We start from the raw sequence: 57,671 nt of genomic DNA, 5'->3' as shown, positions 1-57,671 counted from the left end.
TAGGGCCAGCAATAACCTCAATATTATTCGCAGTGCTGCATGCAACGAGCACACTGGAGGCGATGATTAAGCTAAGCGTATGTATTTTCATAATTCATTTTTAGTTGTTATTTTTATCTTACTGAAAGTGTAACAAAAGCAGTTTGCTAAAAAAGGACAAAAAAGTAACAAAAAGTGTGTATAAAAAAGCCCGCTATTTTTAGCGGGCTCAGTTTAATAGGTTAAATATTTAGGATTTATTCATTTGCTCAATAAATTTATTTGAGTCTTCAATCGATTTGTTCATATCATTCATTAATAACTGAATATCGCGCTTTAAGTTAGTAAATTCACCTTTGATAGCCGCTACCGCTTGCGCATTTAAGTTATGCTTTAAGTACAATACGTTGTCTTTTAAAGATGATAATACCGGCTCCATTTTACTCTCGGCGCTGCGCATTGAGCGAAGTAACTGGTCGAATTGACGTTGTGTTGCTGCTAACTTTTTGCTGCTTTCACGCTTAAGTGAGGCACTTTTGTATTGCTCTAACTCATCATTCCACTCATCAAATAAAGCTTCTGCTACGTCTTCAACTTTATTAATGTTACTTGATACTTCGTTTGCCGCTTGAAGGCTTGACTCGTAATCGTCATTAAGTTGATTGTAAGCATCTTGCAATTCACCGCCATCAAAATTAATGAGTGTAGTTAAACGCTCAAGTGCTGATTGAAATTCTTGTTGAGACTCTTGTTGTGAGTCTTTTGTTTCTTCTACGCGGTCAATCAAAATATCACGCTTATGAACACCTACTTTTTCCATTGCCGAATAATAAGCAGACTGACAACCAGAGAGCATCAGCATTAACGCAAGTATGGTTGTCCCTAAAAATGTTTGTTTTTTCATCTGAATTCCTATTTACGAGTGTTAATGCTGTAAATTATGGCCTTGATTGTTATTATAATCAAAAGCTCACCAACAAAGTTAATTGTATGAATGATAAGCTCTCCCATTATAAACAGCAAGTTAAGGCGTTTTTAAAACTGCAACCAGGCTGGTGGATGCAATATTTTAATCGCTGTATTGACGATCAAATAACCATTAATGCAGGGTATTTAGCGTACGTTACTTTACTTTCGTTAGTCCCACTTATTGCTGTAGGTGTGGCAATATTTTCTGCTTTTCCAGGATTTGAGTCGACTCGTTTAGCCATTGAGAGCTTTTTGTTTACTAACTTTGTGCCGACCTCTTCTGGTGTTATTAAAGAGCATATTAGCTCGTTTGCTAGTAATGCCAATCAAATGACGGCAGTAGGTATTGGCTTTTTAGCAGCCATTGCCTTGCTACTTATTCGTAATGTAGATGCCACGCTAAACCGTATTTGGCGAGTAAAGAAAAAACGCCCGATGATGATATCGTTTGCCGTATATTGGATGGTACTCAGCTTAGGGCCCGTATTACTGGGCGCCAGTATCGGTGTCACCTCATATATTGTGTCGTTGGTATCGTTTGCCGATCAAGGGATCCCAGGGTTTAGTGGTTTCTTGTTAAAGCTACTACCGTACGCTATCTCTATGGCCGGTTTTATTATGCTTTACACCTTAGTGCCCAATACTCGTGTTTCGTTTAAGGCGGCCGTTCCCGGTGCGCTATTTGCTGCCATGTTATTTGAGCTAACCAAAAAAGGCTTTGCTTTGTACATTAGCCATTTTCCATCATACGAAGTGATTTATGGTGCGGTAGCAACCATTCCTATTTTGTTTGTATGGGTTTACTTGTCGTGGGTCGTGGTGCTACTAGGCGCTGAATTCACCGTGTGTATTAACATGCAGCATTACAATAAAAAAGATCAACAAGCAGAGGATACAGAGTAAATGCAGGGATTAATTCAACGAGTAACACATGCTAATGTGGTGATAGACCAACAGCTTGTCGGTGAAATTAAACAAGGCATTGTATTATTGCTGGGGGTGGAAAAAGAAGATGATGAAAGCAGCGCTGATAAACTATTACACAAAGTCACCAATTACCGTATTTTTAATGACGAAAACGATAAAATGAATCTCAGCCTTAAAGACATACAAGGCGAACTGTTAGTCGTATCGCAATTTACGCTCGCAGCCAATACAAAAAAAGGCATGCGGCCTAGCTTTTCATCGGCAGCTACACCAGACCAAGCGCAAGCGCTATATAATTACTTTGTAGAGCAGGCTAAATTACTCGGTATTAAGGTCGCGACCGGTGAATTTGCAGCCGATATGCAGGTGAGTTTATGTAACGATGGGCCGGTTACCTTTAATTTAACCGCTTAACGTGCTTTTTTTACAATCACAATATGATTAACAAAGCCGGTAATTTTTTGAATACTAATAGCCTTCCCAAATACAGTCAGTAGTACATGTTGTAACTGAGTGAGTTGTGATGAGTGCTGCGATAAAAAGTTAATAAATAAGATGCCCTGTTGATCAAGTGCATCATAAATTGTTTGATAAAAGCATGAATCAAATAAAAATCGCGGGGCGTCTAATTCACTAAATAAATCTAAAATGACCCAGTCCATATGCTCTGCTGATTTTAAAATTGTTTGCGCATCCTCGCAATGAATCTGTTGTTGTTCACTGGGGGCAAAAAATTGTTGATAACAGTCAATAATATGGGGGCTTTTCTCTACTGAAGTAACCTGCACTTGAGGATACTGTTCTAATAAGTAATTACGAATGGCACCGCCACCTAACCCCAGTTCGAGTACTTTTTTAGGCGCAGGTAGCTGTTGCCAAGCCGTTGCTAAATAAGCAAGGTGTGGAAACAGTAATGCATGTGGTTTTGCTTTTAAAATAACAGACTGCAAGGTGTTATTAATGAGTAGCCAGCGAAGTTGTTGATACTCTCTTACTTGTATGTGCTCACCATGCTGATTATGCCAATAAAGTAACTGGCCTAGCGATGAACTATGCTCAATAAAATTTTGGCTGATCAGGCCACTACTGCAATGGATATATTTATTCATGCTATTGAGCATAAACCAGCAGAGGTAAATCGCAACGGCTTTTGTCATTAATTTTTTACAGCTGTTTTCTCAGCACCAAAGTCTTATTTGCAGTTTTATCCAGATCGAGTATGGTGTTTTTCACAAAATGCACAGCGTAATATTTTACATTTTTAATTTATGGAGTATGTATGTTTCAAGTGAGCACCCCACAAAGTAGTGAAGACTGGCAAGCCTATTACCAATTACGCTGGCAGGTTTTACGTGCCCCATGGGGCGAACCTCGGGGCTCTGAGCAAGACGATTTAGAGCAAGAGGCTGAGCATCGCTTCATTAAAAATAAAGCGGGTGAAGTATTGGGTGTGGCTCGTTTGCACTTTAATAATCAGCAACAAGCTCAAGTACGTTATATGGCGGTTGCAGAGGGTAACCGTAATCAACATATTGGTAGCCGTTTACTACATGAACTCGAAAAAATAGCGTGGAATCAAGATGCTGATGAATTAGTGTTGTTTGCTCGCGAACGTGCACTGGAATTTTATCAGCGCCATGGCTATGAAAATAAAGAAAAAGCACATTTGGCTTATGGTGATGTACAGCATTACAAAATGGTTAAGCTCAAACCGAGTGAGCCAGGTTGGTTTCGCCACCCTAATTGGACTCAAGTACTGCAAAACACATGGCGTGAATCAATCCCCATTAGTGATGCTATGGGAATAAAAGTAGAAAGTTACACAGATTGGCAATTTACTACTCGTGCAGATTTAAATGCTAACTTAAATTTACACAACACTATGTTTGCGGGCTCTATTTATAGCCTAGCTACGTTAACGGGTTGGGGTGCAACGTATTTAGCATTAAAAGAAGCAGGGCTTGAAGGGAATATCGTGTTAGCAGATGCCAACATTAAGTATTTAAAGCCACTTAATACCGACCCTAGAGGCTGTGTGAATATTCAAACCTGTAAAGGGAACTTAATGGAGTTACAAGAGGCGGGTAAGGCGAGCTATTTAGTACCAGTAACCATTTTTGATGGTGACCAAGTAGTTGCCCAGTTTGAAGGGCAGTTTGTGGTTAAAAAGTGATAAAATAAACGAAAAAGCCAAGCGAGTTGCTTGGCTTTTTTTATAAGCGTTTTTTACAGTAAATCTGTCAGTAATATACCCACACCAAAGCGTTCAATATCGGCGTTATAGTCTATTAAACTTTCACCATAACCATTAAAGTACTGCGCATAGCCGCGTACTCTTCCCCATAGAGGGAATGACCAATCAAGCTGAATTGCCCCGCGGTTATCTGAATTTAAATTATTACGGGTCATAAAACTAAATTCATGATCGTGAAAGCGATACGCGCCACCAAATTCAAAGTAACCCATGTATTTATAGATATCTGGGTTATCGTCACCTCGTGCATCTAACGGCGCAGGCTTTTTGTTTTCAGGAATGCGATACCAAGGTTTAAAGCTAAATACAAAGCCGTCTTTTTCCCAAATGAAATCGGCATAAATGCGATTCCAAGAACGCGAGTTTGGCTGACTACGACCATTAGATTGGTGCGAAATACCAATGGCTATTGCCATTTCATCGCCCCATAAAACGTTTTCAGGGTCTAAGTAATTAATCCAAAATACTTCTGGCTCGTAGTTGGTTTCACGAAAAGGAGAGGAAATATCGTCGTTATATACTTGCCAGTATGACTGCAAAGTAAAGCCAAAAAATATCGCCTGGTCTGAATCGGCAAACTCATCATATAAAGGCACTTTAATTGATAGCTGATATTTAGCTTCGAGGTTATCAAGTGGGTCGCCATCTTTTTTATCGGTTAACTCTGCAAATCCATCAAACGGGCGAGTGTTTGGGTTCGACATATAAGAAACCGGTAAAATATAATTACGTTTATGCGGGGTAATTACATTACGATTTTTTTTACCAACTGCTTCACGGGCTTGGCGTTTGTCGATAGCCGTTAGCTGCTTGTTTTCCTCAACAGCAGAGCATTTTTCGCGTAATTGATCGAGAGTTTGTTTACCGTCTCCACCGATCACTTCATTTAAAATACATTGCTTTACCAGCTCAAGTTCATTGTTTTGCTCGTTATTCGCTGTTTCTTCAGCAACAACGGTTGTGCTGAGTAATGTAGAAAGTAGTATCCAATGGCGCCAACTCATTATAATTCCTTTGTAAGTGAGGGAAGTCAGTATTTTGCTAATTATAGCGCCTTTTTAACACATAAACGGTGAATTTGTCCTGAACTTTAATACTTTAAAAAGAAAAGCGACCTAAGTCGCTTTTACTGTGTAACTAGTTATCTACTAGCTAACTCTCACGCAATGAGAAGGGGTGAGCTAAAGCTCAAAGACGTTGGTAAAAAATTTATACAGCTCGGTACCTTGATTCACACTCGCTGAGGCAAAATGCAATATCGCAATTGCATCGAGATCAAAGCTTAGAGTTTGCAGCGGTTGTTCGCTTAAATAGCGCTCCATTCGCAGTATTTTAGCAATGGGTTCTCCAGCTTTAACATGCCCGCCAAGAGGTGCGAGGTATTCGACCATGCCACCCATGGGGGCGTAATAAGCGATATAATCATTTAGTTGGCAGCCATATCTTGTCATCAATTTTGGCTTGTAGGGGGCATCAACAAATACTTGCTTATGATTTAAATAACTTAAAATACTATTGGCATCGTCTAGTGCCGCGCTTAAATCGATTTTTTCTTGGCTGCCAAGCTCTACCGTAAAGGCTTCAACTTGCACGTTAAATTCACGCCCTTGCTGAGCAAGTTGCTCACTAAGCTGCCACCATGGACAAAAGCTTGCTTCATCCATTGCGCCATCAAAGTCATTAGGAATAACCAGCACATGGGGAATATTAAAGTAACGCGCGCTATCGGTCGCATACTCAGGGCAATATAAGTGCTGACTAGAAATAGGGCCGGTGTGTAAATCTAAAACTATATCTGCTTGATGCGCCAATTTTTGTAAGTTTAGCGCAATCCGTTTCCCCGTTGTTAAACGATAATCAGGGCCGTTGAGTTGTTGCTCAACGTCATTAATTAACGCGGCTTTAAAGGCTGTTTTCAGAATTTTATCATCGGCATCGCTGAACTGCTGTGCAAACTGGGTCGCCAGTTTATTATTGCAGTGATACATGCGATTCCAATTAGTCCCCGTAATGGGATCGAATCGGCCAAGGGTAAATTCCCCCGACTTTTGATTACAGCCAATGGGGTTAGCGTAAGGAACTAAGGTAATATCACCTTTTAAATTAAGTGTTTTTAGTTGCTCAAGTAATTGGTAAATTACCGCGTTGCCTTGCACTTCTGCGCCATGCATATTTGCTTGTACATACACACTTGGGCCGGTGCCATCGCCTTTTAAACGATACACAGGAATAGTCAGTGGTAGTCCGTTTGCGACTTCGCCAACTACAATGTTTTCTTGGCTTATAGCTATGGTGTTATTCATCTTTTTTACCTCAAGTAGTGGCTTGCATCTTCTGCTTGTCGCACGCAACTCAATACGCCATTGTGTATAACATATTCACCGGCCAGCTCATGACATAAAAAGTACGGCATACTTTCGGTAAAACCGTAGGCACCGCATTGACTAAATACTAGCCAGTCTTGCTCATTTAAATCACTGGGTAATTGGTGCTCTCCTAAGCAATCAAGTGCAGTACATAAGGGGCCGTATAGGCTCATTGCTTGATTTGCTGCGTTTGAATCTCGTAATAAACGCGCAGGGAAATCTTGACTGGTGACCGCAGGGCGCAATAAATGATTAATGCCGCCGCTCATAATCACCTGTTGTTGGCCGTAATTTAGTTTGCGCTCAACAACAGGTGTGGCGTAGTGGCCGCATTCGCCTACAGCGTAGCGACCTAGTTCCATCCATAGCTCAGTAACCCCCGCATCGCATTTAATTTTTGCAAGCGCCTCTATGAGTGCATCCCAACTTAGAGTGGGCGTATCAAGCGTATAGGGAATACCTAAACCACCACCTAAATCCAGCACCTTGAGGTTAATATTTAAATCCTCAGCAAGTTGCCTTAACGGCGTAATCATTTGTGTCCACAGCTCAGCGAGTTTGTCGCTGCTAAGCATGTTGCCCCACTGAAAAATATGCAGACCGTCAAAATTAAGTGCACAGTAGTCACTGGTATTTAGCGCCTGCCACTCGTCGCACCCTAAGCCAAATGGAGTAAGACTATCGCCCCCTAGCGGGTTTTTATCACCCTCGGGCCAGCGTAATTGAACACGCAGCAAAACCTGCAACTGGCACTGCTGAGCAATCGCTTGTTCGTTGAGCCAACGTACCTGATTGAGACTTTCGGCCACAAAGGTACGTACGCCACGCGCAATAAAGTGCTTAATTTGTTTAGGGCTTTTTGCAGGCCCCGTGTTGAGCACGCGTTCACTGTTAACTCCTTGGGCAAGGACTTGCTCAAGCTCGCCTTTACTGGCGACATCAAAGTTAAAACCAGCGTTATTTAAGCGTTGGATCACGCTAGATAACGGGTTCGCTTTAACTGCATACCAGAGTTTTACCTCGGTTTGTGCTACTAAACGCGTTAAATGTGTGTTTAGTGAATCAAGATCATAAACAAAAAAGGGCGTATCAAGCTCAGTTGATAGCTTATCAATAGCGCTTTTAACGGGCGTGCTCAAAAAGGTCATTAACGTAAAACCTCTTCAAGCAATAATGACGCGTCACTTTGCTCGTCACGGTATTTAACAATTAACGCACACGACATGCTTAAGCCTTGCTCACGCGCCCAATCGTTTGACGCAGGGCGAGATCCAGGGATCACAATCGCGTATTCAGGGATTGCTTCGCCTTTATCAAGCTGGCGCTCATTTACGCAGTCATAAACAGGGATGGTTGCAGATAAGCGAACACCTGGGGCAAGTACCGCGCCTTTTTTAACTACCACGCCTTCAACAATCACACAGCCTGCACCAATGAATGCATCGTCTTCTATGACCACAGGGCTTGCGCCAATGGGCTCAAGTACTCCGCCTAATTGTACCGCTGCGCTTAAATGCACATTTTTACCTACTTGAGCACATGAGCCAACCAATGCGTGGCTATCTACCATAGTGCCCTCGTCAATAAATGCACCAATATTTACGTACGCAGGTGGCATAATAATAGTGCCTTTGGCAACATGTGCACCACGGCGCACACTTGAACCACCGGGTACCATGCGAACTCCTGCTGTGGCTTCAAAGCTTTGCGGCGCTAAGTTATGTTTATCAACAAAACCGCCAGCAAACTCGGTGTTTTGACCGTTTTTAAAGGCTTCTAAAATGCCTTGCTTTACTTCTACGTTAGCGTGCCATTGGCCGTTTTCGTCTTGTGTTGCTGCGCGAACCGCGCCCGTTTCTAAATTATTTAATAGTTCTAACCAGTTCATTATAAAAACCTGTATTTAATGCCAAGATAAAATGGTGTTGTTTGCCGATGAAATGTCATCTGTGTGTGTCAGCTCAAGGTGTGTTAAAGGTGGGCGTAAATACGGACTGCCAATACGCCCTTGTAAATGCATTAACACTTTGACTGGGATAGGGTTGGCTACTGAAAATAAGCTATTGATAGCGCTAGACCACTGGACAAAAAGATTAGGGTGTTGGCCGCTTAAACTGCGCTTTACAAACTCATGGGTTTGCACTGGCCATGCATTGGCTGCAACCGACACTAAACCTTTTGCACCTGCTTGGGCAAAATAAGGCATGAGGGCATCGTCACCACTAAAAATGGCTAGTTCAGGCGCTGCTTGTCGATAGGCTTCAAATTGAGAAATACAGCCACTGGCTTCTTTGAGTGCCCATAAATTTTTATGTTGTTTGAGGTTTTCAATGGTTGCAATGGGAATGCTAACCGCACTACGTCCTGGTACGTTATAAAGCATACAAGGATGAGAACTGGCATTGAGCAGGCTTTCAAACCAATGGGTTTGCCCCACTGCACCGGGTTTGGCGTACAAAGGCGAGCCAAGTAAAAAACCATGAATAGGCAGTTGGTTGCAGTAGTTAACCCATTCAAGCTGCTGCTTTAAGTTACTACCACCGACTGCGACCATAAGCGGGACGCTCGGCTGTAATTGGCAAACATGCTCTACGATGGCTTGCTGCTCTTTTAGGGTCAGGGCTAACCCTTCGCCAGTGCTACCTAGCAGTAAAATGCCATTGTTAGCGGCTTCTTGTTCGGCCACCAAGGTGTCTAAGGTTGCGTAATCAACTAGGCCATTTTGATCAAATGGGGTGATCAGCGCAGTCCATAAATGGAAATTGTTAATATTGAAGTTGTTGATCATCTCTCACGAACTTATAGGGCATTCGTCGAGTTATTGGCGGGTATTTAGGGTGCCTGACTCTTTGAATGTATTTATAATTCGAAGAGCGAATGGGCTTATATAACAGGGCGCACGGCCTTATTATACTAAGACCAGAAGCTCTCCACCAAATATGTTATTGGTGACAGTCGCTAGGATTCAGCCTAGTCGCCCGAAGCAACCTTTCACAAAAAAGTGTTACCTCTCGGCGTTAATTCCCCTCACGTATGCTCAATGGAGTTTGCGCTCCTAACATACGCTACCTGAATAACGCACCTCTTCCAGCCCTTTGCACTTGCTATTGAAAAATCAATCAGCAAATACAATGTAATAGGGTAAGTGTGGCGATTAAACCACTTTAGCCGTCTAGGTGTCAAGTGACTAAATATAGATAGATTCATCCTGATTGACAGTTATTACGTATTAGCTGCTTTTCTCGTACACTAGTACTATTGTCGAAGTAAGGTATTAAGCAGATGGAAAAATTTAGTGATATTTATAAGCGAGCGGTAGAGCGAAAGGGCTCTGAAAAAATGCTTAAGTTGTTACTCGCAAAACCTTTATCTAACAAACAACTCCTCACATTAAATGATGATGATTGGCTAGAAGAATTTACTCGGAAAGTTTTTCAAAGTGGTTTTTATTGGTCGGTGATCAACAGTAAGTGGGCCGGATTTAGAGAGGTTTTCTGGGATTTCAATGTTGAAAAACTATTGATGATGCCACCGGATATGCTTGAGCAAAAAGCCAGTGATGAGCGGATTGTGCGCAACTATAAAAAAGTAAAAACTATTACCGAAAATGCGTATATGATCCACGAAGTTGCAGAGCAATACGGCAGCTTTAGTGAGTTTATTGCTAACTGGCCAAGTGAAGATATTATTGGCTTGTGGGCGTATTTAAAAAAGCATGGTGCAAGGCTTGGTGGTAATACCGGCCCTTATGCGCTGCGCGCCTTAGGAAAAGATACTTTTTTACTTTCAAGAGACGTAGAAAGCTATTTGCGTGCCCATAAAATTATCGATGGCGGATTACAAACTAAAAAGTCACTAAGTGCGGCGCAGGCATTCTTTAATGAACTGCAGCAGCAAAGCGGCTTAAGCATGCAAGAGCTAAGCTTAATTGTCGCTTATGGTGTCGGCGACAATCGCGTAGGTATCAGCCAACAACAATAGGATTAAACATGAAATTAGTGCCAAGGTATACCGACATTGGTGAGGGGTTTGCAATTAGCGATCATCCAGCCAAGGTGACAGCGCCACAGTTATTGTTATGGAATGAGCCCCTAGCTAAGCAATTTAATATACAGGTGAGTGCCGATTCTCGAGCAAATATATTTAGCGGTAATGAACCCCAAGCGATTTCTGCGGTGGCACTGGGATATTCTGGTCATCAGTTTGGTCATTTTTCTCCACGCTTAGGAGACGGCCGAGCGCATTTACTTGGCGCGATTAGTGATGATAAAAACCAGCTTTGGGATGTGCAGTTAAAAGGCGCTGGCGCTACGCCATTCTCGCGCGGAGGCGATGGCCGCTGTGCATTAGGTCCAGCTATTCGTGAGTACGTAATGAGCGAAGCTATGCACGCGCTTGGCATTCCAACAACGCGTTGTTTAGCCGTGGTTGGCAGTGGCGAAACCGTTTATCGCAACCCACCTCAACCAGGTGCTATTGTAACCCGACTCGCCAGCAGTCATATTCGGGTGGGCTCGTTTCAATATTTAGCCACTCAAGGTGACGTTACTAGCCTAAAAAACTTAGCCGACTTAGCCATTCAAAGACACTATCCCGAGATTAACAGCACTGGCGCTCAGCGTTATTTAGATTTTTTAGCCGCAGTGATAACCAATCAAGTTAACTTAGTCGTAAGTTGGATGAGGGTGGGGTTTATTCATGGGGTAATGAATACCGACAACACCTTAATTAGTGGTGAAACCATAGATTACGGCCCATGTGCCATGATGAACCAGTTTGATTTTGATACCGTGTTTAGCTCTATTGATAAACAAGGGCGTTATGCGTTTGGTAATCAGCCAAACATGGCAAGTTGGAACTGTGCCCGCTTAGCAGAGAGTCTAATAGCGCTGGTCAGTGACGATGACGAGCAAGCGGTGGCAATGATGACGCCTTTAATTGAGGGCTTTTCAACGCAATTTAACCAACAATTTAGCGCTATGTGGGCACAAAAGTTAGGGCTAACAATAGCTGATGATAAAGATAATGAGCTGGTGGGGGAGTTACTAGGGCTATTAAAAGAACACCAGCTTGATTATACCAATACTTTTAATGCACTCACTGAGTCGTTAAATGGGCAAGCTGAAATACCATCAGCACTTACCTCTTGGGCACAGCAATGGCAAACACGAACTAATGAGCACAGCTATCAAGTGATGCGACAAGCCAATCCGAGCGTGATCCCACGTAACCATATTATTGAAGATATTATTACTCAGTACACTACGCATGGGGATAGTGAGCTACTCAGTCGTTTTAGCAAAGTGATGTCGAGCCCTTACACAAGCCATGCGCAGGCCACTGAGTTTCAAACGCCGCCCGAAGATGATAAGAATTATCGTACTTTTTGTGGTACTTAAGTATGGTTTTTTGCATTTTAAAATGAATATAAAAGGTCATTTTTTACCCCAGCGACGTTCATTCATAGAGCAAACTATGAACGGGTGATACCATAACTCCATAAAAGCCAGTGATCGTGTGGGGTTTAAAGCGATTGTTTGCTTTTTGAGCTAGCCTGTGTTCATCGACATTTTTTATGAGCTAGTTTTATTATCCTAGATATTGAAAAAATATATTTGCGTTAAGTATTGATTAACAAAGACTCAGTTACTGTATAGGTAAGTTAGAAGAGCTAGCAATGCTTAGCTACATTTTTAGTTGTTAAAATGGGAAGAAAACAATGAAATTAAAATCACTTACAATGGCTATTGCGTTAGCTGCAACTAGCGCATCTACTTTCGCAGCCGAGCAAGAAGGCTTTTACATCGGTGCATTCGGCGATTATTACGATGCTTCGTGGAAAAACATGCGTGAGCAAGCTGGCCTTGACGTTAATGAGTCAACAGGCTGGGGTGCTGAATTAGGCTACCGCTTTAATGATTACTGGAGTGCGCGTTTAGAGTACGCAGACCTAGACTTTAATGCTCACGACAAAGTATTGAACAACCGCAACGATATTGACGGCGAACGTTACGGTATCGATGCACTTTACCACTTTGGTGGCGGTCCTTTCTACGGTTTATTTGGTCTGAAAGATATTGATGTTGTTGATGACAACACGTTTGTAAACGCAGGTGTAGGTTACCGACACTTTGTTACAGACAACTTTTTTGTTAATGCTGAAACCAGTGTTTACCAAGGTTTAGACAAAGGCTACACAGATGTTGGCGCTAAATTAGGTATAAACTACTTCTTTGGTCAAAAATCGGCGCCAGTAGCACCGGTTGAGCCTGCACCACAGCCAGAGCCAGAAATTGTTCCTGTGCCGGTAGCACTTGCTGATACAGATAAAGACAGCATTCCTGATGTAGATGATAAATGTGCCAATACACCTATGACAGATGCTGTTGGTAGCGATGGTTGTACACTTTATGAAGATACTGAAGTAACAGTAAGCTTGTTAGTAACATTCCCTAACAATGACTCGTCAGTTTCACAGCAGTACTTAAATGATATTGATGAAGTAGCGACTTTCTTAAAAGAGTACCCAGATACAACAGTGCTTCTTGAAGGTCATACGTCTGCAGTAGGTAAAGCGTCTTACAATAAATGGTTATCTAAAAAACGTGCTGATGCAGTAGCTAAAAAGCTAATTGCTGATGGTATTGCAGAAGATCGCATTACAACGGCAGGTTTAGGTGAAGAACGCCTTAAAAATGAAGCGAATACGGCAAAAGCGCATGCTGAAAACCGCCGCGTTGAAGCACACGTAAAATCTATTAAACGTGTAAAAGTATTACGTTAATAGTCTCATTATTGAGTAAAAACCCAGCTTAGGCTGGGTTTTTTTATGGCTGCTTAATAGGTATTCATGGGAGTTGGTTTTACTTTGTTCACTATTCATATTATTAATAATCGGTATAACTAGTTGCCTAACTGGATGGATTTTAATCTATGCACAAAAGCTTTATAATCGGCAGATAGAATACTATAAGTATTGGGTTATGGTGTGTTTAGTAAACACCACCGAATACTTTAACGTCACCAAGAGGGCAATACTGTGCTACAAGAATATCGTAAACACGTAGAAGAACGTGCCGCGTTAGGTATCGTACCAGCGCCATTAGATGCTCAGCAGACGGCTGATCTTATTGAGCTAATTAAAACGCCACCGGCAGGTGAAGAAGAGTTCATCCTAGAACTACTGATCAACCGCGTACCACCAGGTGTTGATGATGCAGCCTACATTAAAGCAGGATTTTTAGCGGCTGTTGCTAAAGGTGAAGCTGTTTCTCCGTTGATTTCTAAAGAAAAAGCAGCTGAGTTACTAGGTACTATGCTCGGTGGCTACAATATTGCGCCAATGGTTGAACTACTTGATGACGAAGCGTTAGCGCCAATTGTAGTAAAAGGCCTTTCGAACACATTATTAATGTTTGATGCGTTCTACGATGTAGAAGAAAAAGCAAAAGCAGGTAATGCATACGCCAAGCAAATTATAGAGTCTTGGGCTGCGGCAGAATGGTTTATCAATAAGCCAGCCGTTGCTGAAAAAATCTCTGTTACGGTATTTAAAGTCACTGGCGAGACAAACACCGATGATTTATCACCAGCACCAGATGCATGGTCACGTCCTGATATTCCGCTTCATGCATTAGCCATGCTTAAAAATGAGCGTGATGGTATTAACCCTGACAAAGACGGTGAAGTAGGTCCAATCACTCAGCTTGAAGAATTAAAAACTAAAGGCTTACCACTTGCTTACGTAGGTGACGTTGTTGGTACAGGCTCTTCGCGTAAGTCTGCAACAAACTCTGTGCTTTGGTTTATGGGGGATGATATCCCATTCGTACCAAACAAGCGCGTGGGTGGTGTATGTTTAGGTAACAAGATTGCGCCTATTTTTTTCAATACAATGGAAGACTCGGGTGCGTTACCAATCGAATTAAATGTTGATGAATTCAACATGGGTGACCAAATCGACATCTACCCTTATGAAGGTGTTGTGAAACGTCATGGTACTGATGATGTGATCTCTACATTTGAACTTAAATCAGAGGTAATTTTAGACGAAGTTCGTGCTGGTGGTCGTATTCCATTGATCATTGGTCGTGGTCTTACAGACAAAGCACGTACATCATTAGGTTTAGGCGCAACTGACGTATTTAAAGTACCAGCAGTGACTGAAGTATCAGACAAAGGCTTTACGCTTGCGCAAAAAATGGTTGGTAAAGCATGTAACGTTGCCGGTATTCGCCCAGGCCAATACTGTGAACCTAAAATGACCACGGTTGGCTCGCAAGATACAACAGGTCCTATGACGCGTGATGAGCTTAAAGACTTAGCCTGTTTAGGTTTCTCTGCAGATTTAACAATGCAGTCTTTTTGTCATACATCCGCTTACCCTAAGCCAATCGATGTAAACACGCACCATACGCTTCCTGATTTTATTATGAATCGTGGCGGTGTATCGCTTCGCCCTGGTGATGGTGTAATTCACTCATGGTTAAACCGTATGTTATTACCAGATACCGTAGGTACGGGTGGTGATTCACATACACGTTTCCCATTAGGTATTTCATTCCCAGCAGGTTCGGGGGCGGTAGCGTTCGCAGCTGCAACGGGTGTAATGCCACTAGATATGCCTGAATCAATTTTGGTTCGTTTTAAAGGTGAAATGCAACCGGGTATCACTTTACGTGATCTTGTACATGCTATCCCTTACTTCGGTATCAAAGAAGGCCTATTAACGGTTGAGAAGAAAGGTAAAATCAACGAATTCTCTGGTCGCATACTAGAAATTGAAGGGGTTGAGCACTTAACGGTTGAGCAAGCGTTTGAGCTATCCGATGCATCTGCAGAGCGTTCAGCTGCTGGCTGTACTGTTAAGCTTTCTAAAGAGTCTATCAGCGAATACCTTGAGTCAAATATTGTTATGCTTAAGTGGATGATTTCTGAAGGTTACGGCGATGTACGTACGATTGAACGTCGTGTTACTGCAATGCAAGACTGGTTAGCAAACCCAGAGCTAATGGAAGCTGATAAAGACGCAGAGTACAAACACGTACTTGAAATCGACCTTGCTGAGATTAAAGAGCCAGTACTGTGTGCGCCAAATGATCCTGATGATGCACGCCTACTTTCTGATGTGACAGGCGAGAAAATCGATGAAGTATTTATCGGTTCTTGTATGACTAATATTGGTCACTTCCGTGCTGCAGGTAAATTACTCGATGGCTTTAAAGGGCGTATCCCAACACAGCTTTGGGTTGCTCCACCAACGAAAATGGATAAAGACCAACTTACAGACGAAGGTTACTACGGTATTTTTGGTCGTGTTGGTGCACGTATTGAAACGCCAGGGTGTTCACTGTGTATGGGTAACCAAGCACGTGTTGCGGACAAAGCAACGGTTGTGTCTACTTCTACACGTAACTTCCCTAACCGTTTAGGTACAGGGGCAAACGTATTCTTAGCATCAGCAGAGCTGGCAGCAGTAGCAGCAATTTTAGGTAAATTACCTACACCCGCTGAGTACCAAGAATACGCAGCGAAGATCAATGCAACGGCAGCAGATACCTACCGTTACTTGAACTTCCACCGTATGCCTCAGTACACTAAAAAGGCAGACAACGTAATTATTCAGCAAGCTGTATAATTTATAGAGTGTGTTTAAAAAACTCGCTTCGGCGGGTTTTTTATTGTCCAAATAAAATATTAGATAGATAATGCTTAATTCGTTGCATGATTGTATTAACTTTCGTTAAATGTCGTCATTGATATGGTTAATAAAGCAAAAAATCCTCTCTATATGCATTAAAATCCTCGACAATATTATCATTATTATAAGCAGGATTTTATGACCGCATTAAACAACCAGAATTTACTGCAACTTCGTTTTATTAACCAAGCCAATATTGATTTGGTTAAGCCTTCTTTTGATAACTTACCTGCAAATCCTTATGCAGATGGTGCGTTTCGTAAACGCCGTTATTCAGTGGTTAAATTACAAAATGGTGAGCTTAATCTTCAAGCGACCAAAGCGTTTGTGCAAGACGATTCAATTAATACCTTTCAAGGTAATGTTGAGCGTACTTACGAAAACTTAGAGCAAAGCTTGCTTGAGTCTGAGGGTATGAAAAGCATTGTTAGCGAATTTGCAGCGATCACCGGCATTGACGCAGAGCGTGATATTGAAATTCACCAATTTAGAATGCTTGCCATTGATAGCGATACGCCAGCAGCTCCAGAAGGTGTGCATCAAGATGGGTTTGACCATGTGTGTGTATGTGGTGTTTCTCATGAAAATTTAGAAGGTGGTGAGCTATTGGTTTATGAAAACCAACAAGCTGAACCGTGTTTTAAAATGGAAATAAAAGACGGCATGTTTGCACTAATTAATGACCGTCAGGTATGGCATAACGCCACGCCAATGAACAAAATTGATGCTAACAAACCAGGTTACCTGGATTGCTTTGTACTAACTGCTTAAGAGAAATAAAATGAATTTAATGCAATTGCGCGCGCAATTTCCTGCTTTAATGCAAACTGTTGATGGCAAGTCACCGGTGTTTTTAGATGGGCCAGGTGGCTCACAAGTACCCCAGTCGGTACTCAGTGCCATGACCGCTTATTTAGGGCATTACAATTCAAACTTGGGCGGTGCGTTTTTCTCAAGTGACAAAACGGTTGAGCTGATGGCGAATGCGCGTCAAGCGGCGGCTGATTTGTTAAATGCGCCCAGTGCACAAAATATTGTGTTTGGCCCTAATATGACTAGCCTAACATTTAGCTTTAGCCGAGCAATTTCACGCAATTGGCAAGCAGATGATGAAATTATAGTGACCAATGCTGATCATTTTTCAAATGTATCGTCTTGGCAGCAAGCCGCTGAAGATAAGGGCGTTGTGGTTAATACTGCACTGGTTAATGAAGCCGACTGCAGTTTAGATATGGCGCATTTTGAAAGCCTATTAAACAGTAATACTAAATTAGTTGCCGTTACGTATGCCTCAAACACCACGGGATCAATTAACGACATTAAACGTATTATAGAGCTTGCTCATAATGTGGGTGCGTTGGTGTATGTTGATGCGGTGCATTATGCGCCACATGAACTGATTGATGTACAAGCGTTAGATTGCGACTTTTTAGCTTGTTCTGCATATAAGTTTTTTGGCCCGCACTTAGGCATGGTTTATGGTAAAACTGAGCACTTAGAAGGGTTTACACCTTATAAAGTAGAGCCAGCAAAAGATGTTGCACCAGGTCGCTGGGAAACCGGCACACAAAGTTTTGAGGCACTTGCAGGCTTTATTGCGGCGGTTGATTACATAGCGGCGATTAGCGAACTTGATGACAGTCACTCACGCCGAGAAAAATTACGTGTTGCGTTTGCTAAAACAAAACAACATGAAATGGCATTGAGTGAATACTTTTTAACGCGTCTAGTTAACTATCCAAAAATTAAGTTGTTTGGTATAGACGATTTAGAGCGTTTGAGTGAGCGTACCCCTACGTTCGCACTGACCTTTGAAGGGTTAGAGCCTCGCCAAGTGTCTGAATTTTTGGGTAAACAACATGTATGTGTATGGGATGGTAATTTTTACGCCCAAGGTTTATGCAAACAACTGGGTGTGCTTGATAAGGGCGGCGTAGTACGCATTGGTTGTATGCACTACAACACCATCGAAGAGATGGACACGCTCTTTAATTTGTTTGATGAGCTGCTAGGTTAACCCTTATTTATTCAACACTTTTTAAAGCCATAAGTAAAAATTACTTATGGCTTTTTTATTGGCTAATTACCTAGCTTTGTGGCGTTCCATAAATTTGCTCTGCTCGATTAAACAAAACCCATGAGGTTAAAATATACTTATCGTTTGATACTGGCTTATTGCCTCTATGTGTATGGGTAAAGTAGCCTGGGGCAACCACCATACTGCCTTTTTTAGGGGCTATTTTACGATTTTGATAATAAAACTCGGTTTCTCCGCCTTCTTCAACATCATTTAAATAAAACATAAATAACAACACCCGATGCAGTGCTTCATTATGCTGTAGCTGCGGATACACCTCACTGTGCCAATACGGATAACCGCCTTTATTTACTTCGTATTTTTGCGCTTGAATATTACCGAGTCTAAAAATTTGCTGCACCAATAAGGGGAGTTGTGGTTTACCTACCTCGTCATAGTTGGCGTGAGTTAAATCAACCGGTTGTCCTGTTTTTGGGTGATATACCTTTAAACCAAATGCCCCAATCATCATAAAAATATGTTCTTCAATGTAGTTGAAAACATACTGTGCAGTGGTTTGTTGAATATGTTTTAATTGTTCTGCGTATTCAGGATGATTGTTTAAGTATAAGTCGTGGCTATCTTTTTTATTAAGGTCAACACCGCCCGATGTCATCCCTTGTTTAATATGCGGGCTTTGAGAAAAGGTAGTGATAAAGTTATCGCAAAATTCATTACTGAGCGCGTTGTCATACACGCGGATAAAGTCCGTCATGAGTTACCTGTTTAATTATTATTGGATTATTATGTTTACTGAAAAAGTGATGCCGCGTTTTAGCGAAACGGATGCACTCGGACACATCAACAATACCGTACTCCCCGTATGGTTTGAAGCGGCCCGAGTACCTATTTTTAAATTTTTTACGCCTGATCTAAATCCACACAACTGGAAGTTAATCATTGCTAAAGTAGAAGTGTCGTTTGTTGGCGAACTATTTTATGCCCATGAGGTGACAATTAACACCAGCATAGAGCAGATTGGCAATAGTTCATTTGTGATCCGCCAAGAAGCATGGCAGCAAGATAAGTGCTGCGCCATTGGTAAAACGGTGATGGTACGTTATGACTTTGTTAGTAAAACAAAGCAACCACTTTCGACTGATGAAAAAGCCGCATTAACACAGCACCTTGTAGCAGTTAGTTAATCGCAGCTTAACTATGACAAGCTGGATGTTTAGTTAAATATTGCCCCAAGGCAATGACTTGTTTTTCTGAAAAGCGCAGCCCAAGCTTTGTTCGTCGCCAAAGTATATCTGCGCTGGTTCTTGCCCATTCATGGTTTACTAAGTAATCAACTTCTTGCGCATACAGACCATGACCAAAGTGATAACCTAAATCGCCGATTGCTTGGCTGTTCCCCAGTAATTGATAACTAAGCGTGCCATAGCTGCGAACCATACGTTTTAAGGTGTCGATTGCCAGCCAAGGGTAGCTACTTTCTAACTGAGCGATAAGGTATGTTTGGTTACTAAAGTCGCCGCCTGGTAAAGGGGCATCTTTCGTCCACGAGCCACTCATCTTTGGGTAAAAAGGCACTAATTTATTGACGGCATTTTCTGCAAGCTTTCTATAAGTGGTAATTTTGCCACCAAACACACTTAATAATGGAGCATAATCAGCTTCATTATTTAATATCAGTTTGTAATCGCGGGTCACCGCTTGGGCATCTGTTGATTTGTCATCTAATAGTGGCCGCACCCCACTAAAGCTGTGCACAATATCGGCCGCGCTTATTGTGTTTTTAAAGTAATGGTTAGTGATACTGATGAGATACTGTATTTCTTGCTCACTAATTTTTACATCAGCAATATCGCCGGTGTACTCTTCATCAGTGGTGCCAATCAGTGAGTAATCTTGCTCATAAGGAATGACAAATACAATGCGGTTATCTTCATTTTGTAAAATATAGGCAACTGGCTCATTGTGGAGTCGGGGCACTACAATATGACTGCCTTTCACAAGGCGAATAGTGTGCGGTGTGGGCTGGGTAAATACATCTTCAAATAATGACGCGACCCATGGGCCTGCGGCATTTACAACACTTTTTGCCTTTATATTTAGGTGCTGCTTGCTGGCTTGCTGCTCTAAAATCACATCCCAATAATCTGCGTTACGCGTTGCTTTAATGCAGCGGGTGCGTGTTGCAATGGTGGCGCCTAAATTATGAGCCGCTTGGGCGTTTAAAATCACTAAACGCGCGTCATCAACCCACCCATCAGCGTATTCAAAGCCATGGGTTATACTGTTGTTAAGTATACTATTGGTGTCAAATTCAATCGTTTTTGAGGCAGGTAAGGTGTCACGTTTTGCTAGGTGATCGTAAATAAATAACCCCACACGAATCATCCAAGAAGGACGTAAGTGTGCTTGGTGCGGTAGCCTAAAAGAAAGCGGCCACATAATATGCGGCGCTTTTTTTAATAGCACTTCACGTTCACGTAATGCCTCTCTTACCAATCTAAATTGATAATTCTCTAAATAGCGTAGCCCGCCATGAATAAGCTTGCTGCTATTAGAGGAGGTGGCTGAGGCTAAATCGTTTTGCTCACACAATAATACTTTTAAACCGCGACCACTGGCATCGGCAGCAATGCCAGCGCCATTAATACCGCCGCCAATAATGAGTAAGTCATATTCGTTGTCGTGTGCGCTCATAGATTTTACTCACTCTCGCCGTCATTGCTATTAGAAAGTCTAACTTGTGCAATGCAATGTAGCCACTTTGCGTATAAATCGTTGCGCTCTTCACTGCTCATGGTTGGTTCAAAGCGACGATCGCTTTTCCACATGCTGGCAAGCTGCGCAGTTGATTCATACACCCCAGTTTGCAAACCGGCTAAGTAAGCAACCCCTAACGAAGTGGTTTCGGTTAGAGTGGGGCGCTCAACGCTTGCGCCTAAAATATTGGCTAAAAACGCCATTGCCCAATTATTGTTTGCCATGCCGCCATCAACTCTTAGAATACTAGGGCGGAGTCCGTCGCCTTCCATGGCTTTTTGTAGATCTTTGGTTTGATAACCCACCGACTGCAAGGCAGCTGCAACAATAGTGCTAATGCCTGAGTCTCGGGTTAGGCCCAAAATTGCGCCTCGGGCATTTGCATCCCAATAGGGCGCACCTAAGCCTGTAAACGAGGGAACCAAGAATACCCCATGATCCAAGGGAACATCTTTGACGAGAGCTTCACTTTCTCCCGCGTTTTCTAATAACTTTAAGCCTTCTACTATCCACTGCATGGTGGCACCAGCCATAAAAATACTGCCTTCAATCGCATAGGTGGGTTTGCCGTTGAGCCGATACGCAAGAGTGGTTAATAAACGATTATTTGATTTTAGTGCTTTATCACCAGTGTTAAGCATTAAAAAGCAGCCCGTTCCGTAAGTACTTTTTGCCATTCCTTCTTCAAAACAAGCTTGACCAATTAAGGCGGCTTGTTGATCGCCTGCTATACCGCAAATTGGAATTTCACCACCAAATAGCTCGCTTGCAGTCACCCCAAAGTCAGCCGCTGAGTCCATTACCTCAGGTAGCATCGACGCTGGAATATCAAATAAGGCGAGTAAGTCTTCATCCCAGCATTGCTGATGAATGTTAAACAGTAATGTACGAGAGGCATTGGTAGCATCGGTTTTGTGAGCTTTACCGTTAGTGAGTTGCCATAGCAAGTAGGTATCTATCGTACCAAATGCTAGTTCACCTGCGTGTGCTTGCTCTTTAGCGCCTTTGACGTTATCTAAAATCCAACGAATTTTGGTTGCAGAAAAGTAAGGATCGAGCACTAAACCGGTTTTATCATTCACCATTTGTGTATGCCCAGCATGACGTAAACTATCGCAATATTCACTGGTGCGTCGGTCTTGCCACACAATCGCATTGTAGATAGGTTGCCCGGTTTTTTTATTCCACACTAAGGTGGTTTCTCGTTGGTTAGCAATGCCAATGGTAATAATGTCGGCGGCAGTGACTTGTTGCTGCGATAATACGTTTTTAACGCTGCTTAATACGGTTTGCCAAATATCTACAGGGTCATGTTCAACCCAACCATTTTTCACAAAGTGTTGAGGGAAGGTTTGTTGAGCCGTGTCAAAAACCTCGGCATCTTTAGTGTATAAAATAGCTCGAGAGCTTGTCGTTCCTTGGTCAATCGAGAGTATGTATTTAGACATAAAAAATAGTGTTGTTTAATTTAGATAAAGACAGCTTGTCTTTAAGCTAAACGAATAGCAATGCTTTTGCACCATAATGGTTAAAATTATAGATGAGCGAAAGGTAGGAGAGGGAGGTGAACACTCAATTCTGGCGCCTACAATTTAATAGGCGCCAAATAACAACAATTAATTAGCATCCGTTAATTGTTGATGTAGCCAATCTTTTAATACCATTCTGTCGTGTTTTAACTGCTGCATGGCTTCGTCATCTATGGGTGAGTCTTGTAGCTCAAGTACTCGAATTTCTTTATCGATTTCATTGTATTGTTTTGCTTTGGTTGCAAAGTTTTCATCGTTTGCATTAAGTTTTGCAATAGTTAGCGTGTAATCAGGAAAATCTTTAGTTAATGAATGGTCTTCGCCTAACATAGGTTACTCCTTAAATGGCTGTTGCATAATGCACGTCACGTTATATAAAAATGCTCAGTGACTTGGGGTGTCCCCATACAACAGAGCTTGGGCTGATCTAAAATAAATCAACCGTTATTGGTTGTTAGTGTGTCTATTTATGTTTGCTGGGCTGCAAAACACTGACACCTGCAAAGGCTTCAGTTAGAATATGCCTGCGACAGGCCCTAATTACTTTGAGTACTTTATTACATGCTTTTAATGATCGATAATCTGCATGAGTATCTAGCGCGGTGTATAAACGTCCAGTAGTCACAAGTCATTTGGTTGATTACAAAACGTTTTTTTCCTGTAGCGGTTATTGCGATCTAGCACCATCTTGATAAATTGCGGGTATGAATGCGGGTATGAATGCGGGTATGAATGCGGGTATGATTCTGGCCATACCCGCACTATCTTTAGTTACTGGATGCATAGTGTTGAGTATATGATGCTCTGGTATTTATCCAGTTGGTAATATCCTGCTCCTTCCACCCCACAGCCCTTTGTCCAAGCTTGATGTTGAGCGGAAATTCTCCAGTCTTCATGAGTGCATAAATTGAGCTTCGACTGAAACCAGTTAACTCAATGACTTGGGGTAAACGTAAAATTCGATTATCCATGACTAACTCCTAATGTTTAATTCAGGAGTATTATGAAGTGTTAGGATAGCCAGTGCTGGTCAGCAAGATGCAAAAATTCATCACTTAATCAATCAACCTCCAGTACCTTAGATTCGATTTCATCTAAATAATCCGCCCACCATTGCATCATCTCTCTGCGCTTAGATAGATACTGAGCATGGTTATAAGCTTTTACTACAGAATTTCGTTCGGCATGCGCGAGTTGCCTCTCAATAATTTCGTGTGGCCATTCGTGCTCATGAAGCACTGTTGATGCCGTACCCCTGAATCCATGCGAAGTAATACGGGCTTTATAGCCCATGTACTCTATGGCTCTATTTATCGTGGTGTTGCTCATCGCCGTATTTGCAGTAGAGCGATTTGGAAAAATAAAACCAAATGGCCCTGTAAAAGTTTTAAGCTCTCTTAAAAGTTGCATGGCTTGTTTGGATAATGGTACGACATGGGGCTCCCGCATTTTCATACGTTCGCCAGGAATTCGCCATATCGCATTTTCTAGGTCAAACTCATCCCAAATTGCAAGACGTAGCTCGCCGTTTCGAACAAAGGTAAGCAGTAGTAACCTCAATGCAATTATGGTTTGTCGCATTCCTCGTTCTTCATAGGCGTTTAACGCTCTCATAAAACCGCTTAGTTCTGGGCCTTCTAAATGAGGGTGATGCCTGACTCTCGGTCTTGTAATAGCTCCTTGAATGGGGGCTGCTGGATCGTATTCAGCCCTTAATGTTACTACTGCATACCGGAAAATTGCTCCGCACCATTGCTTTACAAGCAATGCAATTGACGGTGATCCTTTCTTACCTTTTCTTTTATCAACACCTTGTTTCTCTATTTTTTGGACAATTACCAAAATATGGGCAGATTCAACAGACTTGATTGGCAGCTTGCCAATTGACGGAAACACATAACGCCGTAAATTGATTTCAATCTGGCGCTTGTAGTTTTCGGACCACTTGGACTTATTCTTTTCTATCCACTCATGCGCCAACGCTTGAAAGGTATTAACGCTTTCCCATTCGTTGTTAACCTTTCGAGACTGTCTGATTGTCGTTGGATGTTTACCTTCTTTTACTAGTTCAGTCGCCTCTTGGCGCTTAATTCTGGCTTCACTAAGGCTAATTGTAGGATAATCACCAATTGTAAAAATGGTTTCTTTCCCAGCAATGCGATACCGGTAACGCCATTTTTTTGCTCCTGATGGTTTAACTTCTAAATACAGACCTGCGCCATCGGTTAATTTTTGTATTTTTTCGGTAGGTTTGATATTTCTGCATTTTGCATCTGACAACTTCATAAATACCCCCCTAATTAGTCAAACCGAAGTTTTGATTTTAATGATTGTTTACGTGATTCTGCTTTGGGTTCTGGCGCTGTACTCACAGAAGTAATTTCAACTTCTGGAGCATGGCCATCCACCGGTGCAGATGACGTGGATAGATTGGGTTGGCTCATGTGAATTAAGCCAAAGGTGGCCAGCATCCGCAGACGCTCAGCGCGTTCCCGTGGTGGCGTCTTTTCTAATTCTTTAAGCAGTTCAGGGTGGCTCCCTGGGGGAATGTTGACGACAACTCTCATGATCAGGCCCCATAAAACCAGAAGCCTCGGACGTTCGCCAAAACAGACTGTTCCGGGACGATGATCTTGCTTCGTGAAAAAATCTCCTTGGCCGCTTCCTTATAAGCCAAGGCTCCACCTCCGGCGATCAATACCAAGTCTGCATTGATGCTTTCGTCACGCATAGATTGGCGCATGGCTGTAAGAGCAACAGGCGCTACCTTTTTCATGGCAGCATTTAGATAAGGTGAAATATCGACTTTTTCTCCAAACAGCAGAACCTGCAAGTCGCCGGTTCTCATGGCTTTTTCAAGTCGATCCATACCTACTTTGGCACCGTGATCTTCCGAAATCAGCTTATCAATGGTTTCCAGTAGCACGGACATTGCCTGAAGACTGGTTCCTGATGAGCTGTAGCGAATTTCTCCGGCCTCAAGGGCAACCCAGTCAACAGAAAAAAAGCCAGGGTCTATAACGACGACGCGACCTTCTTCAATCAAGCCCAAATCTCCACCTGTTTGAACCAGATCCATATAGGCACCGGCAGGCTGCGGCAGCACTTTGACATCATGAACTGTGATGCTGCGCTTAGGCGTCACTTGATGGACACCTTTTAAACGCTGCACAAGGTCAGACTTACGTTGTGGTTCATGAAACTGGGAAACCGGTAATCCAGTGACAACCAAATCGATGGATTCTGTTTCAGCCATTAACAAGGCGGCATGAAAAAGCGCCTTATAGGTTTTTGTGGTGGGATACTCCGGGTGAAGCTCTCGTTCCCAGCCTTGAAGGCGTCCAGCAGGCACACCAGCGGCCCAACGCTCATTATCGACAGATACATACAAACAAGTGTCATCATCGCCCCCTCCGATACGCTCTGGCATACGATCCGCAGGACCGGCACCCGCAGGCAGAATAATGGTTTTCGGTTCACTGCCTGATTGGCCAATTGCCAGCTTCAGGTTCGAGTAACCGATATCTACGCCTAGTACAAACATACTTATCTCCTGTGCACTCAAAGTGCTCTAACGGTTTTCAATCAACCGCACTGGTCACGCTTGGGCTTTTCCAAGTGCTCTGGCGGTTCACTCAAATGTCATTATCAGGATTCGGTGCACTGGCGGTGGGCAGAAAGGTGACAAATCCTTTCATCTATCTGCCTATTGCATTTTCGCAAAAGTATGAGAATAAGCACTGTTTGGCGGCTGATGACATAAGCAAAAAATCGAGACGCCAAACATAGTTTGCATTCTGGTCTTGATTCGCCAAACGGTTTGTCGCTTCGCGGCGATTCGTCTTTTCAGGCTTTTTTATGTGAAATCGGGCTGTATCCCTTGTCAGGTATGGGATTGCGCGAGTTGATTTATATCGAGACGCCAAACAGTGATTGTGACGGCAGTTTTACGTTTGGCGTTTCGATCCAAAAGCCAAACGGATAGTAGTTTTGGCTTTTGGGTTTAATTAGATGGGGAAATTGCTTTGGTAGAAATCGTCAATGAACAATGGAAATCAGAAGTATCAAATTTATTGCAGCAAGAAACGGACAGGCTAAAAGCGCTGGCAAGAGCTGAAGTTGATGACTTTTGGGTTACCCATTACAAGGTTCGTGAGAATGAGCCCTTTAAAGACTGGGGGCTGCTTGGTGTCCGTATCAGAGACTTTAAGTATGGCTTTGGCATTGAGTGGTACTTAAACCGCTTTCACGGTCAGCGAGGCAAGCGTGTGGTCTTTAGTAAAGCACTGCGTGTTTCAAAGACGAAGATGAGATACTCATTTTTGGATTGCAAAGGTTGCGCCAAAGAATGGGAGCTAGCGCTGGCTATGGAGAAAGAAAGTTTACTAAGTGATATTCGCCGTCAGGTTTATAAAATCAATATGCTGCGTCGCAGTGTGAATGCCTATTGAGTCAACTGCGCTACTTCACTCGTGGTAACTGGTCCCAGCGTGTTGTATAAGCGGGAGACAAATGCTCTCGCTTCATCGACCAATCTTTCTTCGTACCTTGTCCAGCAAAGAAAACCTTTCCGGCACCGCTTTGATTAATGGTGTCCAATACAGACATTAACTGCTGGCTATTAGAGCGGGTCGATACGTCATCGAATAGTCCTGGTTGAAACATGCCTGGATCGTAAAAGTCAGACAGCATGACGCCCGCTTTGGCATAGCGAAATCCATCCTTCCAAATCCGCTTGAGTAAGTGATTGGCCAGCTCAATAAAATCCCGCGTATCGCAACTGGGGAGCAGCAACTCACCCGATGCAGAGTTGCTGTACTGCGGCTCGTTGTCCTTAAAGGGGCTGGTACGTATGAACACGGTCATCACTTTGGCTTGCTGCTGTTCTTTGCGTAGCTTCTCAGTGGCGCGGGTTGCGTATTCACATACGGCCTCACGTAACAATTCAAATTGCGTTACTTTTGCGCCAAATGAACGGCTACAGACGATTTGCTTCTTAGTTGGCGGGATCTCTTCAAGTTCAATGCACGACTCACCATTGAGCTCTCTGACGGTTCTCTCTAAAACCACCGAGAACTGGTCTCTGATGGCTCTAGGAGAGGCATTGGCTAGGTCTAAGGCTGTGGTGATACCTAACGCATTTAAACGCTTAGAAAGTCGTCTACCAACGCCCCAAACATCATCAACCGGAACTAATGCGAGCAACCGACGTTGCCGATCTGGATTGGTCAGGTCTACAACCCCTTGAGTAGCGGGATATTTCTTAGCGGCATGGTTAGCCAGCTTGGCGAGTGTTTTAGTCGGTGCAATGCCTACACAGACGCTGATCCCAATCCAGTGACCTATGCGCTCTCGCACTTGTTGTCCGAACTCGACAAGAGATATGGCTGACTCTATACCGGTTAAATCCAAAAACGCTTCGTCAATGGAGTAAACCTCTACTCGTGGTGCCATCTCTTCCAAAGTGCGCATCACTCGACTGCTCAAATCCGCATACAGCGCATAGTTGGATGAAAAAGCCAAAATGCCATGACGCTGCATTTCAGCTTTGATCTGAAAAACGGGTACACCCATTTTAATACCGAGTGACTTGGCTTCACGCGAGCGTGCTACCACGCAGCCGTCATTGTTTGACAGCACCACAACCGGCGTATCTTTTAAATCAGGACGAAACAGCTTCTCACAACTGGCGTAAAAATTGTTGCAGTCCACCAAGGCAAATACAGGCATAGGATAGTCACGACTTACGGCGCATGTTTCGCACCACACTGATGACCACACCAAATATCTCTAACTCTGTCCCTTCAGGAATATGAATGGGCTCATACGCCAGGTTTCTTGGGAGCAGCTTGACGCACGGCCTCAGCTGAAGCTCCTTTACCGTGAACTCACCATGGATGCCAGCGATGACAATGTCACCGTGTTCGGCTTGGACAGAGCGATCAACCACCAAAATATCATCTGGGTGAATCCCAGCATCAATCATTGAATCACCTTCAACACGTACAAAGAACGTTGCAGCCGGTCGCTTGATGCAAAGCTCGTTAAGGTCGAGCGTTTGCTCAACATAATCCTGCGCTGGTGAGGGAAAACCAGCAGAAACACGTTCCATGAACAATGGAATACGAAGGCGCTTGGCTTTGATGAAGGCAAGTGCGCCGCTACGGCCTATCAGTGAGACACTCATGACGAACCTCGAAAAATCATAATTAATACTGTTTGTTTATACAGTATCTAATGCTATGCTGATTTCTACAAGTAAAATTGTAGGTAAAACTGGTGTTGTTCGAGTAAGACGTTGTGTCGTGGGCGATTTCTTTTTTGTGTTGAAAAGCTTGATGTGGGGGGATGCTCGCCCTAGTCAAAGCCTGCAAGGCTTGGACATTACTGCTTCTGCCTACTGCTCTTGTTTCTGTTACTGATCCTGTTACTGCTACTGGTTAACGCATGGGTCAAGTAACCGTCAAACAAGGCTTGTTGAACCCTTTGCAAAGGGTTTACAAACAGTTAGTAAAATTCTGCTTCGTATTGAATTTACTGGTTTAAAGCGAAGTCAGGAGCATCATTAAAATGCTCAGTCGAACGCAGTTAAAGCCTTGTTCAACCGTTTCAAAAGGGGTTGGCTAAGCCATACGTAAAGGGTATCGGTAAGGGTTACCAAAAGGGTTTAGCTAAGGCTTTCTGAAAGACTTAGCCAAAGCCTTCATACATGGGTTCACCCAGTAGAAAGATTAAAAAAACGCTTAGGTATCCAAGGTGCATTTTGTACAAATGCGTTTATAAACGAACAGGGCACAATGAAATAACCCAAAGCGAACAATAGAAGTGAAGAGGAACCATCAATGACAAGAGCCCCTGCACCATTTCCGCTAGAGCGCCTCGCGGATATCCCAGAAAGACCAGAAGATTTTAGATTGCTGGAGCGTATTCCATTAACGCGTGAGCCGCAGTCCTGGCCACTTGAACTTTCTCCTATGGTCGGTGATGAACAGCCAATGGTGCTGCTCGATACAGAGACAACCGGACTGTCTGCCGATGATGAGTCCATTATTGAGCTTGGTATGGTTAAGGTGCTTTACAGCCCCTCTGCTCAGCGGATTGTGTCGATTGTTGATGTGATCAGCTTGTATGAAGATCCCGGCAAGCCAATCCCCGAGCTGATTACCGAGTTAACCGGTATTACCGATGATATGGTGCAAGGCCAGCGCATTGATGATGCACTGGTTGCGAGTTGGTTATCCGATGATCCGTTGGTGGTTGCGCACAATGCACAGTTTGATCGTCCTTTCTTTGAAATGCGGTTTGCTGCATTAGGCCATCTATCTTGGGCCTGTTCAGCCAGTGGCATAGATTGGAAGGCGCTGGGTTTTGAAAGTCGAAAGCTTGAGTACCTGCTGCTTCGCTTAGGTTGGTTTTATGAAGGACACCGAGCTGCGACCGATTGTTTGGCGATGGCCTGGTTGTTCCATTTGTTGCCCGAGTCCGTTGCAAACTTGTTGTCTGAAGCGGACAGGCGAACTGTGTTAGTTCGTGCGTTTGGTGCGCCGTTTGACGTAAAGGACTATTTAAAAGAGCGTGGTTACCGCTGGCATGACGGTGTTAAAGGTGCCAACAAACATTGGTGGCGCGAAATCAGCGAAGACGAGTTGCCGCAGGAACAAACTTACCTGGATGATTTGTATCATCGTGGCTCAGAACATGCCCACTATGACTACAAAGATGCCCGCAATCGATTTAAAGCTTTGTAGCTCTCTACAAGGTAAGCCTTGCATATTTGAAAACCTCTGGAAAATGGAAAGTGAACTTACGTTATACCCAAACTACTTGGTGTTGCAGCTAGGCGGCAAGTGAGCGAGTCCCCATGAGCATAGATCTTCTATGTGATTGGGGTGAGCGAATGCAGGTAACACCGCTGCGGCTGCAAGTAGGAAGGGTATATAACCAACAAGAGGAATCTTTCCATGTACCAAAACACCTACATTGAACATTATGCTTGCGCAATCTCGCCCTTTCAAGGGCGAGTCAAGCAAGAGGTAACTAGCTGCAAGGCAGCAACTTGCAAACGTCAAGAAGTATGATAAAATACTGTATATCCATACAGGTCATTGGTGGGGTACTCTTTGCTCACTGGTATCAAGCTCCGCGCTAACCCTACATCCAATCAAAAACTGGTATTAAGCCAGTGGATGGGCTGTGCGCGTAGCATTTGGAATGCCAAAGTGGATGAGGAAAGGTATTACCGCACTTTTGCAAGGAAGTATTACCCGATTGGTACTTACGCGCCGCTTGATCAAAAGACATCGCAGTTTAAATCGAAAGAACTATCTCCTTGGCTATACCAGTGTCCTAGCCAAATACTCCGCAATAGTGCTGTTAACTGGTATCAAACCTATCAAAAGTTCATGAAAGGCGCATGTGGACGGCCAAAGCGCAAGCCAAAAACCGACAAGGGAAGCATTTATCTTACCCGTGAAGTATTCCATTTCGACCGTTGTGAAGATGGTAATTTACGCCTGTTTATTGGCACTAAGACTAATAATATTGGTTATTTATCGTTTAAAGCGCATCGTAAGTTTGAGATCCCTAATTCGCTGTATGTGCGTAAAGAGCGCGGTCAATACACGGTGTCTTTCTGTTATGAGAATGGAAAGAATGAAGTTGAGCTATCGAGCAATGCTGAACACTTGGCGTTTCTGCAAGGCTCAACAAAAGAGTATCTGGAAGAAAGCGTTATCGGTGTAGACCGTGGTGTTGCCATCCCTGCTCATGCTGGCTCAATGACGTTCGACTTCTGTGACAATCAGAAAAAGAAGATGACCAAAGTTGATCGCTACATTAAGCGACTACAACGCAAGTTGGCGCGTCAAACTAAAGGCTCAAACCGCAGGAACAAAACTAAGCACCGTATTGCTACGCATCACGCTAAAAAGGCGAACATACGTAATGACTTTGCGCATAAAACAAGTCGTTCATTAGTCGATAGTCAAGCTAAGGTTATTGTGTTCGAGGCGCTAAGTACCTCACGCATGACGCGCAAGCCAAAGGCAAAACAAAACGAGCAAGGCCGATATGTGTCAAATAAAGCCAAACAAAAGGCAGGGCTAAACAAGTCTATTCTGAACGTTGGTTGGCACATCATAGAAACCTACACCAAATACAAGGCTTACCAAGCGGGTAAAGCCGTATTCAAAATCCCTGCTCCGTATACCAGTCAGGAGTGCGCTCAGTGCGATCACACTCACCCCGACAACCGAAAATCACAAGAACTCTTTGTGTGCGGCAATTGTGGCAATACTGACAATGCAGACAACAACGCATCATTGGTCATTAAGAAACGGGCAATTAATCTAATATTAGACACTGGAACGGTGTTGTCTGACGATGGAGTTCTAAGAACTCAGTCAGATAGTGGACGTGGAGGCAATCGTAAGACTAGCCGAGCCAAAAGCTCGACTAGCGGTGTCCAACGAAGCGTCAAAAAAGAAAAGCTAGCGGCTTAGGCGGTTATCTTGGAAGCTCGCTGCTTTAGCTGCGAGTAGTTCACTACTGGGGCGAAATCTTCGTCTCTGCCCGCATCATTGAATTTGGCATCACGTTCGAGCGCTTTCTTAAAGATCCATGGAAGCATTTGATGTCCTGTGGCCAAGAGTCTGCCCCAGACGCGATCGCTGAAGGGATGCTGCCATTGCTACCAGCCCAGGCAGAAGTTGCCAGGCGTGTTCGAGAGAGTGAGCAACGAGTCCTGATGTCTACAGAGTCGGACAAAGGGGTATCTCATCGCGGTAACATCGTGGTGCCACTGGTTCGGGTAGCGCATTGATAGCGGCTATCAGCAATGGCATGAAACAGTGTCTTCACTCCCATACCTGAGCAGCAATTGCAATCCAGATCAAAAAGTTGCCGCTTAGTCTTCCCTACAAAATAATTTGTGATAGGATGACACCTAATAAAATTAATTAGGTTGAAGCCTATTCAGTGTTTTATGGCCATCTGTCCAGCTTCAACCGGTAGAGATTGATTAGTCATTGCGGATAAAGAGCAGCATTGAGTGACACTATTCAATGTGATTACGCGATGTCGGTCCGTACTTTATAAACAGAGTTTTAAGAATCTGGTTGAATTGGATAAACAAGACGCATGACAAATGATGGTCTGAAACAAACGGTAGTGGCGAAGCCAGATAGGCTTTCGCAGATAGCGCAGTTGCCACAAGCAACCAGGGATCGCATTGCCCACATCGATTTCACCTTATTGTTTAAGGGAGAGGCGGTACGGGCGGATTTAGTCGATCGCTTCAGCATAGCCGCTGCACAAGCAACGAAAGACTTCACCCTATACCGAGAGCTTGCGCCAAGCAACATTGAGTATGACCAAAAGCTCAAATTGCATAAGCGTGGTGAAGCTTTTGAGCCCTTGTTCGACTATGACGTTGTGAGAACGCTGGCGACCATTAGCCAAGGGTACGGTGATGGCTTCACTGGAAAGGTAAAACCACCTCTGGCTTGTGAAGCGCCTTATCACCTAAATAAGCCGAGTTTATCGATAGTGGCGAAAGTCACCGAGGCCATACACAAAGGCAAAGCCTTGAGTATCACCTATGTGTCGTTATCGAGTGGTGAAACAACGCGTGAAATTGTGCCGCATACGCTGGTGGATAATGGCCTGCGTTGGCATGTTCGTGGTTTTGACCGCAAGCATGGTGAGTTCCGTGACTTTGTACTGACCCGCATTAAAGCAGCGTTTGTGCTTGAAGATTCCACTTTGTCGCCCTCTGTTATCAAAGAAAGTGAGCTCGAAACCCAAGACCGGCAATGGAACAGATTTGTAGAGCTGGAGTTAGTGCCGCATCCACGTATTGAGCACAGCGAAGCGATAGAGCTGGACTATGGCATGACGGGTGGCGTTCTAAAGGTTGAGATTAGAGCGGCAACCGCTGGGTATTTGCTTCGCCAATGGCATGTGGATTGTTCCAAAGCACACAGCCTTCAAGGCACTGAATACCAACTTTGGTTAAAGAATACTCCGACACTCTACGGGGTCGGAAATTTGAATTTAGCTCCAGGGTTTAACGAATGATGTTCGACGACAGTGAATATTGCATAACCCATAAACGAATTATGACGAATTAAAATCAGGAATTAATAGATGACCCAATCACAACAAAATGCAGGACAACAACGTGCCGAACTTCAACGCCAAATATGGGCGATTGCCAACGATGTAAGAGGCTCAGTGGATGGCTGGGATTTTAAACAATATGTACTGGGTACGCTGTTCTACCGTTTTATCAGTGAAAACTTTGTCAACTACATCACAGGCGGAGATGATAGCGTTAATTATGCTGCCATGTCTGACGATGATGAAAACATCAAGTTTGCTAAAGAAGATGCCATTAAAACCAAAGGTTATTTTCTTTACCCTAGCCAGTTGTTTAGCAATGTGGCGGCCAATGCGCATAAAAACGAAAATTTAAATACGGATTTGGCAGCAATTTTTGCGGCAATCGAAAACTCAGCCAATGGCTATGATTCAGAAAAAGACATCAAAGGCCTGTTTGCGGATTTTGATACCACCAGTAATCGTCTGGGTAATACGGTAGAGGCAAAAAACAAACGCTTAGCAGCTGTGTTAAAAGGCGTAGCTGGGCTGAACATCACTCAATTTGAAGATAACGAAAACGATCTGTTTGGTGACGCCTATGAGTTCTTAATTTCAAACTATGCCGCGAATGCGGGTAAATCCGGTGGCGAATTTTTCACCCCCCAGCACGTTTCAAAACTCATCGCACAGCTGGCCATGCACGGCCAAACCAGTGTCAATAAAATTTATGACCCTGCGGCGGGTTCGGGCTCGTTGCTGTTACAAGCCAAAAAGCACTTTGATGCCCATATCATTGAGGATGGTTTTTTTGGTCAAGAGCTCAACCACACCACCTACAACTTAGCGCGTATGAACATGTTTTTGCACAACATTAACTACGACAAGTTTAATATTCAGTTAGGCGATACCTTAACTGAACCGCACTTTTTAGATGACAAACCCTTTGATGCGATTGTCTCTAACCCGCCTTATTCGGTGAAATGGATGGGTAGCGACGACCCAACCCTAATCAACGACGACCGCTTTGCGCCCGCTGGCGTACTTGCACCTAAATCAAAAGCCGACTTTGCCTTTGTGCTTCATGCGCTAAGTTATCTCTCTGCAAGAGGCCGTGCAGCGATTGTTTGCTTCCCAGGTATTTTTTACCGTGGTGGTGCTGAGCAAAAAATTCGCCAATATCTGGTTGATAACAACTACGTTGAAACCGTGATTTCACTGGCACCAAACCTGTTCTTTGGCACCACCATTGCCGTGAATATTTTGGTGCTGTCTAAACACAAAACCGACACCACCACCCAGTTTATTGATGCCAGCGGTTTGTTTAAAAAAGAAACCAATAACAACGTACTGACTGAACAACACATCGAAGACATCATGAAAGTGTTTGCGAGCAAAGAGGACGTGGAGCACTTTGCCAAATCCGTTGATTTGGATGTGATCGCAGCCAATAGCTATAACCTATCGGTGAGCAGTTATGTGGAAGCGAAAGACAACCGCGAGTTAGTGGACATTACCGAGCTTAATGCCGAACTTAAAACTACCGTTGCTAAAATTGATGCGCTTCGTAGTGATATTGATGCCATAGTTGCAGAGATTGAAGGTGAGGAGCTTGAGGCATGAGTCAGTTGAACTATTTAGAGAAACTGCTAGATGGGGTTGAGGTTGAGTGGAAGTCCTTCGGTGAATTCGCGAAAATCCAGCGAGGTGCATCACCTAGACCTATTGCTAAGTTTATCACAGACGATAAAGATGGTGTTCCATGGATAAAAATCGGAGATACTGAGTCGGGCTCAAAATACGTTGAGCAAACGGCTCAAAAGATCACAAAAGAAGGCGCAACAAAATCTAGAGTTCTAAAAAAAGGCGACTTTATAATATCTAACTCAATGAGCTTTGGCCGACCATATATCCTAAACATCACAGGAGCTATTCACGATGGATGGGCTTCAATTAGTGAGTTTGGCGATAAATTAAACTCAGACTTCCTTTATCATTACCTGTCTTCGCAAAGTGTACAAAATTATTGGATAAGTAAAATAAATAGCGGTTCTGTAAGTAATTTGAATGCAGATATTATTAAAACTCTGCCAGTCCCCATTCCATGCCCAGATAACCCAGAAAAATCGCTGGCAATACAAGCTGAAATAGTGCGTATTCTGGACGCATTTACCGCCATGACCGCCGAGCTGACCGCCGAGCTGACCGCCGAGCTTAACATGCGGAAAAAACAATACAACTACTACCGCGACCAGTTGCTAAGTTTTGACCTGTCTGCCGATCAGGCAGGAGAGGGTGAAGTTGAGTGGAAGGCGTTGGGGGAGATTGGTCACATCGTGACTGGCCGCACTCCAAAGTCGTCAGACAAGTCTGCATGGGGTAACGATATTGATTTTGTAACCCCCAGCGATATCAAGAACGGGATGCGCAACATCACATTTCCAAGTCGTCGTTTATCAGCTGAAGGAGCAGCTTCGATGCCAAAAGTTCTGATTCCTAGTGGCTCATTGCTAGTCACGTGTATCGGCGCTGATATGGGTAAGACAGTAATTAATGCTAACGACTGCATCCCCAATCAACAAATCAACGCAATTACATTGACCGATGATAGCGTTCAAGTCGGCTACCTATTCCACGTACTGACTGCTATGCGTGAGGCACTGCGTCGGCAGGGGGAGTTGGGCGGAGGAACAATGCCCCTCATCAATAAAAGCGACTTTTCAAGGATTGTTGTTCCGATTCCTTCGCATGAAGAACAGAACCGAATAGCTACAATCCTTGACAAATTCGACGTTCTCACCAACTCCATCACCGAAGGCCTCCCTCGCGAAATCGAGTTACGTCAAAAGCAATACGAGTATTATCGTGACCTGTTGTTAAGCTTCCCTAAAGCTCATTCAGATGAGGCGGCTTAATGAGTAAAGCAAGTAAAACACCACCTACGACCATTCGTTCATCAGCTGCCGAGTATTTAACTTTTATTGCAGCTACTGGCGAAGGCGGCGTTGAAGCCATTTATGCTGATGAAGATATTTGGCTAAGCCAGAAAATGTTGGGCGTGTTGTACGATGTTGAAACCCATACCATTAATTATCACCTTAAAAAGATTTTCGCTGATAGTGAATTAGAAGAAAATTCAGTTATTCGAGATTTTCGAATAACTGCCAAAGATGGCAAGCACTACAACACAAAGCACTATAAACTGACGGCTACCATTGCCGTAGGTTATAAAGTGAATTCTGAGCGCGCGGTGCAGTTTCGTAAATGGGCTACTGAGGTGCTTAACGAATACACCATCAAAGGCTTTGCCATGGACGATGAACGTCTGAAAAATGATGGCTCGATATTGGGCAAAAAGTATTTTGAAGAGCAATTAGAGCGCATTCGTGAAATACGCCTAAGTGAGCGCAAGTTTTACCAAAAAATCACCGATATTTACGCAACCGCAATCGATTATGATGTAACTGGGCAAGTAACAAAACGCTTTTTTGCCACGGTGCAAAATAAATTGCATTGGGCGATTCACGGTCAAACCGCTGCTGAGGTTGTTTATCATCGCGCGGATGCCGAAAAAGACAACATGGGACTAACCTCGTGGAAAGCAGCACCGCAAGGAAAAATTCAAAAATTTGATGTCAGTATTGCCAAGAATTATTTAACTGATAATGAGTTAGCGCAATTGCAAAGGCTGGTTAACGCCTATCTTGATTTAGCAGAAGATATGGCATTAAGGCAAATACCCATGACCATGGCAGATTGGGAACTAAGGCTTAATCGCTTTATTGAGGCAACTGACCGCGAAGTTTTGCAAGATGCAGGTAAAGTCACCGCGACTATTGCAAAAGCGCATGCGGAAAGCGAATTTGAAAAATACCGCATTATACAAGACAAGTTGTATGAATCTGACTTTGACCGCGAAGTTAAAAAACTGCTAGGCCGAAGCAGTAAAAAGGATACAGAGTAATGGCCTATCAACCGCCGTTTACCATTACCACCGAGATTGTTAATTTAGTCGCCAAGATCAGCGAAGCCAGTGGACGTTTGACCGTTGAGTTTGAACAGGAAAAACTGTTGCGCCTGCGTAAAGTCAACCGCATGCGCACAATTCAGGGCTCGCTGGCCATTGAGGGCAACACGCTATCTGAAGCGCAAATCACGGCGATTCTTGAGGGTAAACGGGTGATTGCGCCGCCCAAAGAAGTGCAGGAAGCGCGTAACGCCATCGCAGCGTATGATGCTATCGGTAACTGGCATCCCACGGATACTAACGACTTGCTGGCCGCCCATCGGTTATTGATGAATGGTTTAATTGATAATGCAGGCCGATACCGCAATCAGGGCGTGGGTGTCATGTCGGGCGATCAGGTGGTACATATGGCACCACAGGCCGACCGAGTCCCCGTATTAATGGGTGAATTGCTGGCTTGGCTGCGCACGACGGACATACATCCATTGATGGCGAGTTGTATTTTTCATTACGAATTTGAGTTTATTCACCCGTTTGTTGATGGTAATGGCCGCATGGGACGACTATGGCAGACGCTGATTCTATCTAAATGGCAGCCCATCTTTATTAATATCCCGGTGGAAAGTTTGGTGCATCAGCATCAGGAGGCGTATTACCTTGCTATCCGCAACAGTACTGCCCAAACGGATTGTTCGCCGTTTATCCGATATATGTTGCAGATGATACTGGATGCCATTGAGGACAGTACTTCCCGTCAGTTTGAAAATGCGGGTATAAGTGCAGGTTTAAATGCGGGTTTAAAACTGTCGCCGCTGGATCACGCTATCCTCGAGTTGATAAAAGCAGACCGCTATATCACCAATGCCATGCTAGCCGAACAAACAGGAAAGGCAGTCAGTACCATTGAGCGCCGTATTAAAAAACTGAAAGAGAATTTATTTTTAAAACGGGTCGGTGCCAAAAAAACTGGCCATTGGCTAGTACAAGAATAATGCGATGCAGTGGCTGGTTCCATTTTGGAACACACCACGGCTAACAAAAAAGGATGTAAACGAATGACGACTTATAAAGCGGTGGCAGAATCCAATAACTTTATTGTGTTAGATAAATACACCAAAGACTGGAAAGTAGCAGAAAACTTTCAAAGTGAAGGTGATTTAGAACGTGAGCTGATTCAGGACCTAAGCAACCAGGGCTATGAGTATTTACCGGCGCTAACCACACCTGACGCCATGCTGGCGAATGTACGCAAGCAGCTACAAGCCCTTAATAAAGTCGAGTTTACCGATGCCGAGTGGGCGCGCTTTTGCGAGCAATACTTAAACACCCCAAGCGATAATATTCTCGACAAAACTCGCAAGGTGCACAGTGACTATATCTTCGATTTTGTCTTTGATGATGGCCATATCGAAAACATCTACCTGTTCGATAAAAAGACCATTGCTCGCAACAAAGTGCAGGTCATTAAGCAGTTTGAGCAAACGGGAAGTCATGCCAATCGTTACGATGTGACGATTTTGGTCAATGGTTTGCCTTTGGTGCAAATTGAACTGAAAAAGCGTGGTGTGGCGATCCGTGAGGCGTTTAACCAAATACATCGCTACAGCAAAGAAAGTTTTAATACAGAGAACTCGTTGTACAAGTTCTTGCAGCTGTTTGTGATCTCGAATGGCACCGACACGCGCTATTTTGCCAATACCACCAAGCGCGACAAAAACAGTTTCGATTTTACGATGAACTGGGCGAAGTCAGACAATACGCTGATTAAGGATTTAAAAGACTTTACCGCCACTTTTTTCCAGAAAGAGACCTTGCTTGAAGTGATCTTGCGTTACTCGGTGTTTGATGTCAGCAATACCTTACTTGTAATGCGCCCCTACCAGATTGCGGCCACTGAGCGCATTTTATGGAAGATAAAGAGCGCGTTTAACGCTAAAGACTGGGCTAAGCCAGAGAGCGGTGGCTACATTTGGCACACCACGGGTTCAGGCAAAACACTCACCAGCTTTAAAGCGGCACGTTTGGCCACCGATTTAGACTGCATCGATAAAGTATTTTTTGTGGTGGACAGAAAAGACCTCGACTATCAGACGATGAAAGAGTATCAGCGCTTCTCGCCTGATAGTGTGAACGGTTCAGACAGTACCGCAGGGCTTAAGAGTAACCTGGATAAAGACGATAACAAGATTGTCGTCACCACAATCCAAAAGCTCAACAACTTAATCAAAAGCGAAAGCGATTTAGCTATATACAACAAGCAAGTCGTTTTTATTTTTGATGAGTGTCATCGAAGCCAGTTCGGTGAAGCGCAGAAAAACCTGAAGAAGAAATTCAAAAAGTACTACCAGTTTGGTTTTACCGGTACGCCCATTTTCCCTGAAAACGCCTTGGGTGCTGAAACCACGGGCGACGTTTTTGGTCAACAGTTGCACACGTATGTGATCACCGATGCCATTCGTGATGAAAAAGTACTCAAGTTCAAAGTGGACTATAACGATGTTCGTCCGCAATTTAAGAGCATTGAGACTGAGCAGGATGATAAGAAGCTTAGTGCCGCTGAGAATAAGAAAGCGTTCTTACATCCAATGCGCATTGGTGAAATCTCGCAGTATATTCTGAGCCATTTTAACCAGAAAACACATCGAGCCTATTCTGGTGCCAAAGGGTTTAATGCCATGTTTGCGGTAAGTAGTGTTGATGCAGCGAAAGCCTACTATGAAACCTTCAAAACATTGCAGGCCGAGGCCGAAAATGGACCCACAAGTAAGCCTCTGCGCATTGCGACTATCTTCTCATTTGCAGCCAATGAAGAGCAGGACGCCATTGGTGATATTTTAGATGAGAGCTTTGAAGTAAGTGCCATGAACAGCAGTGCGAAAGAATTTTTGAGCGCCGCGATTAACGATTACAACGCCATGTTTAAATCTAACTATGGCGTGGACAGTAATGGTTTTCAGAACTACTACCGTGACCTTGCCCAGCGCGTGAAGAATCAAGAAATAGATCTGCTCATAGTGGTTGGTATGTTTTTAACGGGCTTTGATGCGCCTACGCTCAATACCTTGTTTGTTGACAAGAATTTGCGCTATCACGGCTTGATGCAGGCATTTTCTCGCACTAACCGCATTTATGATGCGACGAAGACCTTTGGCAATATTGTTACCTTCCGTGACTTGGAACAGGCAACCATTGATGCCATCACCTTGTTTGGTGACAAAAACACCAAAAACGTGGTGTTGGAGAAGAGCTATAAAGAATACATGGAAGGCTTTAACGATATTGCTACTGGCCAAGCGCGTCGAGGTTTTATTGATATCGTCAAAGAGCTGCAAGAACGCTTTCCAAATCCAGAAAATATTGAAAAAGAACAAGATAAAAAAGAGTTTGCCAAGCTATTTGGTGAATACCTCAAAGCAGAAAATATTTTACAAAACTACGATGAGTTTGCTGGATTAAAAGCACTGCAAAGCCTAGATACCAGTGATGAACAAGCTGTTGAAGCGTTCAAGTCAAAGTACTATCTGGACGATGCTGACATCGAGGCAATGCAAACCATCGATATGCCGAGCGAACGTGCTATTCAAGATTATCGCTCTACCTATAACGATACCCGCGACTGGTTGCGACGCGATAAAGAAGGTCAGGACAAAGATAAGTCAACGGTAGACTGGGACGATGTGGTCTTTGAAATTGATTTGCTTAAATCCCAAGAAATCAACCTCGATTACATTCTTGAACTGATTTTTGATCACAATAAGAAGAACAAGAGCAAAGAAGGCTTGATTGAAGAAGTTCGTCGTATGATCCGCGGTAGCCTTGGCAATAGAGCGAAAGAGAGCTTGGTGGTTGATTTTATTAACCAGACAAACCTAGATGAGATCAATGACAAAGCCAGCATTATCGACGCTTTCTTCAAATTCGCCCAGGCGGAGCAGAAGCGCGAAGCCGATGCCATTATTGCCTCTGAAAAGCTCAATATCGATGCTGCCAAACGTTATATTGCGTCATCACTCAAACGTGAGTACGCCTCTGAAAATGGCACTGCACTTAATGAGGCGCTGCCCAAACTTAGCCCATTGAACCCACAGTACCGAACCCAGAAGCAAACGGTTTTTCAGAAAATTGCCGCTTTTGTTGAGAAGTTTAAAGGTGTTGGTGGGCAGATATAAGTGTTATTACGTGCTGTTCAGGAAGGAAGTTAAATAGCGCAAGCGTCTGAAATTTATTGATTTCTAGGCTGGTTGTCTTTTACGTGGAAGGTGAATTAAAAAAATGGAAAATGAAAACATAGTAAGGTTTTTGTCATCAGACATAAAAAGGAACTCCGCGTCTTCGAAGAGAGAGCCAATCGAAATTGATCTTTCTAATGATGACTTAGATGACGAGCTGGCCACATTTTTTCGTTTTATCAATAAAGTTTTAGATACTGATAATTTAGTCATACTGGCTGGCTCAGGCACGTCTTTAACATTTAATAAGCCTTCTCAGCAGAATAAAGCGCCTATCGCTCCAAGTATGTGGCACCTTTGGGACTATTGTAAAAAAGCAGATGAGAATCTTTTTCAATTGGTTTTGAGGGCAACAAATTATGATGCCCTTCAAAAACATCGTGAAGCAAATGGAGATGCAAAGCCAGACATTGAACTATTATTGTCTCTTTGCGATTCCTCTTTAGCCGTTGGGAACCTTTCAAATCAAAGAATTAATCAAGTAAGTAAGTTCCTTGAGCAAGCCAAAAACATAATTTTAGCTAAAACTACCTTTACTGAATCGATCCCTGAATCAGACTGGGTTAGTCATGATAAATTTATGCGTGCAGTAGGTAGAAGGAGTGCTCAGCAACAACGACTTAAACTTTTCACGACTAATTATGACTTGGCTTTTGAGCACGCTGCATCAAATACTGGTTTTGTTGTTATTGATGGTTTTGAGTTTTCTAACCCCTCTTTTTTTAATCCTATGTGGTTCAAGTATGACATAGTGAACCGTGGGCACTCTAAGAGCAGTGAAGGCGCATACATATCCAATGTGGTTCAGCTATATAAGATGCATGGCTCTGTGGACTGGAGAAAATTTAACGGCAGAGTTAGAAAGCTAGGTGCTGATAGCAAAATTGGTGAACCTGTTTTTATCTATCCAAGCAGTAGCAAATATCAGACATCTTATGATTCTCCTTACTTAGATATGATGACTTCTTTTTTGGAAGTAGTTAAACAACCAAAAACGGCTGTACTGTGCCTAGGTTTTGGTTTTAATGATAAGCATATAAATAATGCGCTGACTATGGCGCTTAGGACTAACCCTGAGTTTATGCTGATGGTTGCAACGAAAGACCCATTCAGTGTAACGGGTTCATTCAATGATGAAATTAGGAATCTGCTAATGGCAGCTATTGACCATGGGGATGGTAGAATCGCGATAATGGATTCAACGTTTAAACAGTTTTCTAGTCTGCTACCTGAACGAAGATCAACAACTCCCGAGGACGAACTCTTCAAAGCATTTGAAAAAATCACTGCGAGTATTAAATAAGGGAGACTATTCATGGAGCGGAAAAAGTGGTTTTCCCCGTACGATCCAACAAGACGGATTGGTAGCGTCATTAGCGTATCTGCAACCGAGCTTATCATTAACTTATCTAAAGCGGGATCTGGTGAGCCCAGTTGGTCATTCGGAAATCGAATAGCCGCTGGTGAAGTAAATGAATTTGTATTCATCGACATAGGTGAAACAGCGATACTTGGGCGCTTAGTGAAAGTGTGGATTGAGGGTGGAGAGAGATTAAGTGTTGACGGTTTGGCGGATAAACCATCCGAAAATCACCCAATTGGACTGGTTCAATTATTAGTGAGTTTGAACCCAGCTAATGGTCGTAACTACAAAGGAATTAAACAGCATCCGAGATTAGGTAGCCAAATATATTCAGCTCACCCGTATCTGGTAGCAATAATCGCTGAAGGTAAACAAGATGAGGAACCTGGCCAAATCCATTTACCGTTAGCTTCACTTCCGCATGATGAATCCGTAACTGTTCACGTAACCCCTGAGAAATTGTTTTCACGCCATTGCGCTATTTTAGGAGCAACAGGTGGCGGTAAAAGTTACTCGATGACAAACATCATCGAGCAAGTGATTGAGGCCGGAGGAAAAGCAATTATTATTGACCCCACGGGGGAATATGAGTCACTTGGCTGTGATAGTTACTATGTTGGGAATCATGCAAAAGCAACTCCATTTAATCAGTTAACTTTTCCACATTGGCAGTTTACAGACTCAGATATTAGAGCCTTTTTAAGGCCTTCAGCGCAAAGCCAAGCGCCTAAACTGGAGGTAGCTATCGAGAGCCAGAAAATAGTGTGGCAATTTTGGCAGCAAAAAAACCATAGCCTTGTGATCACTCCAAATTATCTTTTGAACAAATCTGGTCAAGCAAAGGCACCTTACGAAGCCGCTCTATTATCTATGAGTAGCTCTATTCAGACAGCTCCATGGAGGTTTAAATACATTGCCGACCAGATTGTAAATGAGTGTGTTTGGCCTACTGGCGGTACTTCTAATAATCCTAACCCTACTATATGGGGGGGGAGAGCTGATAATGATGTTGGCCACTGTTTAAACCTGATAGCTCGGATTAAAGCCTATTCAAACAACCCAAATTTAAAATGGATGATTGATCCCGACGATAGATTAAAGACATTACCTACTCTGATTGATGAGTTTTGTTCGCCAAAAAATAGTAATAATGTTTTGAGATTAGATCTTTCTGAAGTTCCATTTGAAGCAAATTCAAGAGAGATACTTGTTAATGCCATTGGTAGGAAGTTGTTATCTTTAGCCAGGCATGGTGCAATAAATCATGGTGCACCTCTATTGGTATTTATTGATGAAGCTCATCAATTTCTCAATAAGCGAATTGGTGAAGAAACGAACAGGTTTGAGTTGGATGCCTTTGGGAATATTGCTAAAGAAGGTAGAAAGTATGGTTTAAATACCATCATTGCTACTCAGCGACCACGTGACATTCCTGAAGATGTTTTAAGTCAGATTGGTACACTTATTGTGCATAGGTTGACCAATCAGCTAGACCAAGAGATTGTAAAAAAAGCTGTTGGTGCTATTGATCAACGTTCAGCATCTTTTCTCCCTGTATTGGGTCAAGGAGAAGCGTTGTTGTTGGGAGTCGATTTCCCATTTCCTATGACTGTGAAAATGAAACGTCCTGCAAATGCGCCAACTTCGAAAAGCGCTGGCTTTTCTAAAAGTTGGAAACCTTTGCAAAATTAGTTTCAATTAAGACAAAACTGCTTCGCCACTTCCTAGTCAAATAGATGCGGTTCTTTTACATCTAATTCACCGCCGGTGAGTTTATGAACCTCCACACTATCGTGTCGGAGGTTCACTATGTTCAAAAACCTATTTTTTCAAACCAAAGCACTACCAGAGCTGTCATCGCAACTGGATGCGGAAATTCCACGCTACCCGCCATTCCTGAAGGGGTTGCCAGCGGCGTCACCCGAGGATTTGCAGTCCACACAAGACGAGCTAATTGCCAAACTGCGCCAGGTACTTGGCTTTAACCTGCGTGACTTTCAAAGGCTGATTCAACCCTGCATTGATCATCTGGCTGCTTATGTCCACTTGCTGCCAGCTTCTGAGCATCATCATCACAGTGGCGCTGGTGGTTTATTACGTCATTCGTTGGAAGTTGCTTTCTGGGCGGCACAAGCTGCTGAAGGGATCATCTTTGTTGCCAGTGGCACACCGGTTGAGAAAAAAGAGCTGGAACCAAGGTGGCGTGTTGCAGCGGCTCTTGGCGGTTTGTTCCATGATATTGGTAAGCCCGTTTCAGACTTGTCCATCACAGACGAAGATGGACGCTATCAGTGGAACCCTTTTTTAGAAACCTTATCCCAGTGGACCACAAATAACAGCATTGAACGCTATTTCATTCGCTGGCGCGACGGACGGTGCAAACGGCACGAGCAATTTTCAATTCTGGTGTTAAACCGGGTGATGACACCTGAGTTGCTCGCCTGGTTAACACAACCTGGCCCTGAAATTTTGCAAGCCATGCTGGAAGCAATTGGCAATACCGATCCAGAGCATGTCCTGTCTAAATTGGTCATTGAAGCTGACCAAACCAGTGTACAGCGAGACCTGAAAGCTCAACGAATTTCCGTTGACGACAATGCCCTTGGTGTCCCAGTCGAACGCTATCTACTTGATGCCATGAGGCGATTACTTGCCAGTTCCCAATGGTTGGTCAATCAGCGAGATGCCAGAGTTTGGATACGAAAATCGAATCAATCAACCAATCTTTACCTGGTTTGGAAAAGCGCGGCTAAGGACATCATTGAGCTGTTGGCCAAAGACAAGATACCTGGCATTCCAAGAGATCCCGATACCCTTGCGGACATCCTTATTGAGCGAGGATTGGCCACTAAATCCGCCTCGAATGAGCGATATGAAAGCCTTGCCCCTGAAGTGCTGATCAAAGACGACAAGCTAATCTGGTTACCCATGCTGCATATATCTGAGGCCGATTTATTGTTCAGCTCGAATGTACCAAGTAGCGTGAGACTGTTTAGTAAATCTGAGTGGGAAGCAACACAGCAAATACAAGCAGAGCCTCAGAGTCGTTCCAGAGAGCAGCCAGGCTTGTCTGAAGCGTCATCATCAATCGAACATAGCAATTCGGCTAAGTCGCCATCGACAAAACCGTCCGAACAAGATGATGAACTTCGTCATGCCAGTGATGTTAGTACCCCCCAGGCAACTGAAAATGTTCCGGGTGATGGATATGAAAAGCCAAACGATTCAAGCGATGCTGCTATCGCAAATAATGTAGTCAGGCACGATGAAGAAGCATTGAATCTGCCTGAATCTTTGGCGTGGCTTCCAGAGGCCAGCATTGCGTTGATTATGGCTGGTGAACAGATTCTGATCCGTTATCCCGATGCCGTAAGACATTGGTGTGCTCCCCGAAAACTGCTTGCTGAACTCAGTCGATTAGATTGGCTTGAATTAGATCCCGCAAACCCGACGCGTAAAGCCAGAACTGTGACTACAAATGAAGGAGTTCAGGAGCAAGGGTTACTGCTGAAAGTATCTATTTCTAAAGGGCTTACTGCACTGATTGACCTTCCCAAACAAGACGCAGAACCGGCGGCAGCAATTCAGAACGAAGAGGCTTCACAGCGTCCGAGTCGAACTAAGATAACCAATGCCCAAGCAAAAGAGCCCGCCACAAGAGCGGAGCGTAAGCAAAAACCGATTGCGCCCAATGCGAACTCAAGTACCGACCCCAAACACGCGCAGCGGCAACAGATGGTTAATTTTGTGAAAGATTTGCCCATCTTACTGACCGATGGCGATTACCCAGACGTGGATCATAGTGCCGATGGTATTCGCGTCACGATTCAAACCTTACGCCAAGTCGCCAATGCACATGGCATTCCAGCCGGGCAATTGCTTCGGGGGATCTCGGCCAGTGACCAATGCCAGTTTGATGAGGGGGAAACGGTTCTGTTTACCGCTCACGCTAAACGTTAATCCATTTGAAATTAAGCGGATTGTAAACGGTTATTTTGCGGAGCATGAATGAAAGAAAACGCATATGAGATGCCCTGGCGCACGAACTATGAAGCCATGGCAGTAGCAGGTTGGCTGGTTGGGGCCACTGGGGCGATTGCCGCAGAAATGCTGACTGAGCTACCACCTGAGCCATTTTGGTGGATGACAGGGATTTCCTCGGGCATGGCGTTGTATCGCCTGCCTGAGGCTTACCGTCTTTATAAGTTGCAGAAGGGGCTAAAAGGCAAACCATTGGCATTTATGGCGCTGTCGCATTTACAAAAGGTGATGGCAAAACATCCTGATGAATTGTGGTTAGGGTATGGCTTTGAGTGGGACCAACGTCATGCCCAACGTGCTTATGAAATTCTAAAAAGGGATAAGAAAACCTTGCTTAACCAAGGTCACGGCAAACAAATGGGTTCGACCTGGATTCATGGTGTTGAGCCCAAAGAAGAAGATGTGTACCAGCCAGTTGGACACACAGAAGGCCATACCTTAATTGTCGGCACAACCGGTGCCGGAAAAACCCGATGCTTTGATGCGATGATCACTCAGGCCATTTTGCGTAATGAAGCCGTGATTATTATTGATCCTAAGGGAGACAAGGAACTTAAGGATAATGCGCAGCGAGCCTGTATTGCCGCCGGTAGTCCTGAGCGCTTTGTGTATTTTCATCCGGGTTTTCCAGAGCATTCTGTACGTCTTAATCCCCTGAGAAACTTTAACCGGGGCACTGAAATTGCCAGCCGAATTGCGGCATTAATCCCATCTGAAACCGGTGCTGATCCATTTAAAGCCTTTGGCCAAATGGCACTGAATAACATAGTGCAAGGTCTGTTGCTTACTTCACAGCGTCCTGATCTGAAAACACTGAGACGATTCTTGGAAGGCGGTCCAGAAGGCTTGGTAGTAAAAGCCGTCACGGCCTGGGGGGAGCTGGTGTATCCGAACTTTAGTGTGGAGATCAAGCGCTTTACCGAAAAGGCCAATACCTTGGCAAAACAAGCCATGGCGATGCTGCTTTTTTATTACGAACGCATTCAGCCCGTTGCCGCCAATACCGATTTGGAAGGGCTATTGAGTATGTTTGAGCATGACAGAACCCACTATTCCAAGATGGTGGCTTCATTGATGCCGGTGCTCAATATGCTCACCTCAAGTGAACTTGGCCCACTGCTATCACCGATTGCAAACGATGTGAATGACAGCCGGTTAATTACGGATTCTGGCCGTATTATCAACAATGCCCAAGTGGCCTATATCGGGTTGGATTCATTGACCGACGCCATGGTTGGCAGCGCCATTGGTTCGTTGCTTTTATCCGATCTCACGGCTGTGGCCGGTGACCGCTATAACTATGGTGTTGAAAATCGTCCCGTAAATATCTTCATCGATGAGGCTGCTGAAGTCGTCAACGATCCCTTCATTCAACTGCTCAACAAAGGCCGTGGCGCAAAAATGCGTTGTGTGATTGCTACTCAGACCTTTGCTGATTTTTCAGCTCGTACAGGCAGCGAAGCTAAGGCCCGTCAGGTGTTAGGTAACATCAACAACCTGATAGCTCTTCGGGTGATGGATGCCGAAACGCAGCAGTACATTACCGACAATCTGCCTAAGACTCGGTTGCAGTACATCATGCAAACTCAAGGTATGTCGTCCAACTCGGACAGCCCCGCGTTGTTTACCGGCAATCATGGCGAACGCTTGATGGAGGAAGAAGGCGATATGTTTCCACCGCAGTTATTAGGCCAGCTTCCCAACCTGGAGTACATCGCCAAGCTTTCAGGTGGCCGCGTGATCAAAGGCCGCATTCCTATTTTAACCAGCTCTACACAGGCAGCATAAGGAGTCTGTATGCATCATTCTGTCTGTCTGAAAATGACAACACTTACCAGTAAAGAAATGCTCGCTCAGTGGCAGCAACATAACCCCCAGTTCAAGGAAACCTTAGGACTGCTTGAAACCGACTGGCCTCATGCTTTGGCCTCGGTGTATTGCTTGGCGGACTACTTAACGGATGCGTTCACGTTAGATGGCCATTCCATCTTTGATTTGTGTCTGTGTAATGGTTTGGGCAGTTATGAAGAAGTCAGTTGTGATGATGATAGTGTACGCCTTTGGCATTTCATTGAGGCACTGACCTGGACTGCCGCCAGTGCTTTAACGGGGATTCGCCTGCGTGATCCTGACCATTTCGAGTGGGCCGCCGTAGATGGTGTGTATTTCTACTCCTGGATTCGTAATCGTCCAAATCGGATGGCGTATCTGGCTGAAGGACGTATTGATATGCGTTATGTCAGTGGCCATACATCGACAAAGCGGCTTCAACAAGTGATTAAAGCCCGGATTATGACTCCAACCGTTGCAGCCATGCTGGCGCGAGTTGAAGAGGATGTTTGGCATGAGCAAGCATAAGTCGGTTTGGCTGCTGTGTCTGGCACTGATGCTGGAGATTATTGCCATTGGCGTGTTAGTGCCCGGTGATTGGACTGGCCGGGTCATCAGTAAAGAGAAGCAGATGATCCAAAACCAATTGGGCGCACAAACAAGCTATTGGATTGGTCAAACTAGCCATCGCTGGTATCAATCATGGGTTGTGGATACGCAGATGGAGCAATCTGTGCGAGATTTTCTAATCCCCACTGAAGAGCAGCGACTGCGCTCTAAAGGGATGGAGAACATGGGAGGCTTTTGGTTTGTCTGGGTAGAAGACCGTATTCAGGCATTTTTTGATGTGTTGTACCAAGTGTTCACTCGATTTGCTTTACTGATGGTCTGGTTGCCCTTTGCGCTTATTCTCATGTTACCGGCGTTGTGGGATGGCTTAATGACCTGGAAGATTAAGAAGACAACCTTTGATTTTTCGAGCCCTATCATTCACCGCTACAGCATGATTATCCTGGGTTCAGGCGTCATCTTGCTGTTTATGGGATTGTTCGCCCCGCTGGCTATTCCACCGGTGGTACTACCGTCGATGATCATCGGCTTGGCATTGATGGCAGGGTTGGCGTTAAGTCACTTGCAGAAGAAGATATGAGGCCTATCAGGCCTCATGAATGACGTTAACTCATTTTTTGTGGCTTGAGTGTTAATTCAAAGCCACATGCGTGAGCATATTTTAGAAGAGTTGACCAACTTGGATTGGCATTACCTTTTTCTAAACGACTGACGTTACTCTTTTGGGTATGCATTCTTTCAGCAACTTGTTCTTGAGTAAGTCCTGCCTTTGTTCTCATGGTAAGCAATTGGTCAATAAAGCTGAACTCACTCTCAAGCTTATCGTACTCATTCTTAACATCAGCATTGGCTAAAGCACGTTGTTTCAGTTTTTGCAGACTCATGATTTTTGAACCTCTTTTTGTCTATCTCTGGCAAGATTAAGCTCATTTTTGGGCGTCTTTTGAGATTTTTTTACAAAAGCGTGTAACACATAAATGTGCTTCCCTTTTAAGTAGCAAAATAAGCCTCTACCAATACCTTCTTGAGCTTTGGCGCGGATTTCAAATAACCCATCGCCCATAGACTCAGTATGAGGAGGCCCCAAGTTTGCACCATGCTTTTCCATCAGCTCTAAAAGCTTAATCATGCGAGCTTGTATTTTTGGAGGCATATCGAGGATCTGCTCCTCAACGCCATCGTAAAAGTCGATCTTCCAGCTCATGGGTATCCTTAACTTAAGTTATCGTAAATGATAACTTTGGTTGCGCGGTTTGTCTAGAACTTAACCGTCTTGTCTGAGTAGAACCCTCAAAACCTTCAAGAATTCGGCATCTAGCTGACCACTGAACCTACCAATCCCAAGGCATCCTTCACTTCTCAATTCAAACAACGAGGAGTGACTATGGAACCTGTGAATATTCCATCCTATATCGATGACCCGCCGCACTTCCTGCTTTGGAGTGCCGATGAGATGGCTCCCATTCTGTTGGGGCTAGTGATCGGCATTTTTACCGGTAATGCCTTGGTTTTATGCCTGTTGGGGTTGGTGACAACCAAGCTCTATCGGCGTTTTCGTGATGGTCGCCCAGATGGTTTTATTCTTCACGCCATCTACTGGGCCGGGCTGTTGCCAACCAAAGCCAAGACAATCCCTAACCCATTTATCAGGAGCTATCTGCCGTGAAGTTCGACGTGTTTTTAAAATCATGGCAAGGCACGCAATTAGAGAACCGATGGCAACGGTTCCTGATTGCGGTGCTGGTGCTATCTAACTTGCTGCTTGCGGTAGCGGCATTTTCTCGCAATACCGTGGTGGCCATTCAACCACCAACCTTGTCTGAAACGGCTGAAGTGTCACGAAACCAGGCCAGTCAGCCTTACCTGGAATCTTGGGGACTCTACCTGGCTGAGCTTATGGGCAACGTGACGCCGGGCAATGTGTCCTTTATCCGGGTTGCTATCGAGCCGCTACTTTCACCTGCGGTGTACCAGCAAGTGGTCGATGCACTGGAGATTCAGGCAAGACAGATCCGTGAAGACCGAGTCACGCTCAAATTCCAACCCAGACAAGTGGAGTATGAGTATGAAACCGGCCATGTCTTTGTGACCGGTTATTCCTTGGTCTCTGGACCATCTGGAGATGAGCAGCGCCAAACTCGCACCTATGAGTTTGATATCGACATTGAGCAATACCGTCCAAAACTTAGCTGGATGGATACGTATGAGGGGCAAGCTAGAACGAAGCGAGTTCGTGAAAAGTTGACCCAAGAGCAAAACCGGAGGGTGAATGATGCGAACCAAAATTAGTCGATGGATGACACCAAGTTTAATCGCAATGAGCTTGAGTGGCGTTCTGTTATCACAAGCGTCGTATGCAGACGTGGAATTGCCGATTGTGCCAGCTAGTGTGATGAAGCAGTCTGCTACTGCAAATCCACCGGTTCAAAGCAATTCGGTTGCAGCGGATACGCCAACAACGCTACTGATGACACCGGGGGTTAATGAACTGATCCCTGTAGCACTTGGTCATCTGAATCGAATTGTGACGCCGTTTGAATCGCCTAAGGTGAGAACAACCAGTGATGCTCAGACGCAAATCAAGGGGAATGTTGTATATGTAGCCACGGACAAAGAATCACCGGTTTCACTTTACATCACTCCGCCTGGTCAGGAAGCGCCCGCATTATCTGTCACCTTAGTGCCTCGTCGTATTCCACCGCGTGAAATTACCTTAGCTATTGATGGTCAGCAGTGGCCTATTAAGGGCGTCGTGAACCGCAAAGCCGCCACTTGGGAAACAGCTCAGCCATACGTTGATAACCTACGAGACTTACTCAGACGCCTTGCATTAAATGAGTTGCCACAAGGCTATGACATCCGTTTGGCTGTCCAAACTGACATAAGCCCTAAATGTTTTCAGCCAGGCTTAAAGTTTGGTTTTAAGCAGGGGCAAATTGTGACGGGACATTACTTCACCGTCTATGTAGGACTGGTTGAAAGCTTTGCCGATGAACCGATAGAAGCCAGTGAAATAGCCTGTCATGCACCAGATATAGTGGCAAGCGCCTACTGGCCGCGCAATATCTTGTTGCCGGGTGAAAAGACTGAGTTGTATGTAGTTGTTCGCAATCATCGTGAAGAAGCGGTGGAAAGTCAGCGACCTTCACTTCTTGTGGGAGGTGAATAACGATGAAAGCACAATGGGAACAAATGAGCCCGAACATGAAGCGTGGCCTATCGGTTGCTGGTATTGCTGGTGGTCTCATCCTTATGGTGATGGTGTTTTCACCTAATCCTGACGATGGCTCAAGCAATCGGAACCGGCAGGAAACGATCCGGCACATTCTAACGGATACCAATACTCGCGATGTTGGGGTCGATAGTTTGGCTGCAAACGTAAAACTACTCAGTGAGCGCAATGAACAGTTACGTCGTGAAGTTGAGCGCTTGCGTCGTGACGTCGATTCAGGGCGGCTAAGCCCAGGTTCGCCTTCTATACCAAGTGAGGTCAATGCGGAGCTGGCCCGCCTTAGAGCGGAACTTGATGATGTTCGCGCTGGAGGTGATGCAGCAGTTGAAGGCACAAATAGCCGCTTTGAAGTGCCTTTATCTGCCATGGAATTACCCAAAGACGAAAAGCCTCTGCCGTCTAACCCAGACGACTATTTTGCCAATGCGCCGCTGCCTGATCCGCTCTATCAGCAGCCAGCCAATGGCCAAGGTACACGAGCACGAGATGTTCCATTGCCGCCAATCACGATTCGTATGATTGAGCCTGAAGTGGTTGCTGAACCAGAGGTTGTTGTGCAAGAAGCGCCGCCTTTGTATCTACCGGCGGGCAGCATCATCTCAGGTACTTTGATCACCGGTTTGGATGCACCGACTCACGAGTCCGCAAGACGAGAGCCTTTTCCTGCATTGCTGAGGATTCAAAAGGAAGCCATTTTACCCAACCGATTTAGAGCGGATATCAAAGAGTGTTTCTTGATCGCCGCAGGTTACGGTGATTTGAGCTCTGAGCGTGCTTATTTGCGAGGCGAGACCATTTCATGTGTGAGAGAAGATGGTGGCGTCATTGAAACGCGACTGGATTCTTATGCCGTGGGTGAAGACGGCAAAGCCGGTATTCGTGGCCGATTAGTGTCGAAACAAGGCCAGCTGGTGGCCAAATCGATGATGGCCGGATTCCTTCAGGGCTTGGCAGGCGCATTTGATGTGAATCCTGTTCCGACGATTCAGACGGGTAATGCCGGTGATACTCAGTTGTACCAGCAAGTCATGAGCCAAGAAGCATTACAAGGCGCTGCAATTAAAGGCACTGGTAAAGCATTGGATCGAGTGGCCAAGTTCTATTTGGACATGGCAGAAAATATGTTCCCAGTCATAGAGGTAGACGCTGCAAGGAAAATTGAAGTCATAGTCACTCGTGGGGCCTCGTTGTCATTGGCCGCTTCGCAAGGGGGAGGTGCAAGAAGATGAAAAAATCCTGCATGTTGCTAACCGATCGAAGTCCGTTTCAGACAATAAGATGTGTATCCAGAGGAGAGTTAACCATGACGACATCAATGCAGAACAACCCAAAGCACCAGTCAAAACAGTGGTCTAAAGCTGGATTACTTTTATTGGCAGTCGGCTCAACCTTATTGTCTGGCTGTAGTTCATTGGGTCTCGGGAGTAGTGAATATGGATGCCCAGGTATGCCTGACGGTGTGCGCTGTTTATCCGCTCGTGAAGTCTATGAGCTTACCAGTAATGGCGCTGCACCCAAGACGATTGATGCTGTGGCGACTCGAATGGGTGCTCCCTCTGGGTATTCACAATCTGATTTAGAGACAGGACTGCTGAGCCATCCAGCATTACCTGAGACGCAGCAATCTGCACCTATTCGCATTCCTTCAAGGGTGATGCGGATTTGGATTGCGCCTTGGGAGGATGACCGTGGGGATCTGAATTTATCCAGCTACGTGTTTACCGAAATTGAACCGCGCCGGTGGGATATTGGGGTGTCAGCACCTCGAACGGTTTCGCCTGTGCTACGTCCACTTCAGACTCAAAGCGATTCAGCCTCAGCGGGAGCTGATGGTAAGCGCGATAACTTGAGTATCTACGGAGAAACTAACGAATGACAAATGCAGTTCGCAGCATTCAGACTCAGCGCCTAATGACCATTGGTGCGCTTGGTTTGATGGCGTTAATGATTTCGGAGCCCTCATTTGCGGGCACCGGTGGTGATGCTTTCACTGATGTGTGGGATACCCTAAAAGATTGGACCCAAGGTACTTTGGGACGGATCGTAGCGGGAGCCATGGTTCTGGTGGGTATTGTGGGCGGTATCGCTCGCCAAAGCTTGATGGCTTTTGCCTTGGGCATTGGTGGCGGTATGGGTCTCTACAACACACCAACAGTCGTTGAAAGTGTTATGTCTGCAACTTTACCTGTTGTTGCCAGCACTCAAGAAGTCATTGGCACAACAGTTCCAGCAATCAGCGTCGTCTTACTGGGCACCTGAATGTGAGCCATATTAGGCAGTTCACTTAAGGCAATCAAACTTAGGTCTACACAACATCGGGTTATTGGTGATGTTGTGTAGACCTTTTCATTTCAGCGACGCCACATTAACGAACTTGGTTTACAGTATTTGGTATATTAATACCTAAGGTGTTAAAATTCCTATCGTAATAAACTATATGGTTTATACTGTTCGTGATATTCATACCTTGGGTGTTAAAATGTCATCTAAAATAAACTGGCTTGTTGCTCATACTTCTCCTGGTGCGCTAGTACTTCAGCAATGGCTGACTGAAAACGGCGTGAGCTACTCCCTGGCTCAAAAGTACACGCAGAACGGTTGGCTGAAGAAGCTTAGTTCTGGTGTGTACTATCGTCCAAATGCGCAGGGCGATATAAAGCCAACTTGGGTTGATGCCATTCAAGCATTGGATGTGCAATTGGGCGTTCCAGTTCATTTGGCTGGATTGAGCAGCTTAACTCACCAAGGACTGAGTCACTATTTGCAGCTGAACAAAGAGCAAGTTTGGATTTGCGTTAAAAACAAGTCGTCCTTACCGAAATGGTTTCGTGAATTCCCTTATCAGAATTGGTTTTACTGCGGAAACCATAAGCTTGAAGTGAATCCCGAGAAGGATTTGAAAAGGATCACGGTTAAAGAGAAAGAGCTCACTGTCAGCTGTGCAGAACTTGCTGCCTATGAAGTGGTAGATGCGATTGGAAAGCTGATTTCATTTGAGCATGTCGCAGAATTATTTCAGGGTTTAGTCAATCTTAGCCCTAGAAAAGTACAAGATATTCTTGAACGAAGCAGCTCTGTTCAGGCAAACCGAATATTTCTATTTCTGGGTCGATACTACGATCACCAGTGGGTCAATCGAATAGATGAAACAAGAATTAAATTGGGGGCAGGAAAGCGGCAGGTTGTCGAAAAAGGACGTTTTGATGAGCGATATCAAATCACAGTGCCAGAGATATTAAGCGTCAAAAAAGGTGAACAACATAATGGATAAAGATAGCCCATATTACAAACAGGTTTCCTTGCTCATAAGAATGCTTCCTGTGGTAGCAACAGAGACGGTTTTTGCACTTAAAGGTGGCACCGCCATTAATTTATTTGTGAGAGATTTTCCTCGGCTACCTGTAGATATTGATCTTGCTTATCTTCCACTTGAACCAAGAGATGAGGCTTTGATTAATGTCAGGGCTGCATTGCAGCGCATTACAGACAGAATCAATACTCAACCAGATATCAGAGCGGCATTTCAGGATAATAAAGCTGATGAACTGAGAATCGTTGTATCAAGTCCGGTTGCGACGATCAAAATTGAAGTGTCGCCCGTCGCCAGAGGTACATTGCATAGTGCAGAAATAATGCCAGTTCAAGAGTCTGTTGAAGACGAGTTTGGTTATGCTGAGATTCAGGTAGTCAGTCTTCCCGATCTGTATGGTGGAAAATTGTGTGCTGCAATGGATCGCCAACATCCTCGCGACTTATTTGATGTGCGTATGTTACTTGGCAGTGAAGGGATTTCGAGAGAGATTTTGGTGGGTTTTTTAACCTATACATTAAGTCACCCTCGGCCTATTAATGAAGTCATGTCGCCAAACTGGCAGCCTCTGAATGAGAAATTTCAGGCAGAATTTGACGGAATGACTTTTGAAAAAGTTGAATGCGAAGACTGGGTAAGCGGATTAAATGGTTGATCTTACCTTTGCATGAGAGTGAGACAGACCGGCATCTCATCGGATTATCTGGTTGATGCTTCACCTACTGCTGGTGCATGTTTCCTTCGCTAATTCCAGCAAGAACCCCACACGCCTTAACTTCCCGGTCATCGTTGCAACGCGCTCTTAGTGAAACGAGTTGTTTCTCAAGCGCCTGTAGAGCGGTTATCTGCGAGCGCACATGAGAGATGTGATCATCGAGCAAGGCATTGACAGCGGTACAGGACTGATGAGGGTCGTCCTGATAGCGCTTTAGTTCGTGAATTTCTGCCAGTGACAGATCCAGGATGCGGCAGCGACGAATAAAGGCCAGCCGCTCAACGTGTTTCTCGGTATAGACACGGTAACCGTTCTCCTGCCGACCAGGCGGCGGCAACAAGCCCTGCCGTTCGTAGAAGCGGATCGTCTGTGTATCTACCCCTACTGACTGTGCCAACTGACCAATACGCATCGGGTTCCTCCGCAACGGATTCTCTACGCTATTGACATTATAGCTACTATATAGTTTTAAATGAAAACCCGATCACATTCAAGTGGAGTCATATCATGAGTAAAAACTGCGGAGGCCCCTGTGGCGACCATGCAAGGCCTGCGGCGGATACCGATATGCAGGCCTCCTCCGATGCGTCGGGGGAATGGGTCAGTGTTTATGCCGTGCCGAAGATGGACTGTCCATCAGAAGAGCGCATGATTCGCCTGGCCCTGAACGGCGTTGAGGGGATTCGGGCACTGTCCTTCGACTTGTCGAACCGCCGGCTGAAAGTCGTGCATGACGGCGAGGTCGAGCCCGTCACCTCGAAACTGAAGACCTTGGGGCTAGGCGCCTCGCTTCAGGAA

Annotated in this window: 55 protein-coding genes, 1 pseudogene and 1 riboswitch (1 of these 57 running past the window's edge); of the genes and pseudogenes, 35 read left to right on the top strand and 21 right to left on the bottom strand. The window is 44.4% G+C overall.

What is annotated here, in order from left to right:
• Both A9479_RS09420 and A9479_RS09415 read right to left on the bottom strand, forming a co-directional pair.
• Positions 1–91 carry the 5' end (the start) of an MBL fold metallo-hydrolase gene (locus A9479_RS09420; RefSeq protein WP_013463801.1) on the bottom strand. Its footprint begins 1,001 nt before the window's first position, so 91 of the gene's 1,092 nt are visible here — the first part of the coding sequence; its start codon is at positions 89–91; its stop codon lies off the left edge, out of view.
• Between the two features lie 138 nt (positions 92–229).
• Positions 230–883, bottom strand: coding sequence for a DUF2959 domain-containing protein (locus A9479_RS09415; RefSeq protein WP_013463802.1), 654 nt, complete (start codon positions 881–883; stop codon positions 230–232).
• 86 nt (positions 884–969) lie between these two features.
• Here A9479_RS09415 and A9479_RS09410 point away from each other — a divergent pair, with 86 nt between their 5' ends.
• Together A9479_RS09410 and dtd are read left to right on the top strand one after the other, a co-directional pair.
• A complete protein-coding gene (locus A9479_RS09410) occupies positions 970–1,851 on the top strand; it encodes a virulence factor BrkB family protein (protein WP_013463803.1) in 882 nt (293 codons plus the stop codon).
• Positions 1,852–2,289, top strand: a complete 438-nt coding sequence (dtd, locus tag A9479_RS09405) for a D-aminoacyl-tRNA deacylase (RefSeq protein WP_033102725.1) — start codon at positions 1,852–1,854, stop codon at positions 2,287–2,289.
• On the opposite strand, the gene A9479_RS09400 is transcribed toward dtd, so the two are convergent.
• A complete protein-coding gene (locus A9479_RS09400) occupies positions 2,286–3,032 on the bottom strand; it encodes a spermidine synthase (RefSeq protein ID WP_058154007.1) in 747 nt (248 codons plus the stop codon). The genes dtd and A9479_RS09400 overlap by 4 nt on opposite strands.
• A gap of 122 nt (positions 3,033–3,154) precedes the next feature.
• Between A9479_RS09400 and A9479_RS09395 the strand changes: the two genes are divergently transcribed.
• Positions 3,155–4,048, top strand: a complete 894-nt coding sequence (locus tag A9479_RS09395; protein ID WP_058154009.1) for a bifunctional GNAT family N-acetyltransferase/hotdog fold thioesterase — start codon at positions 3,155–3,157, stop codon at positions 4,046–4,048.
• A gap of 53 nt (positions 4,049–4,101) precedes the next feature.
• On the opposite strand, the gene A9479_RS09390 is transcribed toward A9479_RS09395, so the two are convergent.
• From A9479_RS09390 to dapA, 5 genes are all read right to left on the bottom strand, one after another.
• Positions 4,102–5,133, bottom strand: coding sequence for a phospholipase A (locus A9479_RS09390; RefSeq protein ID WP_058154011.1), 1,032 nt, complete (start codon positions 5,131–5,133; stop codon positions 4,102–4,104).
• 177 nt (positions 5,134–5,310) lie between these two features.
• A complete protein-coding gene (locus A9479_RS09385; protein WP_058154012.1) occupies positions 5,311–6,432 on the bottom strand; it encodes a succinylglutamate desuccinylase/aspartoacylase family protein in 1,122 nt (373 codons plus the stop codon).
• Between the two features lie 5 nt (positions 6,433–6,437).
• Positions 6,438–7,643 carry a PLP-dependent decarboxylase gene (locus A9479_RS09380; protein WP_058154014.1) on the bottom strand — a complete coding sequence of 402 codons (1,206 nt, stop codon included), beginning with the start codon at positions 7,641–7,643 and terminating at the stop codon, positions 6,438–6,440.
• The gene (locus A9479_RS09375; RefSeq protein ID WP_013463810.1) at positions 7,643–8,383 is read right to left on the bottom strand and encodes a 2,3,4,5-tetrahydropyridine-2,6-dicarboxylate N-succinyltransferase; all 741 of its coding nucleotides are present in this window, start codon (positions 8,381–8,383) and stop codon (positions 7,643–7,645) included. Before A9479_RS09375 ends, A9479_RS09380 begins: the two co-directional genes overlap by 1 nt.
• Positions 8,384–8,398: 15 nt before the next feature.
• The gene (gene dapA, locus A9479_RS09370; RefSeq protein ID WP_064663279.1) at positions 8,399–9,283 is read right to left on the bottom strand and encodes a 4-hydroxy-tetrahydrodipicolinate synthase; all 885 of its coding nucleotides are present in this window, start codon (positions 9,281–9,283) and stop codon (positions 8,399–8,401) included.
• A gap of 127 nt (positions 9,284–9,410) precedes the next feature.
• Positions 9,411–9,590, bottom strand: a riboswitch (Lysine riboswitch).
• Between the two features lie 187 nt (positions 9,591–9,777).
• Here dapA and A9479_RS09365 point away from each other — a divergent pair.
• From A9479_RS09365 to A9479_RS09340, 6 genes are all read left to right on the top strand, one after another.
• The gene (locus A9479_RS09365; RefSeq protein ID WP_036955712.1) at positions 9,778–10,476 is read left to right on the top strand and encodes a DNA-3-methyladenine glycosylase I; all 699 of its coding nucleotides are present in this window, start codon (positions 9,778–9,780) and stop codon (positions 10,474–10,476) included.
• An 8-nt stretch (positions 10,477–10,484) separates the two neighbouring features.
• Positions 10,485–11,894 carry a YdiU family protein gene (locus tag A9479_RS09360; RefSeq protein WP_064663278.1) on the top strand — a complete coding sequence of 470 codons (1,410 nt, stop codon included), beginning with the start codon at positions 10,485–10,487 and terminating at the stop codon, positions 11,892–11,894.
• A gap of 320 nt (positions 11,895–12,214) precedes the next feature.
• A complete protein-coding gene (locus tag A9479_RS09355; protein ID WP_013463815.1) occupies positions 12,215–13,279 on the top strand; it encodes an OmpA family protein in 1,065 nt (354 codons plus the stop codon).
• Positions 13,280–13,534: 255 nt separating this feature from the next.
• Positions 13,535–16,132: a bifunctional aconitate hydratase 2/2-methylisocitrate dehydratase gene (gene acnB / locus A9479_RS09350; RefSeq protein WP_028835937.1), complete on the top strand. Its 2,598-nt coding sequence runs from the start codon at positions 13,535–13,537 to the stop codon at positions 16,130–16,132.
• A gap of 201 nt (positions 16,133–16,333) precedes the next feature.
• On the top strand, positions 16,334–16,966 hold the full coding sequence (locus A9479_RS09345; protein WP_013463817.1) for a 2OG-Fe dioxygenase family protein: 633 nt from the start codon (positions 16,334–16,336) through the stop codon (positions 16,964–16,966).
• A 10-nt stretch (positions 16,967–16,976) separates the two neighbouring features.
• Positions 16,977–18,212: a cysteine desulfurase-like protein gene (locus tag A9479_RS09340; RefSeq protein WP_064663277.1), complete on the top strand. Its 1,236-nt coding sequence runs from the start codon at positions 16,977–16,979 to the stop codon at positions 18,210–18,212.
• Between the two features lie 70 nt (positions 18,213–18,282).
• On the opposite strand, the gene A9479_RS09335 is transcribed toward A9479_RS09340, so the two are convergent.
• Entirely contained in the window at positions 18,283–18,987 is a 705-nt protein-coding gene (locus A9479_RS09335; protein ID WP_024602232.1) for a 2OG-Fe(II) oxygenase, read from the bottom strand.
• A gap of 31 nt (positions 18,988–19,018) precedes the next feature.
• Between A9479_RS09335 and A9479_RS09330 the strand changes: the two genes are divergently transcribed.
• Positions 19,019–19,417, top strand: a complete 399-nt coding sequence (locus A9479_RS09330) for a thioesterase family protein (RefSeq protein ID WP_024602231.1) — start codon at positions 19,019–19,021, stop codon at positions 19,415–19,417.
• Between the two features lie 7 nt (positions 19,418–19,424).
• Here the strand turns inward: A9479_RS09330 and glpD are convergent, their stop codons facing one another.
• The 7 genes from glpD to A9479_RS09295 form a co-directional block, all read right to left on the bottom strand.
• Positions 19,425–20,927: a glycerol-3-phosphate dehydrogenase gene (gene glpD / locus A9479_RS09325; protein ID WP_064663276.1), complete on the bottom strand. Its 1,503-nt coding sequence runs from the start codon at positions 20,925–20,927 to the stop codon at positions 19,425–19,427.
• Positions 20,928–20,932: 5 nt separating this feature from the next.
• Complete coding sequence (glpK, locus tag A9479_RS09320) at positions 20,933–22,438, bottom strand: glycerol kinase GlpK (protein WP_064663275.1); 1,506 nt, start codon at positions 22,436–22,438, stop codon at positions 20,933–20,935.
• A gap of 168 nt (positions 22,439–22,606) precedes the next feature.
• Positions 22,607–22,849: a YdcH family protein gene (locus A9479_RS09315; protein WP_064663274.1), complete on the bottom strand. Its 243-nt coding sequence runs from the start codon at positions 22,847–22,849 to the stop codon at positions 22,607–22,609.
• Positions 22,850–23,286: 437 nt separating this feature from the next.
• Positions 23,287–23,490 carry an AlpA family transcriptional regulator gene (locus tag A9479_RS09310; RefSeq protein WP_055647226.1) on the bottom strand — a complete coding sequence of 68 codons (204 nt, stop codon included), beginning with the start codon at positions 23,488–23,490 and terminating at the stop codon, positions 23,287–23,289.
• An 88-nt stretch (positions 23,491–23,578) separates the two neighbouring features.
• A complete protein-coding gene (locus tag A9479_RS09305) occupies positions 23,579–24,805 on the bottom strand; it encodes an integrase arm-type DNA-binding domain-containing protein (protein WP_064663273.1) in 1,227 nt (408 codons plus the stop codon).
• A 14-nt stretch (positions 24,806–24,819) separates the two neighbouring features.
• Positions 24,820–24,963 carry a hypothetical protein gene (locus A9479_RS19935; protein WP_197487251.1) on the bottom strand — a complete coding sequence of 48 codons (144 nt, stop codon included), beginning with the start codon at positions 24,961–24,963 and terminating at the stop codon, positions 24,820–24,822.
• A 125-nt stretch (positions 24,964–25,088) separates the two neighbouring features.
• A complete protein-coding gene (locus A9479_RS09295; protein WP_025441391.1) occupies positions 25,089–26,063 on the bottom strand; it encodes a ParM/StbA family protein in 975 nt (324 codons plus the stop codon).
• A 481-nt stretch (positions 26,064–26,544) separates the two neighbouring features.
• On the opposite strand from A9479_RS09295, the gene mobI reads away from it, so the two are divergent.
• A complete protein-coding gene (gene mobI / locus A9479_RS09290; protein WP_064663271.1) occupies positions 26,545–26,970 on the top strand; it encodes a conjugative transfer protein MobI(A/C) in 426 nt (141 codons plus the stop codon).
• Between the two features lie 10 nt (positions 26,971–26,980).
• Here mobI and umuC read toward each other — a convergent pair whose 3' ends face one another.
• Complete coding sequence (umuC, locus tag A9479_RS09285) at positions 26,981–28,249, bottom strand: translesion error-prone DNA polymerase V subunit UmuC (protein ID WP_064663270.1); 1,269 nt, start codon at positions 28,247–28,249, stop codon at positions 26,981–26,983.
• A gap of 7 nt (positions 28,250–28,256) precedes the next feature.
• Positions 28,257–28,706 (bottom strand): translesion error-prone DNA polymerase V autoproteolytic subunit, encoded by a 450-nt coding sequence (gene umuD, locus A9479_RS09280; RefSeq protein WP_064663269.1) that lies wholly within the window; start codon positions 28,704–28,706, stop codon positions 28,257–28,259.
• 655 nt (positions 28,707–29,361) lie between these two features.
• On the opposite strand from umuD, the gene A9479_RS09275 reads away from it, so the two are divergent.
• The 15 genes from A9479_RS09275 (at position 29,362) to A9479_RS09205 (ending at position 50,196) form a co-directional block, all read left to right on the top strand.
• Positions 29,362–30,267, top strand: a complete 906-nt coding sequence (locus A9479_RS09275) for a 3'-5' exonuclease (RefSeq protein WP_064663268.1) — start codon at positions 29,362–29,364, stop codon at positions 30,265–30,267.
• Between the two features lie 360 nt (positions 30,268–30,627).
• Positions 30,628–32,019, top strand: coding sequence for a transposase (locus A9479_RS09270; protein ID WP_231893558.1), 1,392 nt, complete (start codon positions 30,628–30,630; stop codon positions 32,017–32,019).
• A 29-nt stretch (positions 32,020–32,048) separates the two neighbouring features.
• Positions 32,049–32,339, top strand: coding sequence for a hypothetical protein (locus A9479_RS09265; RefSeq protein WP_064663267.1), 291 nt, complete (start codon positions 32,049–32,051; stop codon positions 32,337–32,339).
• A 317-nt stretch (positions 32,340–32,656) separates the two neighbouring features.
• Complete coding sequence (locus A9479_RS09260) at positions 32,657–33,595, top strand: WYL domain-containing protein (RefSeq protein WP_064663266.1); 939 nt, start codon at positions 32,657–32,659, stop codon at positions 33,593–33,595.
• A 69-nt stretch (positions 33,596–33,664) separates the two neighbouring features.
• The gene (locus A9479_RS09255; protein ID WP_064663265.1) at positions 33,665–35,239 is read left to right on the top strand and encodes a type I restriction-modification system subunit M; all 1,575 of its coding nucleotides are present in this window, start codon (positions 33,665–33,667) and stop codon (positions 35,237–35,239) included.
• Positions 35,236–36,531, top strand: a complete 1,296-nt coding sequence (locus A9479_RS09250; protein WP_064663264.1) for a restriction endonuclease subunit S — start codon at positions 35,236–35,238, stop codon at positions 36,529–36,531. Before A9479_RS09255 ends, A9479_RS09250 begins: the two co-directional genes overlap by 4 nt.
• Complete coding sequence (locus tag A9479_RS09245) at positions 36,531–37,580, top strand: virulence RhuM family protein (RefSeq protein WP_064663263.1); 1,050 nt, start codon at positions 36,531–36,533, stop codon at positions 37,578–37,580. The genes A9479_RS09250 and A9479_RS09245 overlap by 1 nt, the downstream gene beginning before the upstream one ends.
• The gene (locus A9479_RS09240; protein WP_064663262.1) at positions 37,580–38,575 is read left to right on the top strand and encodes a Fic family protein; all 996 of its coding nucleotides are present in this window, start codon (positions 37,580–37,582) and stop codon (positions 38,573–38,575) included. Before A9479_RS09245 ends, A9479_RS09240 begins: the two co-directional genes overlap by 1 nt.
• 63 nt (positions 38,576–38,638) lie before the next feature.
• Complete coding sequence (locus tag A9479_RS09235) at positions 38,639–41,752, top strand: HsdR family type I site-specific deoxyribonuclease (RefSeq protein ID WP_064663261.1); 3,114 nt, start codon at positions 38,639–38,641, stop codon at positions 41,750–41,752.
• Between the two features lie 103 nt (positions 41,753–41,855).
• Positions 41,856–43,115, top strand: coding sequence for an SIR2 family protein (locus A9479_RS09230; protein ID WP_064663260.1), 1,260 nt, complete (start codon positions 41,856–41,858; stop codon positions 43,113–43,115).
• Positions 43,116–43,127: 12 nt separating this feature from the next.
• Positions 43,128–44,867, top strand: a complete 1,740-nt coding sequence (locus tag A9479_RS09225) for an ATP-binding protein (RefSeq protein WP_064663259.1) — start codon at positions 43,128–43,130, stop codon at positions 44,865–44,867.
• Between the two features lie 117 nt (positions 44,868–44,984).
• Positions 44,985–47,135: a MobH family relaxase gene (mobH, locus tag A9479_RS09220; RefSeq protein ID WP_064663258.1), complete on the top strand. Its 2,151-nt coding sequence runs from the start codon at positions 44,985–44,987 to the stop codon at positions 47,133–47,135.
• Between the two features lie 48 nt (positions 47,136–47,183).
• Complete coding sequence (gene traD, locus A9479_RS09215; protein WP_064663257.1) at positions 47,184–49,004, top strand: conjugative transfer system coupling protein TraD; 1,821 nt, start codon at positions 47,184–47,186, stop codon at positions 49,002–49,004.
• 9 nt (positions 49,005–49,013) lie between these two features.
• Complete coding sequence (locus tag A9479_RS09210; RefSeq protein ID WP_000546512.1) at positions 49,014–49,574, top strand: hypothetical protein; 561 nt, start codon at positions 49,014–49,016, stop codon at positions 49,572–49,574.
• The gene (locus A9479_RS09205) at positions 49,561–50,196 is read left to right on the top strand and encodes a DUF4400 domain-containing protein (protein WP_000033756.1); all 636 of its coding nucleotides are present in this window, start codon (positions 49,561–49,563) and stop codon (positions 50,194–50,196) included. Before A9479_RS09210 ends, A9479_RS09205 begins: the two co-directional genes overlap by 14 nt.
• Positions 50,197–50,221: 25 nt before the next feature.
• Here A9479_RS09205 and A9479_RS09200 read toward each other — a convergent pair whose 3' ends face one another.
• On the bottom strand, positions 50,222–50,500 hold the full coding sequence (locus A9479_RS09200) for a helix-turn-helix domain-containing protein (protein ID WP_054103798.1): 279 nt from the start codon (positions 50,498–50,500) through the stop codon (positions 50,222–50,224).
• On the bottom strand, positions 50,497–50,820 hold the full coding sequence (locus A9479_RS09195) for a type II toxin-antitoxin system RelE/ParE family toxin (RefSeq protein WP_054103799.1): 324 nt from the start codon (positions 50,818–50,820) through the stop codon (positions 50,497–50,499). Before A9479_RS09195 ends, A9479_RS09200 begins: the two co-directional genes overlap by 4 nt.
• Before the next feature lie 180 nt (positions 50,821–51,000).
• Between A9479_RS09195 and traL the strand changes: the two genes are divergently transcribed.
• The 8 genes and pseudogenes from traL to A9479_RS09155 form a co-directional block, all read left to right on the top strand.
• Complete coding sequence (gene traL, locus A9479_RS09190; protein ID WP_000433889.1) at positions 51,001–51,282, top strand: type IV conjugative transfer system protein TraL; 282 nt, start codon at positions 51,001–51,003, stop codon at positions 51,280–51,282.
• Positions 51,279–51,905 carry a TraE/TraK family type IV conjugative transfer system protein gene (locus A9479_RS09185; protein ID WP_000667169.1) on the top strand — a complete coding sequence of 209 codons (627 nt, stop codon included), beginning with the start codon at positions 51,279–51,281 and terminating at the stop codon, positions 51,903–51,905. Before traL ends, A9479_RS09185 begins: the two co-directional genes overlap by 4 nt.
• Positions 51,889–52,785, top strand: coding sequence for a type-F conjugative transfer system secretin TraK (locus tag A9479_RS09180; RefSeq protein ID WP_064663256.1), 897 nt, complete (start codon positions 51,889–51,891; stop codon positions 52,783–52,785). The genes A9479_RS09185 and A9479_RS09180 overlap by 17 nt, the downstream gene beginning before the upstream one ends.
• Before the next feature lie 2 nt (positions 52,786–52,787).
• Positions 52,788–54,077 (top strand): TraB/VirB10 family protein, encoded by a 1,290-nt coding sequence (locus tag A9479_RS09175; RefSeq protein ID WP_064663255.1) that lies wholly within the window; start codon positions 52,788–52,790, stop codon positions 54,075–54,077.
• A gap of 74 nt (positions 54,078–54,151) precedes the next feature.
• Entirely contained in the window at positions 54,152–54,724 is a 573-nt protein-coding gene (gene traV, locus A9479_RS09170; RefSeq protein ID WP_156520091.1) for a type IV conjugative transfer system lipoprotein TraV, read from the top strand.
• A complete protein-coding gene (gene traA / locus A9479_RS09165; protein WP_064663253.1) occupies positions 54,721–55,107 on the top strand; it encodes a TraA family conjugative transfer protein in 387 nt (128 codons plus the stop codon). Before traV ends, traA begins: the two co-directional genes overlap by 4 nt.
• A 220-nt stretch (positions 55,108–55,327) precedes the next feature.
• Entirely contained in the window at positions 55,328–56,119 is a 792-nt protein-coding gene (locus A9479_RS09160) for a type IV toxin-antitoxin system AbiEi family antitoxin (protein WP_002040534.1), read from the top strand.
• Positions 56,112–56,789: pseudogene (locus tag A9479_RS09155) on the top strand (nucleotidyl transferase AbiEii/AbiGii toxin family protein); the annotation flags it as partial. The gene A9479_RS09160 and the pseudogene A9479_RS09155, both read left to right, overlap by 8 nt.
• 88 nt (positions 56,790–56,877) lie before the next feature.
• Here the strand turns inward: A9479_RS09155 and cadR are convergent.
• A complete protein-coding gene (gene cadR, locus A9479_RS09150) occupies positions 56,878–57,285 on the bottom strand; it encodes a Cd(II)/Pb(II)-responsive transcriptional regulator (protein WP_001219640.1) in 408 nt (135 codons plus the stop codon).
• A gap of 95 nt (positions 57,286–57,380) precedes the next feature.
• Here cadR and A9479_RS09145 point away from each other — a divergent pair.
• The coding region (locus tag A9479_RS09145; RefSeq protein ID WP_197487250.1) for a heavy metal-associated domain-containing protein at positions 57,381–57,671 on the top strand (291 nt) is incomplete at its 3' end.

Origin of the sequence: Pseudoalteromonas sp. MQS005 (assembly GCF_001661605.1) — a bacterium.
Lineage (GTDB): Bacteria > Pseudomonadota > Gammaproteobacteria > Enterobacterales > Alteromonadaceae > Pseudoalteromonas > Pseudoalteromonas tetraodonis.
This window is presented reverse-complemented; position numbering and strand designations above follow the sequence as displayed.

What these genes read in the sequence shown, in the direction of transcription:
- A9479_RS09385 (WP_058154012.1), bottom strand. Translation starts at nt 6,432, where the DNA reads ATGAATAACACCATAGCTATAAGCCAAGAAAACATTGTAGTTGGCGAA.
- mobH (WP_064663258.1), top strand. Translation starts at nt 44,985, where the DNA reads ATGTTCAAAAACCTATTTTTTCAAACCAAAGCACTACCAGAGCTGTCA.
- A9479_RS09360 (WP_064663278.1), top strand. Translation starts at nt 10,485, where the DNA reads ATGAAATTAGTGCCAAGGTATACCGACATTGGTGAGGGGTTTGCAATT.
- A9479_RS09380 (WP_058154014.1), bottom strand. Translation starts at nt 7,643, where the DNA reads ATGACCTTTTTGAGCACGCCCGTTAAAAGCGCTATTGATAAGCTATCA.
- A9479_RS09310 (WP_055647226.1), bottom strand. Translation starts at nt 23,490, where the DNA reads ATGGATAATCGAATTTTACGTTTACCCCAAGTCATTGAGTTAACTGGT.
- traV (WP_156520091.1), top strand. Translation starts at nt 54,152, where the DNA reads ATGACGACATCAATGCAGAACAACCCAAAGCACCAGTCAAAACAGTGG.
- A9479_RS09205 (WP_000033756.1), top strand. Translation starts at nt 49,561, where the DNA reads ATGAGCAAGCATAAGTCGGTTTGGCTGCTGTGTCTGGCACTGATGCTG.
- A9479_RS09260 (WP_064663266.1), top strand. Translation starts at nt 32,657, where the DNA reads ATGACAAATGATGGTCTGAAACAAACGGTAGTGGCGAAGCCAGATAGG.
- A9479_RS09200 (WP_054103798.1), bottom strand. Translation starts at nt 50,500, where the DNA reads ATGAGTCTGCAAAAACTGAAACAACGTGCTTTAGCCAATGCTGATGTT.
- A9479_RS09375 (WP_013463810.1), bottom strand. Translation starts at nt 8,383, where the DNA reads ATGAACTGGTTAGAACTATTAAATAATTTAGAAACGGGCGCGGTTCGC.
- A9479_RS09410 (WP_013463803.1), top strand. Translation starts at nt 970, where the DNA reads ATGAATGATAAGCTCTCCCATTATAAACAGCAAGTTAAGGCGTTTTTA.
- A9479_RS09240 (WP_064663262.1), top strand. Translation starts at nt 37,580, where the DNA reads ATGGCCTATCAACCGCCGTTTACCATTACCACCGAGATTGTTAATTTA.
- A9479_RS09250 (WP_064663264.1), top strand. Translation starts at nt 35,236, where the DNA reads ATGAGTCAGTTGAACTATTTAGAGAAACTGCTAGATGGGGTTGAGGTT.
- A9479_RS09275 (WP_064663268.1), top strand. Translation starts at nt 29,362, where the DNA reads ATGACAAGAGCCCCTGCACCATTTCCGCTAGAGCGCCTCGCGGATATC.
- A9479_RS09160 (WP_002040534.1), top strand. Translation starts at nt 55,328, where the DNA reads ATGTCATCTAAAATAAACTGGCTTGTTGCTCATACTTCTCCTGGTGCG.
- traA (WP_064663253.1), top strand. Translation starts at nt 54,721, where the DNA reads ATGACAAATGCAGTTCGCAGCATTCAGACTCAGCGCCTAATGACCATT.
- A9479_RS09295 (WP_025441391.1), bottom strand. Translation starts at nt 26,063, where the DNA reads ATGTTTGTACTAGGCGTAGATATCGGTTACTCGAACCTGAAGCTGGCA.
- A9479_RS09340 (WP_064663277.1), top strand. Translation starts at nt 16,977, where the DNA reads ATGAATTTAATGCAATTGCGCGCGCAATTTCCTGCTTTAATGCAAACT.
- A9479_RS09180 (WP_064663256.1), top strand. Translation starts at nt 51,889, where the DNA reads ATGCGAACCAAAATTAGTCGATGGATGACACCAAGTTTAATCGCAATG.
- dtd (WP_033102725.1), top strand. Translation starts at nt 1,852, where the DNA reads ATGCAGGGATTAATTCAACGAGTAACACATGCTAATGTGGTGATAGAC.
- A9479_RS19935 (WP_197487251.1), bottom strand. Translation starts at nt 24,963, where the DNA reads ATGAGCCAACCCAATCTATCCACGTCATCTGCACCGGTGGATGGCCAT.
- dapA (WP_064663279.1), bottom strand. Translation starts at nt 9,283, where the DNA reads ATGATCAACAACTTCAATATTAACAATTTCCATTTATGGACTGCGCTG.
- A9479_RS09315 (WP_064663274.1), bottom strand. Translation starts at nt 22,849, where the DNA reads ATGTTAGGCGAAGACCATTCATTAACTAAAGATTTTCCTGATTACACG.
- A9479_RS09255 (WP_064663265.1), top strand. Translation starts at nt 33,665, where the DNA reads ATGACCCAATCACAACAAAATGCAGGACAACAACGTGCCGAACTTCAA.
- A9479_RS09230 (WP_064663260.1), top strand. Translation starts at nt 41,856, where the DNA reads ATGGAAAATGAAAACATAGTAAGGTTTTTGTCATCAGACATAAAAAGG.
- umuD (WP_064663269.1), bottom strand. Translation starts at nt 28,706, where the DNA reads ATGAGTGTCTCACTGATAGGCCGTAGCGGCGCACTTGCCTTCATCAAA.
- A9479_RS09365 (WP_036955712.1), top strand. Translation starts at nt 9,778, where the DNA reads ATGGAAAAATTTAGTGATATTTATAAGCGAGCGGTAGAGCGAAAGGGC.
- glpK (WP_064663275.1), bottom strand. Translation starts at nt 22,438, where the DNA reads ATGTCTAAATACATACTCTCGATTGACCAAGGAACGACAAGCTCTCGA.
- A9479_RS09195 (WP_054103799.1), bottom strand. Translation starts at nt 50,820, where the DNA reads ATGAGCTGGAAGATCGACTTTTACGATGGCGTTGAGGAGCAGATCCTC.
- A9479_RS09355 (WP_013463815.1), top strand. Translation starts at nt 12,215, where the DNA reads ATGAAATTAAAATCACTTACAATGGCTATTGCGTTAGCTGCAACTAGC.
- A9479_RS09245 (WP_064663263.1), top strand. Translation starts at nt 36,531, where the DNA reads ATGAGTAAAGCAAGTAAAACACCACCTACGACCATTCGTTCATCAGCT.
- A9479_RS09415 (WP_013463802.1), bottom strand. Translation starts at nt 883, where the DNA reads ATGAAAAAACAAACATTTTTAGGGACAACCATACTTGCGTTAATGCTG.
- traD (WP_064663257.1), top strand. Translation starts at nt 47,184, where the DNA reads ATGAAAGAAAACGCATATGAGATGCCCTGGCGCACGAACTATGAAGCC.
- A9479_RS09400 (WP_058154007.1), bottom strand. Translation starts at nt 3,032, where the DNA reads ATGACAAAAGCCGTTGCGATTTACCTCTGCTGGTTTATGCTCAATAGC.
- glpD (WP_064663276.1), bottom strand. Translation starts at nt 20,927, where the DNA reads ATGAGCGCACACGACAACGAATATGACTTACTCATTATTGGCGGCGGT.
- umuC (WP_064663270.1), bottom strand. Translation starts at nt 28,249, where the DNA reads ATGCCTGTATTTGCCTTGGTGGACTGCAACAATTTTTACGCCAGTTGT.
- A9479_RS09225 (WP_064663259.1), top strand. Translation starts at nt 43,128, where the DNA reads ATGGAGCGGAAAAAGTGGTTTTCCCCGTACGATCCAACAAGACGGATT.
- traL (WP_000433889.1), top strand. Translation starts at nt 51,001, where the DNA reads ATGGAACCTGTGAATATTCCATCCTATATCGATGACCCGCCGCACTTC.
- A9479_RS09175 (WP_064663255.1), top strand. Translation starts at nt 52,788, where the DNA reads ATGAAAGCACAATGGGAACAAATGAGCCCGAACATGAAGCGTGGCCTA.
- A9479_RS09235 (WP_064663261.1), top strand. Translation starts at nt 38,639, where the DNA reads ATGACGACTTATAAAGCGGTGGCAGAATCCAATAACTTTATTGTGTTA.
- A9479_RS09305 (WP_064663273.1), bottom strand. Translation starts at nt 24,805, where the DNA reads ATGAAGTTGTCAGATGCAAAATGCAGAAATATCAAACCTACCGAAAAA.
- A9479_RS09335 (WP_024602232.1), bottom strand. Translation starts at nt 18,987, where the DNA reads ATGACGGACTTTATCCGCGTGTATGACAACGCGCTCAGTAATGAATTT.
- cadR (WP_001219640.1), bottom strand. Translation starts at nt 57,285, where the DNA reads ATGCGTATTGGTCAGTTGGCACAGTCAGTAGGGGTAGATACACAGACG.
- A9479_RS09395 (WP_058154009.1), top strand. Translation starts at nt 3,155, where the DNA reads ATGTTTCAAGTGAGCACCCCACAAAGTAGTGAAGACTGGCAAGCCTAT.
- A9479_RS09330 (WP_024602231.1), top strand. Translation starts at nt 19,019, where the DNA reads ATGTTTACTGAAAAAGTGATGCCGCGTTTTAGCGAAACGGATGCACTC.
- A9479_RS09390 (WP_058154011.1), bottom strand. Translation starts at nt 5,133, where the DNA reads ATGAGTTGGCGCCATTGGATACTACTTTCTACATTACTCAGCACAACC.
- A9479_RS09345 (WP_013463817.1), top strand. Translation starts at nt 16,334, where the DNA reads ATGACCGCATTAAACAACCAGAATTTACTGCAACTTCGTTTTATTAAC.
- A9479_RS09210 (WP_000546512.1), top strand. Translation starts at nt 49,014, where the DNA reads ATGCATCATTCTGTCTGTCTGAAAATGACAACACTTACCAGTAAAGAA.